A 49,778-nucleotide genomic window follows, 5' to 3' on the forward strand; every position below is an offset into this window, starting at 1 on the left:
AAGGCATGGATGATGTGTTACGTAAACCACTTTCTATGGAATCGTTGAATCAGTGTCTAGTCACCTACTTTGGTGAGACCATTGAACCTACATCGCACCAAGCTAAAACAGACAATGCCCTCAAACACACACTCGCAGAACACTTTGATTATGACATGCTCAAAGAATTAGCTGAAATGCTTGGTATTCCTTTCCTGCGTAATAACTTAACATTATTTAAGGCCCATATGCCCATGTATCTCGCAGAATTACAACATCAGTACGCCCTCTACCAACATGATACGAGCATGAAAAATACGGTCATCTCTGCTGCGCATAAAATCAAAGGTGCTGCGGCCTCTGTTGGGTTAAAACGCATTCAACAAATTGCCCAACAAGCTCAAAATGACAGTCACCCTCACTGGGAAAGTCAAATTGGAATATGGATTCAACAAATTCATACCCATTGGCAGCGCGATGTCGAACAGCTTGATGATTATTTAGTGCAAAATAACGCGTTTTAATGATGTAGTGATATAATAGCCATCAATTACAACAACCCTAAAAAGGAGATAACCATGCAAATTTATATTTCGTCTCAACCTGCAGACGACGTGTGGGGACAAAATGCCCTTATTAGTTTTACCAACAATGTCGCTACGGTGCATGTAAAATGTCAAAATGATCGCCTTTCCTTGCAAAAAGCTGCGCGTAAACTAAGGGGACAAGGGATTAAGAGCGCCCAACTGACTGGCAATAACTGGACCTTAGAACAATGCTGGGCATTTTATCAAGGATTTTATACCCCTAAACAAGATTTTGAGATTGAATTTCCTGAATTAGAAGAAAACGATGAATTACTCGCGCGTATTCAATGTGGTGATTTCGTGCGTGAAATTATCAATCTACCATCAAGCACTATTACACCGGAAGCGCTAGCACACCGCGCCGCTGAATTTATTTTAGGTCAAACAGAAGATAAAAGTGCGGTCAGTTTTCACATTATTTCTCGCGAAAACTTACATGAACGAGGCTATCACGGAATTTGGGAAGTTGGTAAAGGCTCCGCTAATTCCCCTGCTTTATTACAACTGGATTTTAATCCCACAGGCAACCCGAATGCGCCCGTATTAGCGAGCCTAGTAGGTAAAGGCATTACTTTTGACAGCGGTGGTTATAGTATTAAACCAAGTAATACGATGGATTCTATGCGTGCTGATATGGGCGGAGCGGCATTAGTCACGGGGGCTTTAGGTTTAGCCATCGCGCGTGGCTTAAATCAACGCGTAAAATTATATTTATGTTGCGCAGAAAATATGGTCAGCAGTAAAGCATTTAAATTAGGTGATATTATTCAATATCGTAATGGCGTAAGCGCAGAAATCTTAAATACCGATGCAGAAGGACGCTTAGTATTGGCCGATGGGTTAATTGATGCCGATAAAGATAATGCACAGTTCATCATCGATTGTGCAACCCTGACAGGGGCTGCGAAAATAGCAGTAGGCAATGATTACCATTCAGTATTATCAATGGATGATCAGCTAGTCGCCGATTTATTCGCCTCCGCAAAAGAAGAACAAGAGCCATTTTGGCGTCTACCGTTCGAAGAACTACATCGCGGGCAAATTAGTTCTGGTTTTGCCGATATCTCAAACACCGGTTCAGTCCCTGTTGGTGCTGGCGCGAGTACCGCAACTGCATTTTTATCCTATTTTGTCAAAAATTACCAACAACATTGGCTACATATCGACTGTTCAGCAACATTCCGTAAATCCGCAAATGAGCTATGGGCCGTTGGTGCTACAGGGCTTGGCGTACAAACATTAGCAAACTTACTTTTAACCAAAGCAGGGGAATAATATGGCGATAGAATACACCTTATCAATCATTAAGCCTGATGCAACAAAGCGTAACCTTATCGGCAAAATATTAAACCGATTTGAAGAGGCTGGGTTGCGAATCGCGGCCATGAAAATGGTTCACCTCACCCAACAACAAGCAGAGGGCTTTTATGCTGAACACGAAGGTAAAGCATTTTTTGCGGATCTCGTTGCATTTATGATCTCTGCCCCCGTTGTCGTTTTAGTATTAGAAGGTGAAAGTGCGGTGCAAAATTATCGAGATTTAATCGGTGCGACCAATCCTGAAGAGGCACGTTCTGGCACAATTCGTCACGATTTTGCTTTAAATTATCGCTATAATTCCGTACATGGTTCAGATAGTCCTGAATCGGCTCAACGTGAAATTGCCTACTTTTTTGTCGAGCAAGAAATTTTTAAATAATCTATATCATTGGGCGGTAAAACACCGCCCAATCTCTCTTATCAATCCCCTACTTTTACTTACAGTCCTAACGCATATTTTAAGGCTTGTTTTTTCAACGGTGTGATTTTGTCTGCGCCAAATAATAGCAAATTACGCAGCATTTTTAAGGGGAAAATCTCTTCTTTAAAGCCTTTGTAAAAAATATCCATTCCCGACTGCATGAATAAATTATCCGCTCGGCGCTTATGCTGATAACGATTTAAAACCGCAAAACTCGTTAAATCCTCACCGCGCTTTTGTGCTTGCTCAAACACGTCTAATAGCGCCTTCACATCTTTAAATCCAAGATTAACGCCCTGTCCTGCCAATGGATTAATCGTATGCGCGGCATCCCCCACTAACACAATTCCCTCTTTAAAATATTGCTGAGCATGACGACGAGTGAGCTCAAAACTCGCACAAGCTTGTACCTGAATACGGCCCAAACGTTCAGGAAAAGACAACATGATTTCATGGGCTAATTTCTCTTTACTTAAGCCCTTTAATTGTTCGATACGTTGCGGACTGTCATACCATACAAGGCAAGCCTGTTGTTCAAGCAATGGCAAAAATGCACGTGGCCCACTCGGGAAAAACTGCTGCCATGTAATATCTTGTTGTGGTATCTCGGTATCCACCGTAACCAATAAACAAGCTTGGCGATATTGCCACCCCGTCAGTCCAATGCCTGCAATTTGGCGGAATTGGGAATTAGCGCCATCGGCTGCAATCACTAAAGGCGCCGCATAAACGTCACCATTGTCTAAAAAAATCTGCCAATTCTGACCGCTCTTTTCAACATGAGTTATCTGAGCAAAACAACTTTGGACATGTTGATTAAATCCCTGCCATAATCCCCGCTGTATGACATTATTTTCAACCATAAACCCCAACTCAGGCAAATTGAGTTCATGGCTATGAAAAGCCACTGAAAAACCATCAACCTCCCAAGTTTCTAACGAACGGTAAGGGCAAACACGCATATCTTCAATATATTGCCATGCATTAAGTTGTTGCAAAAGTTGCACTGAGGAAGCACTAATTGCCGATATACGTAAGTCATAAGGTGAATGTGGGTCAAAATCAGGCAGTGGCTTTTGTTCAATGACTAGCACATCCAACCCTTGTTGCCCAAGTCCTGCTGAACATGCTGCCCCCACCATACCGCCACCAATAACAATCACTTGTTTTTGTTGAATATCCATAAAAAGCCTTAGATTAGGGTCTGTTAACCTGTGTTGATTTTCTGCATTTTACCCCGAATAGGTAAATTAAAAAAGAATTCTAGTCATCTGCCCGACAAGACGGTAAAATAGCCAATCAATTTTTTATTAACTTTTTTATTCAGAACTATGTCGCAAAAATTACATATTAAAACTTGGGGCTGCCAGATGAATGAGTATGATTCATCCAAAATGGCCGACCTCTTGCTCAATACTCATGGTTTAGAACTCACTGAAGAAGCTGAAGAAGCTGATGTATTATTACTTAACACCTGTTCTATACGTGAAAAAGCACAAGAAAAAGTCTTCCATCAGCTTGGGCGTTGGAAAGATCTCAAAAAACAAAATCCCAAACTGGTTATTGGTGTAGGTGGTTGTGTCGCCTCCCAAGAAGGTGCTCATATTCGAGAGCGCGCCCCTTATGTTGATATTGTTTTTGGCCCACAAACTTTACATCGTCTGCCTGAAATGATTAATCAAATTCGCGGTGGAAAAAGCTCAGTCGTAGACGTTAGTTTCCCTGAAATTGAAAAATTCGACCGCTTACCAGAACCTCGCGCAGAAGGTCCTACCGCATTTGTCTCCATTATGGAAGGGTGTAATAAATATTGTTCTTTCTGTGTTGTACCTTATACACGTGGTGAAGAAGTTAGCCGTCCAGTAGATGATGTATTATTTGAAATCGCCCAACTTGCAGAGCAAGGAGTACGCGAAGTCAATTTATTAGGGCAAAATGTGAATGCCTATCGTGGTCCAACTCATGATGGCGAAATTTGTTCCTTTGCTGAATTATTACGCTTAGTCGCCAGTATCGATGGTATCGATCGCCTACGTTTTACCACTTCACACCCAATTGAATTTACAGATGATATTATTGATGTGTATCGTGATACGCCTGAATTAGTCAGCTTCTTACACTTACCTGTGCAAAGTGGCTCTGATCGTGTCTTAACCATGATGAAGCGTAATCATACAGCTTTAGAATACAAATCTATCATTCGTAAATTACGTGCAGTACGCCCAAATATTCAAATCAGTTCAGATTTTATTGTAGGTTTTCCAGGTGAAACCCAAGATGATTTTGAACAAACCATGAACTTAATTGCACAAGTCAATTTTGACATGAGTTTTAGTTTTATTTACTCCGCTCGTCCAGGTACGCCGGCAGCAGATATGCCTGATGATGTAACAGAAGAAGAGAAAAAACAACGTTTATACTTGTTACAACAACGCATTAATAACCAGGCAGCACAATTTAGTCGAGCTATGCTAGGCACTGAGCAACGTGTGTTAGTTGAAGGTCCATCGAAAAAAGATATTATGGAACTCACAGGACGTACCGAAAACAATCGTATTGTAAACTTCAAAGGGACACCTGATATGATTGGTAAATTCGTTGATATCAAAATCACCGATGTTTGGACAAACTCTCTGCGTGGCGATGTTGTCCGTACCGAAGATCAAATGGGCTTACGCGTGGTTCAATCACCACAAGTGGTTATTAACCGTACTCGTAAAGAAGATGAATTGGGCGTAGGAAAATATACCTTGTAGAAAGAAAGCAAAATCTTTATACGGAAATGTGTCACCTATCCCTTGTCAATCATGCAGCCGCTCACAAAAGAGCGGTTGTTTTTATATTAATTTTCTCTAAGCCATAAAAATTTAGTCTTTGCCTTTTTCGTACGATGATTGATAATAGGCTGTTACTAAAATTGAGGATTGCTATGAATATTCAACAAATTATCCGAGAACAGCATCTAGGTTTATTATTCCAACAAGGTTCTTTTGGGCTTGAAAAAGAAAGCCAACGTGTCTATGCTGACGGTTCTGTCGTCACGACACCGCACCCTTCCCTATTTGGAAGTCGAGCTTACCACCCTTATATCCAAACAGACTTTGCTGAAAGCCAACTGGAATTAATCACCCCACCCAATAAAAAGTTAGAAGATAGTTTGCGTTGGTTATCTGCTATTCATGAAGTGGTTTTACGCTCTTTACCTGAAGACGAATACGTTTTCCCTCTAAGTATGCCAGCGGGCTTGCCTGCGCCTGAACACATTAAAGTCGCACAATTAGAAGATCAACAAGATGTGGCATACCGTGAACATCTCGTCAATGTCTATGGTAAAAATAAACAAATGGTAAGCGGTATCCACTATAATTTCCAATTAGATCCCGATCTGATACACACACTGTTCAAATGGCAACCCCGCTTCCAAAGTGCGGTGGAATTCCAAAATAATTTATACCTCAAACTGGCAAAAAATTTTTTACGTTATCAATGGATTCTCACCTACCTACTGGGGGCGGCTCCTGTTGTACAAGATAATTATTTTAAAAATGGCTCGCCATTAAAAACCGGACAATATGTCCGCAGTCTTCGTTCAAGCCAATATGGTTACGTTAATGCACCAGAAATTAAAGTCTCTTTTGATAGCCTTGAAGCCTATGCAAATGACCTTGAACATTGGGTGAAATCCGGTAAGTTGATCGCAGAAAAAGAATTTTATTCCAATGTGCGCTTACGTGGTGGCAAAAAAGCGCGTGAATTACTACAAAATGGCATTCAATACTTAGAATTCCGTCTATTTGATCTTAACCCATTTGAGCCTTATGGTATTAATCTAAAAGATGCTCAATTTATTCATGACTTTATCTTGCTTATGATTTGGCTAGAAGAAACTGCTGATCAGCAAGCCGTAGAATTAGGTAAAGAAAAATTATTTACTGTCGCGTTAGAAAACCCTCTGGCTGAAACACAATTTCGCCCAGAAGGAGAATATATTTTACAGCAGCTTATCACTATGCTTGAAGATATTGGTGTTGAGTCAGCGCGTATCATTTATGCCAAAGAAAAATTAGCACAACTTGCCGATCCAAGTAAAACATTATGCGGACGTTTAGTTCATGCAATTGAAGATGACGGTTGCTATCAACAGTTTGGTGCAAAATTAGCGCAGCGCTATAAACAACAAGCATTTGAGCGTTTTTATGCACTATCTGCTTTTGATAATATGGAACTTTCTACCCAAGCACTCTTATTTGATTTAATCCAAAAAGGGATAAAAACCGAAATATTAGACGAAAATGATCAGTTCCTTAGCTTACAATTCGGTGATCATTTGGAATATGTTAAAAACGGCAATATGACCAGCCACGATAGCTATATTTCCCCATTAATTATGGAAAATAAAGTTGTCACCAAAAAAGTATTGGCCAAAGCAGGATTTAATGTCCCACAAAGTGTGGAATTTAGGAGCATAGAAAGTGCGGTCGCAAATTATCCACTTTTTGAAAATAAAGCGGTTGTGATTAAACCAAAATCCACTAATTATGGATTGGGCATTACTATTTTCCAGCAAGGCGTGCAAAACAAAGAAGACTTTGCCAAAGCCATTGAAATTGCGTTTCGTGAAGATAAAGAAATCATGGTAGAGGACTATTTGGTTGGTACAGAATATCGCTTCTTTGTCTTAGGTGATAATACATTAGCCGTATTATTACGTGTCCCAGCAAACGTGATTGGTGACGGAAAACATAGTGTAACGGAACTTGTCGCCATGAAAAACGATCACCCATTACGAGGCGATGGTAGTCGTACGCCATTGAAAAAAATTGCACTTGGCGACATTGAGCAATTGCAGCTCAAAGAGCAAGGCTTAACCGTTGACAGCATTCCTGCAGAAGGTCAACTTGTGCAACTACGCGCCAACTCCAATATTAGCACTGGCGGCGATAGTATTGATATGACTGACGAAATGCACCCAAGCTATAAGCAACTTGCCGTCGGCATCAGCAAAGCAATGGGCGCTGCTGTATGTGGTGTCGATTTGATTATTCCAGACTTGAAAAAACCGGCGGAACCCAACTTACAGTCTTGGGGGGTGATTGAAGCGAATTTTAATCCAATGATGATGATGCATATTTTCCCTTATCAAGGAAAATCTCGTCGCTTAACTCAGCATGTGATTAAAATGCTATTCCCTGAAATGCCGTAAAGACGACATCATAGGCAGTATTTTCAACCACTCTTTCCCAATCAGATTGGCGATGTTCCCTGCCAATCTGATTATTTAAAGGGAACTGCCTCTATTCCTCGCCTATTTAATATTCATGATATCGCTAGATCCGTAGGTAAAATTAATGCTAATATAACCTTGTGATTTTTAGTTCAAGAGGAACGCCATTTGTACAACGAAACCTTTACTTTGGATCCCCAAAACAATAACCGTTTACAAGCCCTATGTGGGGCATTTGATGACAATTTACACTTAATTGAAAAAGAACTGCATCTAACAATTACCCGTCGTAATTTCACATTTACCTTACAGTCTAAAGATGAACAACCTGAACCTCATCACGAAAGCTTAATCAAAAGTGCGGTCAAATTAATCAAAGATTTATATGTTGAGACTGGTGCCACACGCGGTAAAATAAAAGAAATCGATTTAGAAGATGTGCATATTGCATTACAAGAAAGTCGAATACTGTTGCCCTCTACAACAAGCACCGAAGCAACAACAGAACGCACAGACAGCAAAGTTTACAGTACCACCATAAAAACCAAACGTGGGCTAATTAAACCCCGTGGCGCAAACCAGATTCAATATCTGCATAATATTTTACGCCATGACATCAGTTTTGGTATTGGGCCTGCCGGAACAGGGAAAACCTTTTTAGCTGTTGCGGCTGCAGTGGAAGCGCTAGAACGCCAAGAAATTCGCCGAATTCTACTCACACGCCCTGCCGTAGAAGCCGGAGAGAAACTCGGGTTCTTACCTGGTGATTTAGGCCAAAAAATTGAACCTTATCTACGCCCGCTTTACGATGCGCTATTTGAAATGCTAGGCTTCGAACGCGTGCAAAAACTCATGGAACGTAATATCATCGAAATTGCGCCCCTTGCCTATATGCGTGGACGTACCTTAAACGACAGCTTTATTATTTTAGATGAAAGCCAAAACACAACGGTTGAGCAAATGAAAATGTTCCTAACTCGTATCGGCTTTAACTCCAAAGCGGTTATCACTGGTGATATTACTCAAATTGATCTGCCTCGTTCACAAAAATCGGGGTTACGCCATGCTATTGAAGTATTAGAAAGCGTTCCAGAATTAAGCTTTAATTATTTTGACAGTAAAGATATCGTTCGTCATCCCGTTGTTGCGAAAGTTGTACAAGCGTACGAAAAATGGGAAGCGGAAGATGAAATACGCCGTGAAGAACGTAAAGCACAGCGTAAATTAGAAACAGAACAAAATAAGTTATTATTTGAAGCGGAAAATTTATAAACATGTATCAAGTCAATATCGATCTACAAATCGCCTGTGAAGATGAAAACAATTTACCCGATTTCGCACAAATTGAAACTTGGGCGAGTCGTGCTGTACAACCTAAAACACAAAATGTTGATATGACCGTGCGCATTGTAGACGAGGCCGAAAGCCATGAGCTTAATCTCACTTATCGTGGTAAAGACAAGCCGACAAACGTCCTCTCTTTTCCATTTGAATGCCCTGATGAAGTGGAATTACCATTGTTAGGTGATCTCATCATTTGTCGCCAAGTTGTTGAACAAGAAGCCCAAGAACAAGCAAAGCCTTTAATGGCGCACTGGGCACACATGGTGGTACACGGCAGCTTACATTTACTCGGTTATGACCATATTAATGATACAGATGCGGAAGAAATGGAAAACTTAGAAACCGAAATTATGCAAAGTTTAGGTTTTGATGATCCTTATCTTTGTGAAAAATAATGTTAGCTGCACGCCAATTTTATGTGATTGAAGCTGAAAAATTAGTCAATATCTTACCGCACTTTATGACAAAAAGTGCGGTCTGGATCGGCGATATTTTTTCTACCTTGCTCCCGACTTACACATTCAAACACGCGCCTAACCTCTTAGGACAAGAATTTGAAATTATTTTCTTTGATGCACGCCAAACTTTACATCTCGATGCGTTTGCGATTGCCAGTGGCACGTTAAAAGCGGGCGGTGTGTTATTGTTTGTTGTTGAACACTGGGAAAACTGGGAATATCAACAAGACCACGACAGCTTACGTTGGAGCGGACAACCCCATTCCATTAGCACGCCTCGCTTCCGTCACTGGTTTAAACAACAAATACATCATCATTTTCCACAATGTGATCAAGGGCTGCCTCAATCCGTTAATCCAGTATCAAACCATCAACATATGGCAACCCCCTCACAGCAAGCCATTATTGATATCATCATGCAGCAACAATCCGAGCTCTATTTCCTAACCGCAAAACGCGGAAGAGGAAAATCCGCATTAGCCGGCATGTTATCGACACAGCTCTACCATCAAGGCGCCTCTATCTATCTCACTGCGCCGAATAAAAATGCAGTCAACATTCTGCAAATTTTTGCCCAACAACCACTTAGCTTTATTGCGCCAGATGTACTTGCTCTTGCGATCCAACAAGATACTACGCAGTTTGCTGAAAGTTGGTTATTCGTTGATGAAGCCGCAACGATTCCCTTAGATTTATTACAGCAATTTTGCACCAGCTTCCGCCATATTCTATTTACGACAACCATTCACAGTTATGAAGGCACTGGACGCGGGTTTAAACTGAAATTTATGCAAAAAATACCACGTACTTTTCAGTCATTAGAACTCGATATTCCCCTGCGCTGGGCTGAAAATGATCCGTTAGAACAATTTGTTGAACAAAGCTTATTATTAAATGCCGAAGATCAATTGATTCAACCTGACTATAATGCCAAACAAGCAATCACTTATCGTCCCATGCTGACACAACAATCCTCCGTGCAGCAGCTAGCTCATGTCTATGGTTTGCTTTGTTTGGCGCATTACCGCACGACACCAACGGATCTACGTCGTTTATTTGATGCGCCTAAACAGCACTACTGGCTAGCCGAAACGCCTCATCACATAATCGGTTGTCTTTGGGCTACCGAAGAAGGCGGTATACAAGACAAAGCGCTCATTGAACATATTGTACAAGGCAAACGTCGACCACGTGGTAATTTAGTGCCACAATTACTTGCCTTCCAAACCCTTATCCCTGATTATTGTCAATTGAAGTCTTTACGTATCTCACGCATAGCCATTCAACCCAAATGGCAACAGCAGGGAATCGGTTCTATGCTCATTGCACAAATGGCTCAAGCGATGCAATCTACATTTGATTTTCTTTCTGTCAGTTTTGGTTATACTGCTGAACTTTTTCAGTTTTGGCAACAATGTGGATTTGAACCGGCTTATCTCAGTGATCACAAAGAAGCGAGTAGTGGCAGCTATAATATGGTGATGCTGAAAGGCCTCTCTTCGAAAGGAAAAGCGATCTGCCGATCTGCACAACAATATTTCCAACGTAATATAGCCCTTAGCTTCCACCCATTAGCCCATCAATTCATACCACCCTGTATTGACTGGCAATTCACAGCGGAAGATATGCAAAGCTTAAAAAACTTTGCCGATTCTCACCGCACTTTATCATCTGCATTACCCGCCATTCGCCGACTGCTACAAGGCTACTCCCAAAGGGAAAAACAACACGATTTCCCTTTACTTTTTGCCTACTTAAGCCATAAAAAAACCAACCAAGATAAAAAATCTTGGTTGGCACAATGTCGACTAGAAATTAAACGTGCTATCACACAAAATTTAACGTAGATGCGCTTGTCTGCGAATTTTGCGTAATAATAAAAATAACCATGGCCACAATAAGCCACTAATCAATGCCCCAATTAATTCTTGCCAATTAAAAATCGCGCTATGTAAGAAAAGCTCGACGAGGAAAATACTGATACGGATAACCGCAACAAACATCATAACCAGCAAACTTTGTTGCCATAAAGAAAAATTTCTTAAAATGAGATGATTCGCCGCAATTAAGTAGGCAAAGACAGATAAAACCAAAGCGTGTGTGCCTAACGTGGAACCTAACACGAGATCCCACAAGACACCTAAAGCAAAAGCACTGCCAATACTAATTTTATTCGGGATCGCCATGATCCAATAGGTTAACACCATCACTAACCATGCCGGACGAAAACCTTGAAATTCTATTGGCCAAGGCATAATTTCCATCACTAAGGCCAAAATAAAAATACAGAGTAAAATCAGCCATTGAACAAATAAATTACTGCGCATCTTGTTCTCCTTGCTCTTGCCCCACAGCTGGCGCTACTCTATCTACTGGCGCTGGCAGTTCCTCAACAGGCAAAGGTGCATGTTCAAAAACCGGCGGCTCCCCCAACTCTAATGCAGGATCATTTTCATTAGCCCCATCTGCTGTAGGTTGAGCTTCTGTTGACTGAGGTGTAAGCAACACTTCTTCTTTTTGATTCGCTAAACGTTGTTTAACCACATTACGTACATCTTCTGGAGAAGTATTCGCTTTACGCATTTCATCGCTCGTCGGCCACAATAATAATACATAGCGTAAACGTTCTAAAGATGCCAACGGCTTAACACTCACACTCGCAAAATAATTTGACCCATCTCGAGAAATCTTATCAACAATCCCTACGGGATACCCTTCTGGAAAACGACCGCCTAAGCCAGATGTGACCAACAAATCCCCTTTTTCAATATCTACCGAACGCGGCACATTTTCCAACGTCAATTCATCATTACGCCCAGAACCACTCGCAATAACACGCACATCATTGCGTAGAACTTGCAAAGGGATTCCATGTGTCACATCAGTTAAAAGCAAGACTCGGCTCGTTTTCGCGCCTACCGCGATAATTTGTCCCACAACGCCTTTTTCATCAATCACGGGTTGACCCACATATGCGCCGTCATTTTTCCCCTGATTAATCACAACTTGCTTACGATAAGCATCATTTTCAGCCGTCAACACCTCTGCGATTTTTTTATACTCATCTTGGCGCAATGGCGAGTTCAACAATAATCGTAAACGTTGGTTTTCAACCTTAAGATGGTCTAATAACAATAAATCTGCATTTTTTTCTAGTAATTGTTCTTTAATAATGCGATTTTCAATTTGCAGTTTTGACGTATCCACCAGATTATCAGACACACCATCAAGCACTGTACGTGGCGAGTTTGCAAGATAATATAAACCACCAATAGCCGTTTCCATTACGCTACGAGCCTTAATCATACTATTGGTTTGCCCATCTGACAGAATAAGTGCCACTGAGGCGATAATCGCCAACACTAAACGAATACCAAGAGAAGGCGCTTTTGCAAAAATAGGTTTCATTCCATATCCAACTAACAAAAGTGCGGTAAAATTGACCGCACTTTTTCTTTTATCACAAGTTGTTTAGCTTAGAGATCATCACTAAAAATGTCACCGCCGTGCATATCAATCATTTCTAACGCTTCACCACCACCACGAGCAACACAGGTTAATGGCTCATCTGCAATAATCACTGGCACGCCTGACTCTTTAGATAGCAATACATCAATATTACGTAATAACGCACCACCGCCGGTTAATACCATACCACGTTCAAAAATATCTGCAGCTAATTCAGGAGGACACTGCTCTAAGGCTGTACGTACAGCAGTCACAATGCCATTTAAAGGTTGCTGGATAGCTTCTAATACATCACGTGAAGTTAATTTAAATGTACGAGGTGCGCCTTCAGATAAATTGTGGCCATGCACTTCCATTTCAAAAATTTCATCGCCTTCCTGAATATAAGCAGAGCCTAATTCTTTCTTAATCCGCTCCGCTGTTGCCTCACCAATTGAAGAACCAAAAGTACGGCGTACATAAGCAATAATCGCCTCATCAAAACGATCGCCACCGATACGGACAGAGGAAGAGTATACGACTCCGTTTAAAGAAATCACCGCGACTTCAGTTGTACCACCACCAATATCAATCACCATAGATCCCGTCGCGGTTGAAACCGGTAATTTCGCTCCAATGGCAGCCGCCATTGGCTCTTCGATTAAATAAACCTCACGCGCGCCGGCACCAATAGCTGATTCCTTAATCGCACGGCGTTCTACTTGTGTCGCCCCTGCAGGTACACAGACCAAAACACGAGGACTTGGGCGCATAAAATTTCCACTATGCACTTGTTTAATAAAATATTGCAACATTTTTTCTGTTACAAAAAAATCCGCGATCACCCCATCTTTCATCGGACGAATCGCAGCAATGCTTTTCGGGGTACGCCCTAACATCATTTTGGCTTCTTTACCAACAGCAGCAATACTTTTTAAAGAACCCACTCGATCTTGACGGATTGCTACCACTGAAGGCTCATCTAACACAATTCCTTGTCCCTTAACATAGATCAATGTATTAGCTGTACCTAAATCAATAGAAAGGTCATTTGAAAACAGACCACGAATTTTTTTAAACATAATGATTCCGTTGAAACTTGAGAAAATAACACGTGATTTTACACGCAGAAAATTGGTGTTAAATTTACCAAAAAATACGGGGTTATAACAGAAAAATTTGTTATTCGTTGTGTAAATATAGTAAAAAACCTACCGCACTTTTTCTGACAAGGTTTTCGCCAATTAAAAGTGCGGTCTATTTTTTAAACTATTTTTTATTAAGAATGCCTTTTAAGAAACGCGCAGTATGTGAATGGGGATCTTGTGCCACATCTTCTGGCGTTCCTGTCGCAATGATTTGACCTCCGCCACTTCCCCCTTCCGGTCCAAGATCGACAATCCAATCAGCGGTTTTGATCACATCTAAATTATGTTCAATCACCACTATCGTATTGCCTTGATCCCGTAAACGATGTAGTACTTGTAACAATTGTTTAATATCGGCAAAATGTAAGCCCGTCGTTGGTTCATCGAGAATATATAAGGTTTTTCCCGTATCTCGCTTAGACAACTCCGTCGCTAATTTAACGCGTTGTGCTTCGCCTCCCGATAAGGTTGTTGAAGACTGCCCCAAACGAATATACGACAAACCGACATCAATCAATGTTTGCAATTTACGAGCAATCATAGGAATGGCATCGAAAAACTCTCTTGCCTCTTCCACTGTCATATCCAAGACCTGATGAATGCTTTTCCCCTTATAACGGACCTCTAAGGTTTCACGATTATAGCGTTTGCCCTTACACTGATCACACGGCACATAAACATCAGGTAAAAAGTGCATTTCGACTTTGATTACACCATCGCCTTGACAAGCTTCACAACGTCCACCGCGCACATTAAAACTAAAACGTCCAGGGTTATAACCACGCGCTCTCGCCTCAGGCACACCGGAAAATAACTCACGAATTGGAGTAAAAACCCCCGTATACGTCGCAGGGTTAGAACGAGGCGTGCGCCCAATTGGGCTTTGATCAATATCAATAACCTTATCAAAGAATTCCAACCCTTCAATAGATTGATAAGGCGCATGTTGGCTATTTTCCGCCCGATTTAGGGCATTTTGTGCTAAAGGAAACAAGGTATCATTGATCAAAGTGGATTTCCCTGATCCTGACACCCCTGTAATACAGGTAAATAAACCAACAGGAATTTCTAAATTGACATTTTTCAGATTATTACCACTCGCCCCGGATAATTTCAGCATTTTTTTCCGATCAAGTGCGGTACGTTTTGACGGAATTTCTATTTTTTCTTTACCCGACAAATATTTACCAGTAATAGACTGTGGATTAGCCATGATTTCTTTTGCTGTTCCCTCCGCAATAACTTGGCCACCATGCACACCCGCGCCCGGTCCAATATCAATAATATGATCTGCCGCCATAATCGCATCTTCATCATGTTCCACCACGATTACCGTATTGCCTAGATTGCGTAAATGAATTAATGTATTTAATAAACGTTCATTATCTCGTTGATGAAGCCCAATTGAAGGTTCATCTAATACATACATTACCCCAACCAAACCCGCACCTATTTGGCTTGCTAAACGGATACGTTGTGCCTCTCCTCCTGATAAGGTTTCGGCTGAACGAGACAGAGAAAGATAATTCAATCCCACATTCACCAAAAATTGCAAACGCTCTGTGATTTCTTTCAGAATTTTTTCAGCAATTTGTGCTTTTTGCCCTGTTAATGAAAGCTGTTCAAAGAAATTTAATGCGCCACCAATACTCATTTCCGACACATCAGGCAAAGTCGTTTTACCGATAAATACATGGCGCGCCTCAGGACGTAAACGGGATCCCCCACAATCCATACAAGATCGGTGGCTAATATGCTTCGCCAACTCCTCCCGAACAGACATGGATTCCGTTTCTTTATAACGGCGCGCCATATTATTTAAAATGCCCTCAAAGATATGACGACGAACCACAGTATCACCACGATCATTCACATATTGAAACTCAATTTCCTCTTTGCCTGAGCCATTTAAAATAATATGCTGAATTTTTTTCGGGAGATCTTCAAATGGCTTTTCGATGTCAAATCCATAATGTTTTGCGAGAGAGGTTAACATCTGATAATAGTAGAAATTACGACGATCCCAGCCTTTTATCGCTCCACTTGCTAATGACACACTCGGATTTTGTACCACACGCTTTTCGTCAAAAAATTGCTGAATTCCTAAGCCATCACAAGTCGGGCAAGCGCCAGCTGGATTATTAAAGGAAAATAAACGCGGCTCTAATTCCGGCACAGAATAACCACAATGTGGGCAAGCAAAGTTCGCTGAAAAAATCAACTCTTCCTGTTGCGGATTTTCCATATCCGCCACAACTGCTGTTCCACCAGACAACTCCAATGCCGTTTCAAAAGATTCTGCCAATCTTGTGGCCAAATCAGACCGCACTTTAAACCGATCGACCACCACCTCAATAGTATGTTTCTTCTGTAATTCTAATTTTGGCGGATCGGATAAATCACAAATTTCACCATCAATACGCGCGCGAATATAACCTTGCGCAGCAATATGTTCCAGTATTTTAACATGCTCCCCTTTACGCGCTCTCACAACTGGCGCAAGCAACATCATTTTGCTGCCTTCCGGTAAGGTCATCACCTTATCTACCATTTGACTGATGGTTTGTGCAGTTAAGGCTACATCATGCGTAGGGCAACGCGGCTCCCCAACGCGGGCAAACAATAAGCGTAAATAATCATGTACTTCAGTAATTGTCCCCACCGTAGAACGTGGGTTATGAGAAGTGGACTTCTGCTCAATAGAAATAGCGGGCGAAAGGCCTTCAATATGATCCACATCAGGCTTTTCCATAAGAGATAAAAACTGACGTGCATAAGCCGAAAGGGATTCCACATAACGGCGTTGCCCTTCCGCATAAAGCGTATCAAATGCTAATGAAGACTTCCCTGACCCTGATAATCCGGTAATGACAATCAATTTATCACGGGGTATTGTCAAATTCACATTTTTTAAATTATGGGTTCTCGCACCACGAATTTCTATTTTATCCATTCTAAAACCGTCAAAAAATCTCAAATTTGGAATCATTATCGCACTTTTATTAAAACTGTTCAAATATCCAGTGGAATTTAATAGACCTTTTTAAATTTTTCAGGCAAAATAAACAAAAATTTTTACCTAATCAAACAAGAGGAAATTATGGCCGGTGTAAATAAAGTGATTATCGTGGGTAATTTAGGTAACGATCCTGAAATGAGAACAATGCCAAATGGCGAGGCTGTTGCGAATATCAGTGTTGCTACAAGTGAAAGCTGGATGGATAAAAATACGGGAGAGCGCCGTGAAGTCACTGAATGGCATCGCATTGTCTTTTATCGCCGTCAAGCTGAAGTTTGTGGCGAATATCTACGTAAAGGCTCAAAAGTCTATGTAGAAGGACGTTTAAGAACACGTAAATGGCAAGATCAAAACGGTCAAGATCGTTATACCACTGAAATCCAAGGTGATGTATTACAAATGCTAGACAGCCGTGCTGATCGTGGACAAGGTGGTTATAGCGCCCCACAATCAACCCCAGCTCAACCAAGCTATCAATCCCGTCCAGCACAACAAAAAGCCACCCCACAGCCTGAACCTGCTATGGATGCTTTTGATGATGATATTCCGTTCTAAGTTACGTATAATTTAAAAACATAAATTTTAAAGCTAGACATTCAAGAGAATCCCTGAAAGACAAGGATTCTCTTTTTTTGCACTTATTTTATGCACACTTTATTTAATCATATTAATATATTATTTTTGTAAAATTTAATTACTTATATAAGTTAGAAACAGTCATTTTTTCAAGTCAAGAATACTTTCCTCTATTACTTAATTAGAACTCATTAGGCTAATAACAACATAGACTTATTTTCACCTTTAAACAGAAAAAGTAAGTGTACATTTATCCGAAATACTACACCGTTATGCCGTCAAGCAAAAAACTACCACGATAAGCGTAAGCACACCCAAGTGGTTAGGGGAAATTTTATGAGTTTTCAATAACTCAAACCATTAGAAGGGCTAACAGTTTGAGTTGTAGATAGAGATATTATAAGAAATTTGAGTTATGGGGATAATTGAGAATTTTGATAGTTTATATATGTTTTGAAACTAAGCTAAAGAGGTTTTGTCTCAACATATTTTCAGCTTCTGAAATATTCATTCTCCACATATCTGCCAATATTGCAATAGCAATATTGGCATCCCAAGGAAATAAAGCTTGTGCTTTAATATTCCCAAAAGGTCCATCGGTTTCAATCAATATTTTTTCTATTGGCATGACTTGAACCAACTCATAACCCTTTTTGCTGCTTAACATTGCAGGCCCCACAGAAAAATAGCACCCCATTTCAATCGCTCGTTTTAACTGTTGTTTTGTGCCTGAAAACCAATGAAGGATTGGCAAATTATCATTTACTTGACTTAATTCATCTAGCACAGCATTTGAACTCATTCTAGAATGTATACTTAATATTTTTCCACCAGATTTTGCTGAACTTCTTAAAATATGGCGAAAGACTTTTAATTGAATATCCCAATACCTTTTAAACTCTTTTCCACCGTCTAAACCTATTTCACCGACATAACGTGTTTGACCTAATAAATCATCAAATAGCTCTAATTCCAGCCAACGCTCATGAGCCAATTGAGGATGTAAACCCAAAGCAGTTCGTATACGAGGACAATTTTTTGCTAATAAATTAGTGCCATGCCACGCTTTTGGGGTAGTTGTTACTGATAAAACATAAATATCTTCATTTTGACACTGCTTAACAACAGCGTAAGGATTTGGATATAAATCCAAATGGCAATGCATATCCATCATAATATTTCTTTTGCTATTAAAAGTTGTTCCACTTCATTCAATCCATTCATAAAAACATCAGCAAACTGATTTAATTGTTGAATGGGTAATGAACCACTTTGTAAAACCCATTGATGCATATTACTATGATTTTTTCGACGAATAGCACTAATTAAAGCAAATAAATCATCTTTTCTGTCCTGATTTGTCAAAACTTTTCGAATATCATTGAATTCATATTCAGCATCATTCGTTATACCTGCATAATATAATGATGCTCTACGAATCAAGCAGGGAACACAAACTCCACATTGTTGATTTTTGCGTTTCCAATGACTACATGAAACAGTATCAGGGATAATTTGCTGCAATAATGGTAAATTTTTACATTCTGCTATCATTTGTCCTTTGGTTTTAAATTGATACGGATTTTTTAAAGAAAAAGGAATATTGACTGCTGTAAGTAACTTTTGTAATTCTTGAATAAAGTAAGGGTGTGTAGTTCGTGTGCTCAACGTTCCTAATCGGCGTGGTGTTAAAGGTGCATTGATTGAAATTACCCCATTTTCAGGTACGAAAATATCAATCTCTTTTTGTACCACCTCCTGTAAAGCACAAGCTGATACAATTGCAAATGCTAAAAAATTTAAGCTTCTGGTTCGCATTGTGATTTCAGCAGTCCTGCCATTATTTAAATGTGGCTGTGCAATCGCATTAAATTGAGAAAATTGATTGGCATAACGACTTTGATTAAATTTTTCAACAATCATTTGCTGATGTGATTTATCACCTTTATAAGAATGACTAACCAAAACAGGTGAATACCCCTGCTCCAATAAATCAATTGCTCCAATCGCCGAATCTAAACCACCTGAAAATAAACAAACACTGTCTTTATTTCTTAAATCTACCAATTTGGTTCGGCCGTTTAATTTATAAGGTTTTGGTGGTAATTGTCCATCTTCTTGAAAATTAAATTGCCAAATATCGCCACTCAAAAAGTGTAAAATTTGCTCTAAATGTGCTTTATTTGCATGCCAAATATCAGGCTGGCATAAGGGTAAAGTAATAGAAAAAGAGCGACACCAACCATTTGCTGTATCTTTTCGCAAAACAAAAGTATCTGCTGCTGTAACTGCCATAGCAATGGTTAGAAAATCCATTACTTGATTATTGAGTTCAACACCTAATCTTCTTACCCGATCTAAAACCATATTACCAATATGAGCAATTTGTAGATTTTTATCGCCCATACCATAAAGACGAATAGGTAAAACACCATTAGATAAATGTTTTAATTGCTCAATATCGTGATGAAAAACTAATTGTGTCATCAATCATTCTCCCATTCTTCCCAAATATCTAAAATGGCTTGGTTTTGAATTTCTTGCATTTGCTCTGTTGTTAAATGAAAAATATCATCCGTAAATTTAGTAGCAAGCGTAATATCCACCACTTCACGAATTAATTGCCTTAAATCATTTTCTGCTTCAGCAATTTGCACTGGATTATTGCCTTTATTCCATGCATTTCCTGCATCATGGCTGATTTGTATAAAGATACTTTCAGTCAAATAACAAATCATCATTTTACCAATGACTTCAACGGTAACGCTATTTTCATCAAAAGTGGTCATTCCTTCCAAAGCTTCTGATAACGCGATATTCATTGCATAACGAATCTTGTCTGAATCACCGTGATGACCAGCCAAAAGCTCGGTAATTTGATTGATAACCTCATCGCAAGGCTGACCATTTAAACTGTGTAAATTAACTGAATATTGTTGTTGCTGACCATCTGAGAAAATGCCAAATAAGCCCGAGCCTGCTTGGGTAATTTTCCCCAGTTTTTGTACAGATATATGCTTGCCACCACTGGCTTTTCTAGCATAATGACCGAGTGCTTTACGCACACTCTCACGCCCACCACCTAGTACAGCCCTACCAATTGCTTGACGCACTCCCTTTAGCCTCTGCGGAACTGGGATTTGTGGTGGTGTTTGGTTGTCATCAACCCAAGAAGGCAATAGAGGCGAACGACCATTTGGTCCTACGCTAGATTGTGAAGTACCCATTGATTACTCCTTATACCAAGGTGCGTTTTCTAATCTTTTCTTAAGCCAAAGATAATTAACACCTTTATTTTTTAATTCAATAATAAAACGATTTAAAATTTTTGCACCATCTTCTGAACTTTCTGCCAACAAACAAGCCCCCATAAAACCTTCTGGACTTTTATCCCAATTATCCACTTTTCTTAATTGTTCAATTAAGGCTTCCATCACAGAAATTTGCTCAGCCATTGTTAATTCCTGAATAGTATTTTTTGTATTTTGTGTACCTGTTCTTGCTGCGATTTTAAGTAAAACGCTTAAAGCTTCTTGGGCGTTTTGAGAAAGTTGAGCAGTATAAGTATTTAAAGGTATGGTCTCTCTGAATAAATAAATCGCAGCTCGCAAATCAACATCGGATAATTTGGGCTCTAATTTTACCCATTCTTTGATAAATGTTTGAATAGATTTATTTTCGGATAGAGTGGATAAGTTCTCCTCATTATCATTTTCTAGCTCTTTTAATAGTTCAGACTTTCCATATCCTTCATTAATAAGGTGATAAAATTTTGTTACTACATCAGCATCCACGCATCGCTCAAAAATCACTAATTTAGTAATAATTGCTTCATCTAATGGCATTTGACGCTTGTCTGCAATTTTGGTACGCATTTTAATGGTGTTTAAAATACGTTTCACAATTCTAGGGTTACCATAAATATTGGGTGAATTTGCCAATAAAGGGGCTATTCTGTTAGCTCGTTCAAAATCTAACAATAGAGCGTGATTATCTTTCTCTCCAATAGTTTCTGCTGCTTGTTCAGGGGTTAAGGATTGATTTTGCCAAGATAGTTGTAAATGGGTTTCTAAAAATTGACGTAAATTTGCTAATTTTTCGGTAGATAATTGTTGATGAATGGAATACAGCATGTACAAATACGCACGGATTTCAAGAACACCTGCTTTCGGTACACGAATAGGAATTTGAATGAGTTTGTCCAAATAATCTATTTGATGACGATAAGACAAATCTTTGTAATGCTCTGCAACCGAATGACGAATCATTTCCTCGTCAGCCGCAATAATAAAAGCGGTGCGATTTAAGAATAAGAATAAACGAATAGCCTCCAATGTTTGAATGGCATTAGCAGGCAAACATCGGTCAAGATTATCAATTACAATAACTAGCTTTTTATCTAACTCCTGTAATATTTCGCCATATTCTTTTCTAAACGCATCAATTTGTTGTGGTGGGGTTTGTTTCTCTTTTGCTTTGATAAGATTTCTTCCTGAATCAATAACTTCTTTTCCAGTGTCTACAACTTGCTTACTTTCAGTTTCATCTTGAATGCCATCCAAAGAATTTTGAGCAGTACCAAATATTTTGGAAACCAAACCAAAAGTAGGAACACCTGCTGCTAAAGCAGCTCCTTCAGCAAGCAAACCTGCTAAACGCAGACCATCAATTCTGGCTAATAAATTTTTGGATTTTTGCAAGATAGTTTCTTCACTCTTGGCAGCCTGAATTAAATGATTTGCAATTGTTTCCAAAAGTGCTGCTCTGGCATCATCAAACCCCTGATAAAGCCAAGCATCAAATTTAATTATAATCCACTCATCAGGTTCGATTTGTTGCTCAATCAAATTTAACAAGGAGGACTTACCTGCCCCCCAATTACCAAAAATACCTATTGAAACTGGTAGCATAGTTTCAGTTTCCAATATTTCAGTAACAATTTGGGATACTTCACCAAAATTGAGATAGTCTTCTTTAGATTCGATGTCTGACCACATAAATGACTCTCATTTATCAAATATAGTCTTTATATTTTAACACGCTTTCAACAGACATTTTTAATGTTTTATAATTATAAAATATGTGGGAAGTTAGAATAAAAATCCGCCCGTAATTAAACCACCCTCAATCCTTAGACATCAATCTAAGTAAAATTAGGCTAGTTTTTTACCCTTGGGGGACGGTTTATTTACGAGCGGATTTTTATTTACATTGGATAAATATTACCAATACACTCTCAGTCCGATGACTGCAATTTTATCTTTGCTGGTTTCCGTTCTAATGTGATTGGTCTCTGTTTTAGCATGGACATATTGTCCTTCCACAAAGGTTTTTACACGAAATGGTTGGCCTTCACTTGGTTTAAGGAGGACATATTCTGTTCCAATCATGTATTTATTACGTTTAATTTTGCTATCATTACTGAGGTTATTTTCGCGTTTTGTAACGTGATAACCATATTGGGTATAAATATTCCAACTTGGTGTTAAACGATGAAAAATCACAGTTCGTAATTCTCGGTCTGTTGTGCGACGTAAATTCACTGCATTCGTTTGTTGATTTGAGATAATGCGTTGATCGAGATCTAAACCCAATGTGGTGTTGGCATAGGTATAGGCTGAGCCGATGGAATAGACTGTGCGACTATAGGTCGATCCATTGGCATTAGCATAACGTTCGCGATCTGCACCAAAGGCGATGGTTGCTCGTTGTCCTTCGGCTGGTGTCCATTTATAAATAGCGGCACCGCCATAGCTGTCAATGCGACGATTTGTTCGTTTTGTCATATTGCTATTACGATCAGAGTCAAATCCATAGAATGCGGCTAACGTTAATCCCGGCACACCTTTATAAACGTATTGTAGAGCGTTACGCTGGGTGGTGTTGTAGTAGCCATCTGAAATACTCAGTGTGTTCGGTAAATCGGTTTGTTTGACATAATCAGTATAGGCAAGTTGGTGGCCATAAGTCAGTTCACCGTATTTTTTATGCCCAATACCGGCATAAGCATAATGCGTATAAATATGATCGAAATTGTGCTGAGAACTGGAGCGACCATAGCTGTCAGCACCACGAAAACGGAATTGCATACGTCCTACCGCATAGAAATCATCGCTTAGTGCTTGAGTAATTTTAAAACCTACACGAGAGCCATTATTCTGAATGGCTTTATTCACGTGTTCTTTTTCAGTACTTGTTGGCGTTTCAGTTTTATTTGATTCGCTACGCCATTGTAAACGTAAGGAACCGTCTACATCAATTTTGGTTTTTTCGTTATCAAATAGGGTATAAGCTTGTGCTGAGCTAGTAGTCAAAGCGACTAAAGCGGCAGCCAGGGTCAGTTTTTTCATAATGGTACATCTCTTAAGTTAAGTAAAGTTGAAGTGAATCTGTTTGATTCTGAAATTTAGCAAGCCAGTATGGTTTTTTCCAATGACTGTTTTGCATGTGATAGTTTATTTTGTTATAAGGCTGTGAACTATTTTTTGAATTTATGCCACATTTTATCTTCTTGTCCACGCCATAAACGTTGGATATTGTCATGATGTCGGTAAATAAGTAGACAGCATACTAATGCAACAGGAAAGGTAAATTCCGGTTTTACCCACCAAACAATAAAAGGGATAATGAGCGCAGTGACAACTGCACTAAGAGAAGAATAGCCACTGATGAGGAAGACAAGTAGCCAGCAGCCTAGCATTGAGCCGGCAACCGACCACGAAATTGGTGCAATAGAACCAAAAGCCGTTGCAACGCCTTTTCCGCCTTTGAATTTAAAAAATATCGGGAAAATATGGCCTAGACAAGCACCTAGTGCGACCATTCCGAGTTCAAATTGCGTTAAGCCAAGATAATATCCGCCCCAAACAGGTAACATGCCTTTGAGTATATCGCAAATCAATACACTGATGGCGACACTTTTTCCGCCAATACGCAATACATTGGTTGCGCCGGGATTGTGAGATCCTTCGGTGCGAGGATCCGGTAATCCGGTCATTTTACAAATTAAAATTGCACTCGAAATCGAGCCGAGTAAATAGGCAAAAAATAAATAAAAAATGGCGAAAATACTCATGAGGCCGACCTTATTTTCACAAGCGAAAAATTTTGTTCGTCTATTGTACATAAAGTTGGTAGCATACGCCTAACAGAATTTTTAAATAATAAGGGGAAATCAATGATCGATCGTATTTTTATTGAGGAACTGACTGTGTTTGCTCAGATTGGGGTGTATGAGTGGGAGCAACAAATTAAGCAGCGTTTGATTTTTGACGTGGAAATGGCATGGGATAGCCGTCAAGCTGGAGAAACTGACAATTTAGCTTTTGCGCTTAATTATGCAGAGGTGAGCCAATTTATCATTGATTATGTGGAGAGTAAGCCCTTTTTATTGATTGAAACGGTGGCTAACGATGTTGCAAAACAGCTGCAAGATCGCTTTGGTATTTCGTGGTTACGTATTAAATTAAGCAAGCCGAAAGCGGTAGCGCAAGCACGAAATGTGGGGATTATTATTGAACGTGGCCAGCTAACATAAGGTTAACAGCTCGGCTAAATGCGTTATTTCGACCGTTGGTAATATACGCGCTTGAGGGAAACTATTAAGCCCTTTGTTGCTTAAATTGAGCCAAACAGCTTGATAGCCTGCGGATATGGCTCCTTGAACGTCGGTTTCTAAATTGTCTCCGATATGCAATATTTCATGAGGAGAAAGCTTAAGCTTTTGAGCCGCTTGTAGGAACAAATCCTGATGCGGTTTTGCACGTCCGTGTTTACCGCCACAGAGTATTAAATCAAATTGTGTAAAGCCAATTTTTTGTGGATCAACGTTGCCATTTGTGATGGCGATGAGTGAATAACGTTGTTTAAGTTGATCTAATATGCTGAAGCTTTGTGCTGGCACATCAATATGATGTCGCCACTGCAAGAAGACCGCCATACTTTGTTGAGAAATTTGATCAATTTCAACCGCACTTTTTCCTTGTTGTCGCAAGATAGCCTCTATTGTAGCAAAGCGCCATGCGGTAACATCTTCAGCGATTAAGCCGATTTGGTATGCGGTTTGTTTTTTCCAATTATGCCAATTTGCTACACTGAGGTTTAATTGACTAAGTTGATTAAATGCCATTAAAAATTGCTGTTCAGCCAAGAGAATCACGCTGTGATTTTCATACAAGGTATCGTCAAGATCGAAGCTAATCGCCTTAAATGGTTGCAAATTGCGATAATAAATCATGTTTTTTCTCTCTGTGAACGGTTGCGAAATTTTATAGCACCCTGTACTATGCGGGCTAATGATTCTGCTATTTTATCAAATACTATGAAAGATGATGCAATTTTTTCTGTTTCCCAATTGAACGCCCATGCTCGCCAACTTCTTGAGGCTGGATTGGGGCAAGTTTGGTTAACAGGAGAAATTTCCAATTTTAGTCAACCCGTTTCGGGACATTGGTATCTTACGCTAAAAGATGAAAATGCCCAAGTGCGCTGTGCTATGTTCCGCATGAAAAACCTGCGTGTTACTTTTCGTCCGCAAAATGGGTTGCAGGTATTGGTGCGTGCAACAGTGAGCTTATATGAGCCACGTGGTGATTATCAATTGATTATTGAATCCATGCATCCAGCAGGAGAGGGATTGCTACAACAGCAATTTGAAGCCTTGAAAATGAAATTGGCAGCGGAAGGATTATTTGCGCAACATCTTAAAAAAAATCTACCGCACTTTCCACGAGCAGTGGGGATTATTACCTCTAAAACCGGCGCTGCATTGCAAGATATTTTGCATATTTTACAACGACGGGATCCTTGTTTGCACGTCGTGATTTATCCAACAGCGGTACAAGGCAAAGACGCTGCCACTGAAATAGGACAAATGATTGAACTCGCCAATATGCGACAGGAAGTAGATGTATTGATTGTTGGGCGCGGTGGCGGTTCATTGGAAGATTTATGGTGTTTTAATGAGGAAGTTGTGGCGCGTGCTATTTTTCATTCAGCTATTCCGGTTATTAGCGCGGTTGGGCATGAAATCGATGTGACTATTGCGGATTTTGTCGCTGATGTGCGGGCACCAACACCATCAGCGGCAGCGGAATTAGTCAGCCGAGATCAAAACGAATTGCGCAAACAATTAGATTATCAGCAGCAACGTTTAATGATCGTATTTGATCGATTATTTCACGAGAAACAACAGCAATTGCAGCGTTTACAATTGCGCTTGCAACATCAACATCCGCAAACTCGATTACATCATCAATATCAGCAAATTGGACAATTAAGTTATCGTTTGCGCTTTGCAATGCAACGAATAATCGAAAAAAAATCGGAAAAACAGACCGCGCTTTACCAACGCTTACAACAAAATCCGTTACCTTATCGTGTGCAACGGCAACGCCAAGAGATTGAGCAGTTAAAAGTGCGGTTAAATTTTGCCATAAAAAAACAGCAAAGTCAGAGACTACATATGCTAGGGCATTTGGCTGCAAAACTAGATAGTCTAAGTCCGCTTAAAGTCTTAGCAAGGGGATATGCTATCGCTGAAAATGCGCAAGGAAAAGCGATAACCCATGCTAAGCAAGTAGAAATTGGTGAGCAAGTAAAAGTACGATTGGCCACAAGTGAGCTATTGGCAAAGGTAGAAGAGATATCGGAAACGAACGGATCGTAGGGCAAATAATGCCCCGCCCTTTTGTTATGTTTTATTCCAACGTAATGAGACTTCTCCCCCACTAAAACAGGCGAGGCCATTTTCGGTTGCAATACGGATATAGCCTTTTTCGTCAATACCTTGTTCAATACCGATAATTGTGTGTTGTTCACTGAGAATTGTCACTTCTTCACCAAAAAAAGCATCCGCATGGATCCATTCTTGTTGGATAGCAGGGCTAATGCCTTCTTGTTCAAATATAGCTAAATAGTGATAAATGTTTTGGATGAGCTGTACCGTTAATTTATTGCGATCATAATTTGGGATTGCCTCATTGAGATTTGCCCATGCTTGATCGATAGGGGTATTGTCAGTGGGTAATGCTAAGTTTAGTCCTACACCGATGACTAAATTGATAGCGTTGTTTTTATGATTAGCGATTTCGACTAAAATACCGGCTAATTTTCGTTTGTTGAGTAAGATATCATTCGGCCATTTCACTTCAACCCAAGCCCCTGCTTTACGTAAAGTCTCTACAATAGCCAAGCCAACAATGGTACTTAAGCCTTCAAGGGATTTTTTAGGATCCCATTGCCAATATAGACTCATGATAATTTGTGAGCCAAAGGGGGATTGCCAAGGGCGACCACGCCGACCACGCCCAGCAGTTTGCTGTTCTGCTAAACAAATATCCCCTTTTTTTAGCGTGGCAATATTGTCTAAAAGATATTGATTGGTTGAATCAATTTTTTCAAAAATAAACAGATTGTACGGTGAAAGTGCGGTTGATAAATATTGAGAATTTAAGGCTTGCATACTGTCTCCGAGTTGTAGGATTTATCCTCTTATAATAGTCTAAAATTTTCATAAAAGACATTCCAAAATAAAAGTGAATCCTGTATAATCCGTCCGCAATATTTTTTAACTTTAAACTATTAAATTAAGAGAGATTGCAATGGCATTACGAATCAAACAAGAAGCCCTTACCTTTGATGATGTGCTTCTCGTCCCAGCCCATTCTACAGTATTACCACATACTGCTGATTTATCCACTCAATTAACCAAAACTATTCGTTTAAATATTCCAATGCTTTCTGCGGCAATGGATACGGTAACTGAAACCAAGTTAGCGATTTCACTTGCTCAAGAAGGTGGGATCGGGTTTATCCATAAAAATATGTCTATTGAACGTCAAGCAGAGCGTGTGCGTAAGGTGAAAAAATTTGAAAGCGGTATTGTGTCAGAGCCTGTGACGGTATCGCCTAATTTAACCTTAGCGGAATTAGCTGAATTGGTGAAGAAAAATGGTTTTGCCGGTTATCCAGTTGTGGCAGATAACGGCGAGTTAGTCGGTATTATTACCGGGCGCGATACTCGCTTTGTGTCTGATTTAACTACTACAGTTGAAAATGTGATGACACCGAAATCTCGTTTAGTCACTGTGAAAGAAAATGCCACCCGTGAGGAAATCTTCAATTTAATGCACGAACATCGCATTGAGAAAGTGCTTGTGGTGGACGATGCATTTAAACTAAAAGGCATGATCACCTTAAAAGACTACCAAAAAGCAGAACAAAAACCGAATGCCTGCAAAGATGAATTCGGGCGTTTACGTGTAGGGGCGGCTGTAGGTGCGGGCGCAGGGAATGAAGAGCGTATTGATGCCTTAGTCAAAGCGGGAGTTGATGTCTTGTTAATCGACTCTTCACACGGGCATTCAGAAGGCGTGCTACAACGTGTACGCGAAACCCGTGCGAAATATCCTAATTTACCTATCGTAGCAGGCAATGTAGCTACCGCAGAAGGGGCAATTGCCCTTGCTGATGCCGGTGCGAGTGCAGTAAAAGTAGGGATTGGTCCTGGTTCAATTTGTACCACACGTATTGTAACGGGCGTGGGTGTACCACAAATTACCGCCATTGCTGAAGCAGCAGCTGCATTAGCAGAGCGTGGTATTCCAGTTATCGCAGATGGTGGTATCCGCTACTCTGGTGATATTTCAAAAGCCATCGCAGCCGGCGCAAGTTGTGTAATGGTGGGTTCAATGTTTGCGGGCACTGAAGAAGCACCGGGTGAAATTGAACTGTACCAGGGGCGTGCGTTTAAATCTTATCGTGGAATGGGATCGCTTGGGGCAATGAGCAAAGGATCATCAGACCGTTATTTCCAATCCGACAATGCAGCAGATAAGTTAGTACCAGAAGGTATCGAAGGACGTATTCCATACAAAGGCTACTTAAAAGAAATTATCCATCAACAAATGGGCGGTTTACGCTCTTGTATGGGCTTAACTGGATCTGCAACCATCGAAGATCTCCGCACAAAAGCGCAATTTGTGCGCATTTCGGGAGCTGGTATTAAAGAAAGCCACGTTCACGATGTAACCATCACCAAAGAAGCGCCAAACTACCGAATGGGCTAATCAAAAGTGCGGTCAGAAATTGCAAAAATTTGCAAAATCTGACCGTTTAGTTATTTATGTTCGGAGTATAAAGTAGCAATGAGTGATATTAAACTTTTTGAACAAAAACAGGTTCGTTCAGTGTGGGACGATGAACAAGAAAAATGGTATTTTTCTATCGTTGATATTATTGAGATATTAACTGAAAGCCCTAACCCTAGAAAATATTGGAGCGTGTTAAAAACTCGCTTGAAAAAAGAAGGAAGTGAGTTGACTACAAATTGTAGTCAACTGAAATTAAAAGCGGCAGATGGTAAATTTTACAAAAGTGATGTAGCAGACACAGAGCAACTTCTACGTCTTATTCAATCTATCCCATCACCTAAAGCCGAGCCTTTTAAACTTTGGTTAGCACAAGTTGGGCGTGAGCGATTAGATGAAATGCAAGATCCTGAACAAACTATCCACCGAGCAATGCAAGATTACTTGCAGTTAGGTTATTCAGAAGACTGGATCAATCAACGATTAAAAAGTATTGAAATCCGCAAAGAGCTTACTGATGAATGGAAACGTTTGGGAGTTGAAGAAGGGCAACAATTTGCTATTTTAACGGATATTATCACTAAGGCTTGGAGTGGCAAAACGACCAAAGAATATAAACAACTTAAAGGGCTTAAAAAAGAAAACTTACGTGATAATATGACCAATACCGAGTTAATCTTAACCATGCTTGCAGAAGCCTCAACAAAAGATATTTCCCAAGCGGTTAATCCCGCAACGTTTGAAGAAAATAAAGCGGTTGCCAAACAAGGGGGAAATGTTGCCAATGTCGCACGAGAAGAGCTGGAAAGTCGGACAGGGAAAAAAGTGGTTAGTGATCTTTCTGCTAAGAAAATATTGGCGGAGTCAAAGAAGTTGAAATAATGTAGAAAAATGCGGTATGGATTTTGCAAGATTCTTACGGAATTTAACCGATTGTTGCTGGGGAAATAGAGAAAATATAGAGGCATATATGGGTGATTTAAATTTTAGTCCTGTTAATGTTAAGTGCGACTTGACACCATTAATACAAAGTATTCCTAATGGAGTTAGTAAAATATTTGATTTGGCTTTCGGAAAAATGGTTGCGAAAAGAGAAGCAGCTAAAAAGTTAATAGAAGCTCAAACTGAAAGACAATCTCGATTAATTGTTGATGGTAAAGCTTCTCTAGATAAAAATGGTAACTTTCTCAATTTTGAAGAAGCTAAATCTGATAATATTCAACAATGTTTGGAATATGCCATAACCGAAGCATTGAATAAAGATATTGAACCATCAGATGAAAGTGTATCACAAACTTTTTTCAATAAATGGCGTGACTATGCTCAATCTATTGATGAGGATTCATTAAAACAATTTTGGGGAAGAATTTTAGTCGAAGAAGTTTATAAGCCAAATACGATTGACCTTAGAGTATTGAATACATTATCCATGCTTTCATCAGAAGAGGCTAGAATTTTTAATGATTCAATACAATATATCATTTTTGATGAGTTTTTAGTGGTAGATTTTATTCCTTCTCAAAATAGACATCGAATCATTGAAGCTTTATATAGCATAGGTGCAATATATAATATGCCTAAATCTGGTTTAAGGCTAGGCTCTAAATTATCGAGATTTAAAAATGAGCTTCATAACTATCACTTCTTCTATCATCAGAAAAACAATTTTTGTATTACATTTGATGTCGAAGATTCTGTAGACGATGATGGTCAAGGAATATCATTGGAATTACTAGAGCTAACTACCATTGGTAAGAAATTATATGAGCTAGCTATATGTATTGACAAACAACTATCTATTAGTTTAGCGAAAGATATAACTAAAGATATGCTAAATAAAATAGATAGCAATAAAGCATCGAAAATTATTTCAATTAATGTATATCGCTTAAAAAATCAAACTGTAACAGATAATTTATTTTCTAAAACACTTTAATAAAGAGAAAAAGATGAACAACATTCACAATCATAAAATTTTAATTTTGGACTTCGGTTCACAATATATGTAATTAATCGCACATCGTGTGTGGAATTTTGCAAAATTTTTGCAAATTTTGACCGCTTGTAATTAGGAGGAACTATGATTCAAGCGATAATTTTTGATATGGACGGCGTGATCGTCGATACTGAATACCTTGAGTTTTCGTTGCAAAAACAATTTATTGAAGAGATCAAAGAACATGATCGCCCTATTACTTTAGCGCAGCAGTCCGAAGTGGTGGGCAAATGTTTAAAAGAAATCCCAATTATTGTGAAAAAGTTAGCAGGTTCAACGCTACCCATTGAAGAAATTCGTGAACGCTATTATCAGTTCTTCCAAACATTGTTTAGCAATGTGAATTATCTGGATATTTTCCGTTCCGATATAAAGCAGATTCTCCAATTTGCTAAACAAAACCAAATAAAATTGGCAGTGGCATCCTCTTCTGCCCTTGGCCACATTCATAATATTTTAACTGCCTGTGGCATTAAAGATGAATTTGATTTGATTGTCAGCGGTGAGCAATTTGAACGTAGCAAGCCCGACCCAACAATTTATCGCTACACTTGTGAGCAACTTGGCGTAAGCCCTGAAAATGCTATTGCAATTGAAGATTCGTTCTATGGTATGCAATCGGCTAAAACAGCAGGTTTAACCATAATTGGCTATCAAGAAGAACGTATGTTAATCGATCAATCTTTAGCCGACCATATCGGCAAAGATATGAATGAAATTTTAGACATTATCCGCACTTTGCACAGTGGAAATCATTGAACGTAAACAAGAGAAACAAAATGAACAACATTCACAATCATAAAATTTTAATTTTAGACTTTGGTTCACAATATACTCAACTGATCGCACGTCGTGTGCGTGAAATTGGGGTGTACTGCGAACTATGGGCATGGGACGTAACGGAAGAACAAATCCGTGAATTTAATCCAAGTGGGATTATCCTATCGGGTGGTCCAGAAAGCACCACTGAAGAAGGTAGCCCTCGTGCGCCTGAATATGTCTTTAACGCAGGCATACCTGTACTCGGGGTTTGCTATGGCATGCAAACAATGGCGATGCAATTAGGTGGACTAACAGAAACCTCTGATCACCGTGAATTTGGCTATGCGCAGGTTGAATTAAAAGTACAGGATAAATTATTAGGAAACCTAAGCGAAAATGGTGTAACTGATGTATGGATGAGCCATGGCGATAAAGTTACTCGCCTTCCGCAAGGCTTCCAAATTACAGGGGTTACCCCAACTTGCCCAATTGCCGCAATGTCAGACGAAAGCCGCCATTTCTACGGTGTACAGTTCCACCCAGAAGTAACACATACTAAAAAAGGTTTAGAACTCTTAACTAATTTCGTGGTGAATATTTGTGCTTGTGAAACCTTATGGACACCAGAAAATATTATCGAAGACGCAGTTGCGCGTATTAAAGCACAAGTAGGCGATGATGAAGTGATCTTAGGCTTATCTGGTGGTGTGGACTCATCTGTTGTAGCTCTACTCTTACACCGTGCCATCGGTAAAAACTTACATTGCGTATTTGTTGATAACGGTTTACTTCGCTTAAACGAAGGCGATCAAGTAATGGAGATGTTTGGCAATAAATTTGGCTTAAACATCACCCGTGTGAATGCGGAAGATCGTTTCTTATCTGAACTTGCAGGCGTTGATGAACCTGAAGCAAAACGTAAAATTATTGGTAAAGTGTTTGTTGATGTATTCGATGAGGAATCTCATAAACATCCAAACGTTAAATGGTTAGCACAAGGTACAATCTATCCTGATGTTATTGAGTCTGCAGCGAGCAAAACAGGTAAAGCCCATGTGATTAAATCTCATCATAACGTTGGTGGCTTACCAGATTATATGAAATTAGGACTTGTTGAACCATTGCGCGAGCTCTTCAAAGACGAAGTACGCAAAATTGGACTTGCACTAGGTTTACCGGCAGAAATGCTTAACCGCCACCCATTCCCAGGACCGGGTCTAGGCGTGCGTGTTCTAGGTGAAGTGAAAAAAGAATACTGTGATCTTCTTCGCCGTGCGGATGCCATCTTTATCGAAGAATTACATAACGCAGATTGGTATTACAAAGTCAGCCAAGCCTTTACGGTGTTCCTACCGGTAAAATCGGTGGGTGTAATGGGCGATGGACGTAAATATGATTGGGTCGTTTCACTCCGTGCAGTAGAAACCATCGACTTTATGACCGCACACTGGGCACATTTACCGTATGAGCTACTTGGTAAAATCTCAAATCGTATTATCAATGAAGTAAACGGCATTTCCCGCGTGGTGTATGACGTTTCGGGCAAGCCTCCAGCTACGATCGAATGGGAATAAAAATCGCTATTTCATAATATTTCAAAATAACTTAAAGCCCCGTTATTGGGGCTTTAAGTTATGTTAGAGACGGCGTTCTTTTATTCAATAATAATTATTTTATAAGACAAAAGACTCATAATAATCAAGAATTTCGCTTAAATTTCACTATCAATTTTTTCATTAATCGTATTCATATATGCCTGTAAGTCAATGGCAGGCACAGTTCCTATTGCTTGTTGCAAATAACGAGTTAATTGCATAAAGAAAGTGATTAATGAATTTTCAGGTTGACTAAATACCAATGATTGAAAAGTTCGATTCTGATAATAATCACAAATACGTTTTCTAAAATCTGTTCTCTCATTAGTGTCTTCTTCTCCTTGATATTGCACAAAGAAACTACCATAATCCACAATACAGCCTAAATCAATCCCTTCTAAATCAGTTAAAGAGCTGATGTGCTTCTTAATGGTATCATTACTATTATGTGTGAAAGAATTGGTGGTGGTTAAAATTCCACCAATGATTTTTGTGAGCGGGCGGGCAGGTAGCTTTTGCCCAGAATTAATCATGGATGTTGATGTGCGGTCTAATTTTCTGACGCTGGCAATTTTTTGACCTGCATACTGAATATAATTAACATCACCAACATTTCCCCGAATATCAGGTTTAACTTCAAAAACAGCATAAACCCCTTCAGCTGGAATGTATTTAAAGCCATTTTGATTAAAAATAAATGGTGTAAACCAATTATCATAAATGACAATATCAATTTGGTCACTAGTATTTCCGTGATAATCAATTACGATTGCTTTATCTACACTATAACGATTTGGCAAATAATTTTTTAACCATTCAATCCAGGCATTTTCTAACGCATCGCCTTTTGACCCAGGATGATAAATAAATTCACGATTGGTACTTAATTGGCTTTGCATTTGCTTTTGCATACCACAAAACAAAGCTGATAATTCAACATTATTCATAAACGACTAACCTATCTTCATCAAAAACAAAGAAATTAAAATCTAATAATTTATTACTAGAAATACTCAAAATAAGTAGCACGGGATTATGAAGCTGGACTGTATTGCAAGAAACAATATTATTCATCGCTTGTAAATCCGTTAAACTATACCACGCTGATGCATTGGGATGGCTATGCCATTCACCTATATAATACAATCCAGTTTCTTGAAATATTTTTTCAAAATTATGAATTTTTATATTTAATTCACGCCTAAATGCCACAGGCGAGCTGACGTATTTATCAACCAATAAAAAACCTTTGATATGCAACCTAGTAAAATCATTAGAATAATAACCTAAAAGAAACCCACCATATTCATTTGGATAATGATGAATTGCTATTTTTGCCATTTGCTCAACGATTTGACGGTCAAAATCTAATTGAAGGTTTTTGTATTTTTTAACAATCATTAAAACCTCCCAACCTTTAAATTGAGATAATCATCATATTGAATAGTAAAATGTTGATAATTATTCTCTTGAATCATTAGATTAATTGTTTTTAATGATAGCTGAACCATAATGGCAATATCATTATAAGAGGCTTTAAACGTTGGACTCCAACAACCAATAGGATTATATGAATCCAAAGTGTCATTCTCTAAAATATTATCAAACTGATGTCTAATAAATCGATAATGGTTGGGCGAAATACCACATATCAACGCTTTTGCATGATTCGTTATGGATAAATTAAATATAGTGTTGGTTAAATTTAATTTATCTGTAATATACATTAAATCATCATCAGTAGAGCAATCAAAAATATAGTCAAATTCTGAAAATTGTTCCGATAAAAAATTAAGATTTTCTGATGGGATATCAGATTTAATACATTCTGTTGCAAAATGACGAATAAATCTCACCTCAACAAAAGGAGAGATGCTACATAAAATACTTGCCAATTCATCTGTTTTGTTGGTATAAGGCGGTATAAAATTGTATTCTGAACGACAAATGTTTTCGGGTTCTTTAATATCATAATCAGCAATCGTAATATTTGTACAACCACCTCTAACAAGAGTCTTTGCGACTTGACTTCCAATTGCTCCCAATCCAATAATAAGCACTTTTTTATGGGTTAGATTTGGATGAAACGCACCTCGCCCAAAGAAGTAATTATAAGATGAATTTTTTGAAATAACCCAGTTTATTTTCTTATCGCAAAGTTCATACACGCCATTTTTATTTTTTAAAAATGGGGCTTTTAAATCAATTATGGCAACTTGCCAATGAATATTTTGATTTTTTGTATAGTATCCAATAAAAATAGGTATGTATTCTTGTGTAATGGTAAAAGTAATTTTCCAAATATCACTTAATATCTGTTGGTTAAATATGGATTTAAATTCTTGCCAATTTAAAAATGAAAATCTATCATAAACTGCTGGTTTTTCACCAATAAAGATATAAATTCCCGATAAATCATTTTCCTTTCCCAAGTAAAGAGATGACCATTTACAATTTTTTTGGGTAATATTATGTGTAAAAGATTGCACTAAGTAATTGTGCATATCCTTATCTTGATATTTTGATGTTGTTAAGTAGGTATTGGTAACAATGCCAATCTCATTTTGAGAAAATGACTTATCAATATCAGTAAATTGAAATGAGAAATGCGTCCCATTATAAGTATGATTTTCAGTAATTAGATGCTCATAATGTTCATCTTTTTCTTGATTAATAACATATTTAATAATCCATTGTTTAATGGCTTGAAAATCCTGATGTAGTTTTTGGTGAAAAATGATGCAATGCTGATTATGAAAACAAATAGCATTATTTAACATCACATGGCTAAATTTTTTATATTCATCATCTTTTAAACAAAAACAAATAGATTCACCATCACTAATTTTTAATGGGTAGGCTGGATAGATAGCGACATTAAAATCAATTGGTTTGTCTAATTCTTCAAAATCAAAAGTAATGTCAAAACTTACCCGCTCTTTTGAAAATGAAAGAGCAGATAAATTTCTAATGTATGAAATGGACTGAATAGTTTGCTCTAATTCAATTTGAGAAAACTTCATATTAACCAAATCTTTGTGAAACAGGAGGTGTAGAAACTAAAGCCGAACTTTTAAGACCATATGTCTTATTCTCATCTTTATGACTTTCAGAAAATTTTTCATTCAATGGAAGATAAAACTCTATTTGCTTCTCATTCGATTCTATTTGTGCCAACATGGATTGTAATCTACAAACTAGTATACTTTTTTCTCCACTATCTAAGGATAATGCCAAATCATTATTACTATTTCCAGGGTCTTTGAGTGTAAAACTCTCGCGTTGAATATTATCAATAATATAATTTAAAACGGTTTTAAATTGTTCCCATAAATTTCCCTGCGGAGATGATTTTTCATAAGCCTTAATCACCAATAATTCAATAAAAAAAGACTTATATTTGTATTGATGATAAGCTTTCCAAATTTTTAGCAAACGAACGAATTTTCTTTCATTTTCTTTAGCTTTAATATGTTCAATTTGAGCATGAATATTGGTTTTAAGATAACCATCATTTTGTGTTTTATGTAGATTTAAATCCTTATGTTCTAGAAAAGAATCTTGACTAGTCTCCCTTGCAGGAACAATATCAATATTAATTTCATCTGCTTCATCAAAAGTTAAACCAATAGAAACCCCTTGTTTTTTCACAGTAGTTTCATCTTTATATTTTTCTGTTAGTTTTTCCAAAACATCTTCAAACATTTCTTCTAATGTTGAAAAAGCATTGCGTTTAAATGGTACAACCAAATCCAAATCAAATTTGGTATTGATAGCTGTGTGTTTCTTATACGAACCAGAATTAAATGGTTCATAAATTTTACTGCCATATTGTTCATTTAAAAATTGCTTAATCTCATCTCGTTTGGTACGATAGGCTTCGATTAGCTTTTCAATATGTTTCATTCTGTAACTTTCCAGCACAGAATTTAAGTAATCACTTTTATAGTCAGCCATAATTGATCCCCATAAAAATTTTCAGTACGTAACAGATTATTTTGAGAGATGATGAACTCAAAATAGCCTTGTTTTTTCACTAGATTAGATTGGGTCGCACCTATGAAATTTCAATCCTTAACTGGTAGTAAAGATGATTTTGATTAAAATATAATCTTAAATTATCCCCCATAAAAACTCTCAATTTCCCAAATAACTCAAATCCCTTATAATATTCTTTATTTACAATCTTACCCAAAACCATTAAGGCCCCCCCTAATGGTTTGATTTATTTAAACGAAAATACTCAAAAACCTATCACCGACTTAAACAGGCTGAATAATCATCTGCCATTTGTTGTAAAAATTGGGTATACCCATGTTTATTCAAGGCAATTTTTTCACCAATCGGATCAAGTTGTCCCACATTCACTCCCGTAGCCTTACTCAAAGACTCAATAACTTTTGGCGTAAATTGTGGCTCTGCAAAGAGGCAATTGACTTTATTTGCCTGAATTTCAGCTTTAATCGTAGCCAATGTTTTCGCACCCGGAGCGACTAAAGGATTAATCGTAAAAGCGCCCGTTTGAGCTAAACCATAAGTGTCATTAAAGTACTGATAGGCATCATGGAAAACATAAAAGCCTTTTCCTTGCACTGAAGCAAGTTGTTGTTTAATGTTTTTGCTCTTGTCCGCTAGATCTTGCTTAAAATCCGCTAAATTTTGACGAATCCGATCTTTTTTATCAGGATATTGTACGCTTAATTTTTCCGCTAAATCCGCCGCAACTAATTGGCTAATTTCCGGAGAAAACCAAATATGCCAGTTTTTACCATGCTCATGGTGGTGATCGTCAGAATGAGCGTGGTCATGGTCATGGTCATGGTCATGGTCATGGTCATGGTCATGGTCATGGTCATGGTCATGGTCATGGTCATGGTCATGGTCATGGTCATGGTCATGGTCATGGTCATGGTCATGGTCATGGTCAGATAATAATGCTTTTACGCCCTGAATATCGGCAATAGTTAATACTTTTTGTGGTGAAAGACTTTCTAGACTTTTTGCTAAAAAACGATCAATATCTTCGCCGATCCACAACACCAAATCAGCTTGTTTAATCCGCTGCACATCAGACGGCTTAAGGCTATAATCATGGGGTGAAGCCCCTGCAGGCACCAGCACATCGGTTTCCGTCACACCATCAGCAATTGCCGCGCTAATAAACCCTAACGGCTTAACTGACACCAATATATTGGCATTCGCGGCACAAGCAAAACTCGCAAATAAAGAAGCAACAATTGTTTTTTTCATTATCGTATTTATTGAACTCATATTATTTTCCTTAAAATCAAATAACCCTATGAGCTAGGTTATACCTTTTTCAATAAAAATGCCATCTTTTTTTTTATTGAAAAATAAGTTATCAAATAATCGCTTCTAATGGCTTGATAAATTCACATTAAAGTTATCGCACTAGCGAGTAGAATGTTTTAATAATAATTTCTCAATCACACGAGCAACGGCGAAAAAACCAAAGGTTGCGGTAATCATTGTCGCTGCACCAAACCCATTGGCGCAATTCATGGTAGCAGACACATCACACTGCCCTTCTACTTTAGGAAAGATCAGCGGCTGCGTAGAAAAAACACACTCGACACCAAACTTACGTTGTGGATTTTGCGTAAAACCATATTCTTTACGCAATACTGACCGCACTTTTGCCGCAAGCGGATCTTGAATAGTCTTACTTAAATCAGCGATACGAATCTGAGTAGGATCCGTCTGTCCTCCTGCGCCACCAATACTAATCACTTTAATTTTATAACGTTTACAATAAGCAATCAGCGCCGCTTTTGTTTTAACATTATCAATGGCATCAATGACATAATCATAATCAGAGGTCAAATATTCCGATAAATTTTCTTTAGAAATAAAGTCATCAATAACATCAACATCACACTCAGGGTTAATCAGTGCCACACGTTCCTGCATCACTTCCGTTTTCAGCCGACCAATATTGCCACTAAGCGCATGTAACTGACGATTAATATTCGTCACACAAATATCATCAAGATCGATTAAGGTCAGCTTACCCACACCGGAACGAGCCAACGCCTCAACCGCCCAAGAACCCACACCGCCAATCCCAATAACACAAATATGAGATTGGCGTAAAATTTCAAGCTCTTTCTCGCCATAAAGACGCGCAATCCCCCCAAAGCGTTGCGCGTAATTATCAATACGTTCCATTTTTACTGTAGTACCCAAACTCGACCATAGTGTTTTAACAAGCCCGCAGTATGGCCCGCTTTATCACCAATTCCTTGATATAAGTCTAAATGTTGCCCCTTAATTGCACCGCCTACATCCAAAGCTACCGCTAGATGCAAAACGTGCTCCCCTGTCCATTTTCCTTTCGCATCTAATTGTGGAATTTCAACTAATAGCACACTGCCTAAAGGAATAACATTACGATCAACTGCCACAGAAGCTAAGCCAACCAAAGGTACACCGGCCGCCCCTTTCACATCAAAAGTCGCATCGCGTTTAAAGAAAACATAAGATTGATTACGTTCGAGCAACTCTCGGAAACGGCTTGGATTACGCTCTCCCCACTCCTTAATTGCTTGCATGGACATCTTTTCTTTCGGAATTTCACCATCTTCAACTAACAAACGCCCAACACTCGTATAACTAAAGCCATTTTGTCCACCATAAGCAAAATGAGCTAAACGCCCACCGCCCATATCTGCAAACCCACTTCCTTGCACACCCATAGCAAAAACATCATACATGGTGGAATAAGCCAGCTCCAGCCCCTGCCCCTCTAATGCGCCAGCATAAATTTGTGCTCGAGTAAAACGTTTATTTTTAGGTAAGGCGTAGATAGGGTGCTGGAATACCCCTTGTCTCGTCGCCCGCGCATGAAAAATAGGAATATAATATCCCGTCATCAAGACATTCTGATAACCATCATGTCCCGCCATTTCACGAATATTGATCCCAAAGCTACTTAAATCTTTAACATTTGCGCCAGAAGCCACCCAGCCAGTTAATTTTGCATATGTATGCGCATGTCGATTATTAAGGCTAGAAGAATAACCACGCACTTTAGAAAGTTGAGTTAAAAAATCTCCCTGATTAACCACCGCACTTTGGTTATCAATACGACTAATGGTTGTTAATGGTTGTGTATTATAAGTACGCCCACGATATTTAGCGCCTAATTCTTCATATTCATGTCGAAGGGACGACCCACCTTGTGTACTCGGTGGAGTCGATGAACAACTTGCTAATAATGCCAAAGCCAAAAGTCCACCTAATTTAGGGGCAAATACCGATCTCAAAAATTTCATAAATATCCTAATCTACTCGCTTTAATTTACGCTACAATAAAACCGCTTAAGGTAACAAAAAATATAAAGAATAAATAGTGTCTTTTGAAAATTTTACTTTTCTCACCACCTACATTTTGTTTTAAAAAACAACACATTGCTTATTTTTTTAGCGAACAACATAATCGTCTCAGATTATATCTTGCAATAATTTTTAAAAGGCGTATAGTTCACACCCACAGACGCGGGGTGGAGCAGCTTGGTAGCTCGTCGGGCTCATAACCCGAAGGCCGTCGGTTCAAATCCGGCCCCCGCAACCAGATTTTCTTTCCTGATTTTAGCGTACATATTCGCGGAATAAATTCCTCAAACTCACAAACAAAAACGCCTAACAATAATCTCTATACAAATTATCGCTCTTTTGCTTGTAATCCAAAATGCAAATAAGTACGTGATGTCGCGATACGTCCACGTGGCGTACGCTGTAAAAAACCTTGTTGAATTAAATAAGGCTCTAACACATCTTCAATAGTATCTCGCTCTTCCCCAATCGCCGCCGCTAAATTATCCAGCCCCACCGGTCCACCGTCAAAACGCTCAATCACCGCTTGTAATAATTTACGATCCATAAAATCAAACCCCGCCTGATCCACATCTAACATAGATAACGCCGCCTGAGAAACAGATTGTGAAATAACACTACCATTTTTCACATCAGCATAATCTCGAACACGACGTAACAAGCGGTTGGCAATACGAGGCGTGCCACGAGAACGACAAGCGATCTCATGAGCCGCTTCCGCAGACATCTCCAAATTCAAACACGTTGCACTACGGCTAACAATTGACGTTAAATCTGCAACCGAATAGAACTCCAAACGCTGCACAATACCAAAGCGATCTCGTAAAGGTGAGGTCAGTGATCCTGCGCGTGTTGTCGCGCCAATTAAAGTAAAAGGTGGCAAATCTAACTTAATAGAACGCGCAGCAGGCCCCTCACCGATCATAATATCGAGCTGATAATCTTCCATTGCAGGATAAAGTACCTCCTCAATAGCCGGCGACAAACGGTGAATTTCATCAATAAATAGCACATCATAAGGTTCAAGATTGGTCAACATCGCCGCCAAATCCCCTGCTTTTTCCAACACAGGCCCCGATGTAGTGCGAATATTCACCCCCATTTCATTTGCAACAATATTCGCCAACGTCGTCTTGCCCAGTCCAGGTGGCCCAAAAATCAGCAAATGATCTAAGGCATCTTTACGTAGCTTTGCCGCCTCAATAAAAATTTTCATTTGCTCACATACTTGAGGCTGTCCCACATAATCGGCTAATAATTTTGGACGAATTGCGCGATCAATATATTCATCATCTAACTTTGCTGTTGCGCTGATTATTCTATCTGCTTCAATCATTCACATATCCTATTACAAGGTGGCTTTTAGGGCTTCCCGAATGAGCTGTTCACTATTCATATCTGCTTTTTGTACTTTCTTCACCATTTTTTCAGCTTCAGTTCCCTTATAACCTAAAGCCACTAATGCTGCAATGGCCTCTTGAGCAGGATCATCGAGCTGCCCTCCTGCATAGTCTACAGAAGGAATATGTGAACTTTCCACAAAGAAATCTGATTGCACTGCGCCTTTAAACTTACCTTTTAGCTCAACTAACAAGCGTTCCGCCGTTTTCTTGCCCACACCAGGAATTTTCACCAACTTTGACAACTCCTCGCGCTCAATCGCATAAACAAACTCATTCACAGACATCGCAGACAAAATCGCCAAAGCGAGCTTCGGCCCAACGCCATTCGTTTTAATTAATTCACGAAATAAAGTGCGGTCAGTTTTTTGCGAGAATCCAAAAAGCAAGTGTGCGTCCTCACGCACAACCAAATGGGTGAATAAAGTGGTTTCCTTACCCACTTCCGGCAAATTATAAAAACTTGTCATAGGCAAGAGTAATTCATACCCCACACCGCCCACATCCACTAAAATTTCAGGCGGTTGTTTCTCTAATAACACACCCTGTAAACGACCAATCATCACGTTCTACCTTTATCAAAACAATTAGGGCTATGATAAATAAAAACTGTATAAATAGCCAGTTTATTTTTGCTGTTTTATGGGGTTTGTTTATGCTTTTAAACGAAATCGCCCGCGACGATAACGGGTTTTCAAAAGTGCGGTCATTTGATCTGAATTTTTTTCTTGTTTAACAGAAAGGGAAATATGTAATGCATGATGCATACTATGTGCATGAGTAATAGCAATGGCCAACGCATCCGCCGCATCTGCCTGCGGGCGATCAGAAAGCTGTAATATTTGAGTGACCATATGCTGCACTTGGGTTTTATCCGCTGAACCAATACCGACCACCGTTTGCTTTACCACACGTGCCGCATATTCAAAAACCGGCAAATCATGATTCACCGCAGCCACAATAGCAGTGCCACGTGCTTGTCCAAGTTTTAATGCTGAATCTGCATTTTTAGCCATAAATACTTGCTCAATGGCAAACATATCAGGCTGAAACTGCGTAATAATTTCCGTCACACCAGCATAAATCCGCTTTAAACGAGTAGGCAAATCTTCTACTTGGGTACGAATCGCGCCGCTACCAAGATAAATTAACTGCCGCCCCTCCTGACGAATCACGCCATAGCCTGTCACGCGTGAACCTGGATCGATACCTAAAATAATCGCCATAACCTAAAATAAAAGGGGCGAACATTGTTCGCCCGACTTCAACCATATAAGATTTGCAAATAAGTTTTAAAATACATTACTTTTAGGCGCTCTCAAGATAGGCATAACGCCCATCCTGAGAGTTAGATTTGCACAAAGTAAGTGTTATTATTTATTTAATAACTCAGTCAATTGAGTATTTACTGTACAACCTTTTGCTTGAACTTCATCAGTTTTCGCATGTTTGAATAAAATACCCGGATTTAATGTCGCGTAATTTTCCACATTTAATGCGGCATCGGCATTAAAGGTATAACCACCTGCTAATGCTGTGAATGCTGCAAAATCTTTATTTTTTGGATTACGAATCAAAGTATCTGGAATGGCTTGATCATTCAACAAAATTTTTGCTGTTTTCGCCTGACCATCTACGAATGAATAAGTGACTTTTAAATCATTTCCATTTTCACAGGAATAAGCAACCACTTTATTTACACCAACCTGATCTGCTTTAGCAAGCACTTCTTCTGGTTTTGGCTGACTTGAACAAGCAGCTAACACCACAGTGGCTAAAAATGCTGGAACGAATTTAATTAACTTCATAGTTACTCCTTAAAATATTAAGTAATATATGACCTTACAGCAATGCAGCTACTTCATCACTAATTTCGCCATTGTGATAAACATTTTGAACATCATCACAATCTTCTAGCATTTCAATTAAACGAAGTAGCTTCGGTGCAGTGTCTGCGTCAAGATCTACAGTGGTAGATGGAATCATTGTAACATCTGCTTGCTCAATTTTAAAGCCCGCATTTTCAATTCCATCACGTACCGCCCCTAATTCTTCCCAAGCGGTATAAATTTCAAAGCTTCCATCATCTTGAGGCTGAATATCTTCTGCGCCCGCCTCAATAGCGGCTTCCGTCAATGCATCCTCATCGGCTTGAGCAATTAAAATCAGCCCTTTTTTACTAAATAAATACCCCACAGAACCTTCTGTACCTAAATTTCCGCCACATTTAGTAAAGCTAGGGCGAACCTGAGAAATTGTACGGTTAGCATTATCCGACAGACACTCTACCATCACCGCTGTACCGCCTGGTCCATAGCCCTCGTATACTTTGGTTTCCATATTAGTATCATCGCCGCCCCCGACACCGCGCTCAATCGCACGATTAATGGTATCGCGGGTCATATTCGCAGCTAAAGCCTTATCCACCGCAGCACGTAAACGAGGATTGGCTGACGTATCTCCCCCTCCAATTTTTGCCGCTGTAACCAATTCGCGAATTAATTTCGTAAAAATCTTACCGCGCTGCGCATCTTGTGCAGCTTTACGGTGTTTAATATTTGCCCATTTACTATGGCCTGCCATGATTAAATTTCCTCTTTATAATAAAAATCGTCTAATCGCCTCAGCGTTATTGGGCGATTTAGTTAATATCGCTGCCTCTTGAGGAGGCAGCCACTGATAAGATAAATGTTCAGTCAAATTCACCGCACTTTCTTGTGCCAAAGGCAATAAAAACCAATGTTCTAAACAATGCGTGATATGAGGTGCGTATTTATACCGAAATTGCGGAAAAATTTCAAATGCTACAGAATGTTGACAATCGTAAAGCGCGGTCGCTTTTAAACCTGTTTCTTCCCATACTTCACGAACCGCCGCCGCATAGGGTTTTTCTCCAACTTCTAGACTGCCTGATACGGATTGCCAAAAATCAGGATCGTCCTGTCGCTGCAATAATAAAATATTGCCGGTGGATTGGGCATAGATTACAACGAGAACGGATTCAGGATTTTTGTATTTCATCTTAAATATATACAGGGCGTATTGCATACGCCCCTATCCTCATAATCAGTTGATTTCAAATGATATTTAATGTTTCTTTGTTGGGGGCGTATGCAATACGCCCCTACACCGTATAACCAATTGATTTTAAAGGATATTTAATATTTCTTTGTTGGGGGCGTATGCAATACGCCCCTACACCATATAACCAATTGATTTTAAACGATATTTAATATTCCTTGTAGGGGCGTATTGCATAGGCCCCTATCCTCATAATCAGTTGATTTCAAATGATATTTAATGTTTCTTTGTAGGGGCGTATACAATACGCCCCAATACCACATAACCAATTGATTTTAAAGGATATTTGATGTTTCTTTGTTGGGGGCGTATGCAATACGCCCCTACACCGTATAACCAATTGATTTTAAACGATATTTAATAATTTCTTTGTAGGAGAGTATTACATAGGCCCCTACATAGGCATAAAAAATTCGTCTTTTTCCCAAGTATATGGGTTATTTTCAATATAACTTGCTATAGCATCATAAGATTTTTCATTTCTGATAATATGCTCATAATAATTCCGCTGCCAAACAACCAAACCTAAATTTTCTTGTAACTGGCTTGTGACAGATGCTTTATATCCCCTGATTATTGCCCCTAATGTATTTGATGGGGATTGTAGGGGCGTATTGCATACGCCCCTTGAAGTATCATCGGTAATAATCACGATTCCATGCATATGATTTGGCATAAAAATAAATTCACCTAATTCCACGTTAATGCGCTTATTCGCTGTATTTACCCATTCTTGCTGAGCCAATAAACCATATTCATTTAAAATCGTTTGGTTATCTCTCACCATTCCAAATAAAGGTCGTCGTTCAGCACAACAAATGGTGATGAAATAACAACCTTCCGAAGCGTAATTATAATCCTTTAATCGAATACTACGCCTTTTATGTATATTTGGATTAAATTTCATATCTTGCTTATTCGGGGCGTATGCAATACGCCCCTACAATAAATCTTATAACTAATTGATTTTAAACGATATTTAATGTTTCTTTGTTGGGGGCGTATGCAATACGCCCCTACAACAAACCTCATAACCAATTGATTTTAAACGACATTTAATATTTCTTTGTTGCGGGCGTATGCAATACGCCCCTAACCCAAATGAACAAATTATTCCGTTTCTTTCTTAGACACTTCAATCCCTAATTCTGCTAACGCTTGTGGGTTGGCAAAACTTGGCGCTTCTGTCATCAAACAAGCGGCTGCGGTTGTTTTCGGGAAAGCAATAACATCACGAATATTATCCGTTCCTGTTAGCAACATAGTTAAACGATCCAAACCAAATGCAAGGCCGGCATGTGGCGGGGTACCAAATTTCAATGCATCAAGTAAGAAACCAAATTTTTCATATTGCTCTTCTTCATTAATGCCCAAAATACGGAAAACCGTTTGCTGCATATTAGGATCAAAAATTCGCACCGAACCACCGCCAACTTCATAACCATTTATCACCATATCATAGGCATTCGCCACCGCATTTGTCGGATCGGCTGCAAGTTGCTCAGGGCTAAAATCTTTTGGAGAGGTAAACGGATGATGCATAGCAGCAAGGTTGCCTTCGTCATCACGTTCAAACATAGGGAAATCCACAACCCATAACGGCTGCCATTCATCTAAACGAGTGAGTCCCAAATCACGGCCTAATTTCAGACGCAAAGCCCCCAAAGAATCAGCCACAACATTCCATTTACCAGAGCCAAAGAACAAAATATCGCCATCTTGTGCAGAAGTGCGGTCTAAAATGGCCTTAAATTGTTCTGCAGTAAAGAATTTTGCAATAGGGCTTTGAATTCCATCAAGACCCGCACTAAGATCATTGACTTTCGCCCATGCCAAACCTTTTGCCCCATAAATCCCAACAAATTTAGTATAATCATCAATCTGCTTACGCGTAATACCCGCCCCATTTGGCACACGAATTACCGCAACACGACCATTTTTATCATTGGCAGGCTCTTTGAATACCGCAAAATCCACCTCACGTACCAAATCGCAAATACTGACAATTTCCAATGGATTACGCAAATCTGGTTTATCTGAACCAAAACGGGTCATCGCCTCCTGCCACGTCATCACAGGGAACGTCCCCAAATCCACGCCAATAATATTCAACCAAAGGCTATGAATCATTTTTTCCATGATAGCGCGCACTTCTTCTGCGGTTAAAAAAGACGTTTCCACATCTATTTGGGTGAATTCAGGCTGACGATCAGCACGCAAATCTTCATCACGGAAACATTTCACAATCTGATAATAACGATCGAAACCGGACATCATCAACAATTGCTTAAATAGCTGTGGTGATTGTGGTAAAGCATAAAATTTGCCATTATGCACACGACTTGGTACTAAATAATCGCGAGCGCCCTCAGGGGTTGCTTTCGTAAGCATCGGGGTTTCAATATCTAAAAAACCGTGATCGTCCATAAAACGGCGCACAAAACTGGTAATTTTCGCACGTGTTTTTAAACGCTCAGCCATTTCAGGGCGACGTAAATCTAAATAGCGATATTTTAAACGCTGCTCTTCTGTATTATTTTGATTAAAATCGAGAGGTAACACATCTGCCGTGTTATAAATCTTCAAGCTTTTCGCCAACACCTCCACCTCACCGGTGGCCATATTTTTATTCACCTGATTATCCGGGCGAGCAAGCACTTCCCCTTGAATTTGAATACAGAATTCATTACGTAACGCCGCAGCTGCTGTTAAAGCCTCTTGATATTTTGGGTCAAAACAGACTTGCACAATACCTTTCACATCACGCATATCAATAAAAATCAATCCACCCAAATCACGACGGCGGTTAACCCAACCACTCAATATTACTTCTTTGCCCACATGGCTACGATTTAAAGCGCCACAATATTCTGTACGCATCATGTTAGTCTTCCTTTATTTTGAAACAGTTAGAACAGATTATAGCGAAAATTCCATAGAGATTGAATTTATTTGTGCAGGAATAAAACTTTCTCTAAAATAACCGCACTTTTTATTTACCCCGCAGGTCTACAGATATGACAACAAAAGACACACTATTTGCAGCGCCCATTGAAAAACTGGGTGATTTCACCTTTGATGAAAGTGTAGCAGAAGTATTTCCGGATATGATCCAACGTTCCATTCCTGGCTACTCAAATATTATCACCGCAATTGGTATGTTAGCCGAACGTTTTGTCACGCCTAATAGTCGCGTTTACGATCTTGGGTGTTCACGTGGTGCAGCGACTTTATCAGCCCGTCGCCATATTCAGCAACCCAATGTACATATCATTGGAGTAGACAACTCTTTGCCAATGGTTGAACGATGCCGCCAACATATCGCGGCTTATCACAGTGAAATTCCCGTAGACATTTTATGTGAAGACATTCGCCAGATCCCTATCCACAACGCCTCAATGGTGATACTCAACTTCACCCTACAATTTCTTCCGCCAGAAGATCGCACAGCATTATTAAACAACATCTATCAAGGCTTAAACCCAAATGGTGTACTCGTGCTATCGGAAAAATACCGTTTTGATGAAAAACCTATCAACGATTTATTAATCGATCTTCATCACCAATTCAAACGTGCCAACGGTTATAGTGAGTTAGAAGTCAGCCAAAAGCGCACAGCCCTTGAAAATGTTATGCGCACAGACAGCATTGAAGGACAAAAAGAGCGGTTAAAAAATCTAGGATTTTCCCATGTCTCCATGTGGTTCCAGTGTTTTAATTTCGGATCAATGATTGCGATCAAATAACCGTCCCAGCGGGAAAATCCTACCGTCCGGGCACGGCGAAGCGTATCCGGTTACGTATAGAAATAGGGGCGTATGCAATACGCCCCTATCTGCAGTGGGAAAATCCTACCGTCCGGGCACGGCGAAGCGTATCCGGTTACGTATAGAAATAGGGGCGTATGCAATACGCCCCTATCTGCAGCGGGAAAATCCTATCGTCCGGGCACGGCGAAGCCGTACCCGGTTACGCA

At 39.2% G+C, this 49,778-nt stretch carries 45 protein-coding genes and 1 tRNA gene (1 of these 46 only partly in view); 18 read left to right on the forward strand and 28 right to left on the reverse strand.

What is annotated here, in order from left to right; all coding sequences use genetic code 11:
- The 3 genes in view from arcB to ndk are tightly spaced (at most 54 nt apart) and all read left to right on the forward strand, a layout consistent with a single transcriptional unit that may run on beyond the window.
- On the forward strand, positions 1 to 503 hold the 3' portion of the coding sequence (gene arcB / locus CVP05_RS04365) for an aerobic respiration two-component sensor histidine kinase ArcB (protein ID WP_100288364.1). 1,729 nt of this gene lie to the left of the window's left edge; 503 of the gene's 2,232 nt are visible here — the last part of the coding sequence; the start codon falls outside the window, past its left edge; it ends in the stop codon at positions 501 to 503.
- 54 nt (positions 504 to 557) lie between these two features.
- Positions 558 to 1,841 carry an aminopeptidase PepB gene (pepB, locus tag CVP05_RS04370; protein WP_100288365.1) on the forward strand — a complete coding sequence of 428 codons (1,284 nt, stop codon included), beginning with the start codon at positions 558 to 560 and terminating at the stop codon, positions 1,839 to 1,841.
- 1 nt (position 1,842) lies between these two features.
- Complete coding sequence (gene ndk, locus CVP05_RS04375; RefSeq protein ID WP_100288366.1) at positions 1,843 to 2,265, forward strand: nucleoside-diphosphate kinase; 423 nt, start codon at positions 1,843 to 1,845, stop codon at positions 2,263 to 2,265.
- A gap of 59 nt (positions 2,266 to 2,324) precedes the next feature.
- Here the strand turns inward: ndk and CVP05_RS04380 are convergent, their stop codons facing one another.
- The gene (locus CVP05_RS04380) at positions 2,325 to 3,491 is read right to left on the reverse strand and encodes an FAD-dependent monooxygenase (RefSeq protein WP_100288367.1); all 1,167 of its coding nucleotides are present in this window, start codon (positions 3,489 to 3,491) and stop codon (positions 2,325 to 2,327) included.
- Between the two features lie 147 nt (positions 3,492 to 3,638).
- Between CVP05_RS04380 and miaB the strand changes: the two genes are divergently transcribed.
- From miaB to CVP05_RS04405, 5 genes are all read left to right on the forward strand, one after another.
- A complete protein-coding gene (gene miaB / locus CVP05_RS04385) occupies positions 3,639 to 5,063 on the forward strand; it encodes a tRNA (N6-isopentenyl adenosine(37)-C2)-methylthiotransferase MiaB (protein WP_100288368.1) in 1,425 nt (474 codons plus the stop codon).
- Between the two features lie 173 nt (positions 5,064 to 5,236).
- Positions 5,237 to 7,510: a bifunctional glutamate--cysteine ligase GshA/glutathione synthetase GshB gene (gene gshAB, locus CVP05_RS04390; protein WP_100288369.1), complete on the forward strand. Its 2,274-nt coding sequence runs from the start codon at positions 5,237 to 5,239 to the stop codon at positions 7,508 to 7,510.
- Between the two features lie 189 nt (positions 7,511 to 7,699).
- Positions 7,700 to 8,803 carry a PhoH family protein gene (locus CVP05_RS04395; RefSeq protein WP_100288370.1) on the forward strand — a complete coding sequence of 368 codons (1,104 nt, stop codon included), beginning with the start codon at positions 7,700 to 7,702 and terminating at the stop codon, positions 8,801 to 8,803.
- 2 nt (positions 8,804 to 8,805) lie between these two features.
- Positions 8,806 to 9,270 (forward strand): rRNA maturation RNase YbeY, encoded by a 465-nt coding sequence (gene ybeY, locus CVP05_RS04400; protein WP_100288371.1) that lies wholly within the window; start codon positions 8,806 to 8,808, stop codon positions 9,268 to 9,270.
- Complete coding sequence (locus tag CVP05_RS04405; protein ID WP_100288372.1) at positions 9,270 to 11,180, forward strand: tRNA(Met) cytidine acetyltransferase TmcA; 1,911 nt, start codon at positions 9,270 to 9,272, stop codon at positions 11,178 to 11,180. The genes ybeY and CVP05_RS04405 overlap by 1 nt, the downstream gene beginning before the upstream one ends.
- Here CVP05_RS04405 and mreD read toward each other — a convergent pair.
- The 4 genes from mreD to uvrA all read right to left on the reverse strand — a co-directional run bounded on the left by mreD (position 11,172) and on the right by uvrA (position 16,881).
- Positions 11,172 to 11,660 (reverse strand): rod shape-determining protein MreD, encoded by a 489-nt coding sequence (mreD, locus tag CVP05_RS04410; protein WP_100288373.1) that lies wholly within the window; start codon positions 11,658 to 11,660, stop codon positions 11,172 to 11,174. The two genes, CVP05_RS04405 and mreD, sit on opposite strands and share 9 nt — an antisense overlap.
- A complete protein-coding gene (gene mreC, locus CVP05_RS04415) occupies positions 11,650 to 12,741 on the reverse strand; it encodes a rod shape-determining protein MreC (RefSeq protein ID WP_100288374.1) in 1,092 nt (363 codons plus the stop codon). Before mreC ends, mreD begins: the two co-directional genes overlap by 11 nt.
- Before the next feature lie 68 nt (positions 12,742 to 12,809).
- Positions 12,810 to 13,865, reverse strand: a complete 1,056-nt coding sequence (locus CVP05_RS04420; protein WP_100288375.1) for a rod shape-determining protein — start codon at positions 13,863 to 13,865, stop codon at positions 12,810 to 12,812.
- Positions 13,866 to 14,049: 184 nt separating this feature from the next.
- Positions 14,050 to 16,881, reverse strand: coding sequence for an excinuclease ABC subunit UvrA (gene uvrA / locus CVP05_RS04425; RefSeq protein ID WP_100288376.1), 2,832 nt, complete (start codon positions 16,879 to 16,881; stop codon positions 14,050 to 14,052).
- A 147-nt stretch (positions 16,882 to 17,028) separates the two neighbouring features.
- Here uvrA and CVP05_RS04430 point away from each other — a divergent pair, with 147 nt between their 5' ends.
- Positions 17,029 to 17,502 carry a single-stranded DNA-binding protein gene (locus tag CVP05_RS04430; protein ID WP_100288377.1) on the forward strand — a complete coding sequence of 158 codons (474 nt, stop codon included), beginning with the start codon at positions 17,029 to 17,031 and terminating at the stop codon, positions 17,500 to 17,502.
- Between the two features lie 463 nt (positions 17,503 to 17,965).
- Here the strand turns inward: CVP05_RS04430 and qatD are convergent, their stop codons facing one another.
- From qatD to plsY, 6 genes are all read right to left on the reverse strand, one after another.
- Entirely contained in the window at positions 17,966 to 18,697 is a 732-nt protein-coding gene (gene qatD / locus CVP05_RS04435) for a Qat anti-phage system TatD family nuclease QatD (RefSeq protein WP_100288378.1), read from the reverse strand.
- Complete coding sequence (gene qatC, locus CVP05_RS04440) at positions 18,694 to 20,010, reverse strand: Qat anti-phage system QueC-like protein QatC (RefSeq protein ID WP_100288379.1); 1,317 nt, start codon at positions 20,008 to 20,010, stop codon at positions 18,694 to 18,696. Before qatC ends, qatD begins: the two co-directional genes overlap by 4 nt.
- Entirely contained in the window at positions 20,010 to 20,750 is a 741-nt protein-coding gene (locus tag CVP05_RS04445; RefSeq protein ID WP_100288380.1) for a hypothetical protein, read from the reverse strand. Before CVP05_RS04445 ends, qatC begins: the two co-directional genes overlap by 1 nt.
- Positions 20,751 to 20,753: 3 nt before the next feature.
- Entirely contained in the window at positions 20,754 to 22,520 is a 1,767-nt protein-coding gene (locus CVP05_RS04450; RefSeq protein WP_100288381.1) for a KAP family P-loop NTPase fold protein, read from the reverse strand.
- A gap of 225 nt (positions 22,521 to 22,745) precedes the next feature.
- Positions 22,746 to 23,873, reverse strand: a complete 1,128-nt coding sequence (locus CVP05_RS04455; protein ID WP_100288382.1) for a porin — start codon at positions 23,871 to 23,873, stop codon at positions 22,746 to 22,748.
- A gap of 128 nt (positions 23,874 to 24,001) precedes the next feature.
- The gene (plsY, locus tag CVP05_RS04460; RefSeq protein ID WP_100288383.1) at positions 24,002 to 24,598 is read right to left on the reverse strand and encodes a glycerol-3-phosphate 1-O-acyltransferase PlsY; all 597 of its coding nucleotides are present in this window, start codon (positions 24,596 to 24,598) and stop codon (positions 24,002 to 24,004) included.
- Positions 24,599 to 24,700: 102 nt separating this feature from the next.
- Here plsY and folB point away from each other — a divergent pair, with 102 nt between their 5' ends.
- On the forward strand, positions 24,701 to 25,060 hold the full coding sequence (gene folB, locus CVP05_RS04465; RefSeq protein ID WP_100288384.1) for a dihydroneopterin aldolase: 360 nt from the start codon (positions 24,701 to 24,703) through the stop codon (positions 25,058 to 25,060).
- Here folB and CVP05_RS04470 read toward each other — a convergent pair.
- Positions 25,052 to 25,759, reverse strand: a complete 708-nt coding sequence (locus CVP05_RS04470) for an HAD-IA family hydrolase (protein WP_100288385.1) — start codon at positions 25,757 to 25,759, stop codon at positions 25,052 to 25,054. The genes folB and CVP05_RS04470 overlap by 9 nt on opposite strands.
- Before the next feature lie 84 nt (positions 25,760 to 25,843).
- On the opposite strand from CVP05_RS04470, the gene xseA reads away from it, so the two are divergent.
- Positions 25,844 to 27,190 carry an exodeoxyribonuclease VII large subunit gene (gene xseA, locus CVP05_RS04475; RefSeq protein WP_100288408.1) on the forward strand — a complete coding sequence of 449 codons (1,347 nt, stop codon included), beginning with the start codon at positions 25,844 to 25,846 and terminating at the stop codon, positions 27,188 to 27,190.
- 24 nt (positions 27,191 to 27,214) lie between these two features.
- On the opposite strand, the gene birA is transcribed toward xseA, so the two are convergent.
- Complete coding sequence (gene birA, locus CVP05_RS04480; protein ID WP_279324777.1) at positions 27,215 to 28,006, reverse strand: bifunctional biotin--[acetyl-CoA-carboxylase] ligase/biotin operon repressor BirA; 792 nt, start codon at positions 28,004 to 28,006, stop codon at positions 27,215 to 27,217.
- Positions 28,007 to 28,124: 118 nt separating this feature from the next.
- On the opposite strand from birA, the gene guaB reads away from it, so the two are divergent.
- From guaB to guaA, 5 genes are all read left to right on the forward strand, one after another.
- Positions 28,125 to 29,591 carry an IMP dehydrogenase gene (gene guaB, locus CVP05_RS04485; RefSeq protein ID WP_100288387.1) on the forward strand — a complete coding sequence of 489 codons (1,467 nt, stop codon included), beginning with the start codon at positions 28,125 to 28,127 and terminating at the stop codon, positions 29,589 to 29,591.
- Between the two features lie 78 nt (positions 29,592 to 29,669).
- The gene (locus CVP05_RS04490) at positions 29,670 to 30,494 is read left to right on the forward strand and encodes a BRO-N domain-containing protein (protein ID WP_100288388.1); all 825 of its coding nucleotides are present in this window, start codon (positions 29,670 to 29,672) and stop codon (positions 30,492 to 30,494) included.
- Positions 30,495 to 30,510: 16 nt separating this feature from the next.
- Positions 30,511 to 31,548: a DUF2806 domain-containing protein gene (locus CVP05_RS04495; RefSeq protein WP_100288389.1), complete on the forward strand. Its 1,038-nt coding sequence runs from the start codon at positions 30,511 to 30,513 to the stop codon at positions 31,546 to 31,548.
- 144 nt (positions 31,549 to 31,692) lie between these two features.
- Positions 31,693 to 32,367, forward strand: a complete 675-nt coding sequence (locus tag CVP05_RS04500) for an HAD family hydrolase (RefSeq protein WP_100288390.1) — start codon at positions 31,693 to 31,695, stop codon at positions 32,365 to 32,367.
- A gap of 20 nt (positions 32,368 to 32,387) precedes the next feature.
- Positions 32,388 to 33,944 carry a glutamine-hydrolyzing GMP synthase gene (gene guaA / locus CVP05_RS04505; RefSeq protein ID WP_100288391.1) on the forward strand — a complete coding sequence of 519 codons (1,557 nt, stop codon included), beginning with the start codon at positions 32,388 to 32,390 and terminating at the stop codon, positions 33,942 to 33,944.
- Positions 33,945 to 34,081: 137 nt separating this feature from the next.
- On the opposite strand, the gene CVP05_RS04510 is transcribed toward guaA, so the two are convergent.
- The 7 genes from CVP05_RS04510 to mltA form a co-directional block, all read right to left on the reverse strand.
- On the reverse strand, positions 34,082 to 34,912 hold the full coding sequence (locus CVP05_RS04510) for a DUF6602 domain-containing protein (protein ID WP_100288392.1): 831 nt from the start codon (positions 34,910 to 34,912) through the stop codon (positions 34,082 to 34,084).
- The gene (locus CVP05_RS04515) at positions 34,905 to 35,366 is read right to left on the reverse strand and encodes a M67 family metallopeptidase (protein ID WP_100288393.1); all 462 of its coding nucleotides are present in this window, start codon (positions 35,364 to 35,366) and stop codon (positions 34,905 to 34,907) included. The genes CVP05_RS04510 and CVP05_RS04515 overlap by 8 nt, the downstream gene beginning before the upstream one ends.
- Positions 35,366 to 36,988 (reverse strand): ThiF family adenylyltransferase, encoded by a 1,623-nt coding sequence (locus CVP05_RS04520; protein WP_100288394.1) that lies wholly within the window; start codon positions 36,986 to 36,988, stop codon positions 35,366 to 35,368. Before CVP05_RS04520 ends, CVP05_RS04515 begins: the two co-directional genes overlap by 1 nt.
- Before the next feature lies 1 nt (position 36,989).
- Positions 36,990 to 37,922, reverse strand: coding sequence for a nucleotidyltransferase domain-containing protein (locus CVP05_RS04525; protein WP_100288395.1), 933 nt, complete (start codon positions 37,920 to 37,922; stop codon positions 36,990 to 36,992).
- 297 nt (positions 37,923 to 38,219) lie between these two features.
- Positions 38,220 to 39,236 (reverse strand): zinc ABC transporter substrate-binding protein ZnuA, encoded by a 1,017-nt coding sequence (gene znuA / locus CVP05_RS04530; protein WP_100288396.1) that lies wholly within the window; start codon positions 39,234 to 39,236, stop codon positions 38,220 to 38,222.
- A gap of 141 nt (positions 39,237 to 39,377) precedes the next feature.
- Positions 39,378 to 40,154, reverse strand: coding sequence for a tRNA cyclic N6-threonylcarbamoyladenosine(37) synthase TcdA (gene tcdA / locus CVP05_RS04535; protein WP_100288397.1), 777 nt, complete (start codon positions 40,152 to 40,154; stop codon positions 39,378 to 39,380).
- Between the two features lie 2 nt (positions 40,155 to 40,156).
- Positions 40,157 to 41,260 carry a murein transglycosylase A gene (gene mltA / locus CVP05_RS04540; protein WP_100288398.1) on the reverse strand — a complete coding sequence of 368 codons (1,104 nt, stop codon included), beginning with the start codon at positions 41,258 to 41,260 and terminating at the stop codon, positions 40,157 to 40,159.
- 222 nt (positions 41,261 to 41,482) lie between these two features.
- On the opposite strand from mltA, the gene CVP05_RS04545 reads away from it, so the two are divergent.
- Positions 41,483 to 41,559, forward strand: a tRNA-Met gene (locus tag CVP05_RS04545).
- Positions 41,560 to 41,649: 90 nt separating this feature from the next.
- Here CVP05_RS04545 and ruvB read toward each other — a convergent pair.
- The 8 genes from ruvB to aspS form a co-directional block, all read right to left on the reverse strand.
- Positions 41,650 to 42,657: a Holliday junction branch migration DNA helicase RuvB gene (gene ruvB, locus CVP05_RS04550; protein WP_100288399.1), complete on the reverse strand. Its 1,008-nt coding sequence runs from the start codon at positions 42,655 to 42,657 to the stop codon at positions 41,650 to 41,652.
- Between the two features lie 12 nt (positions 42,658 to 42,669).
- Positions 42,670 to 43,284, reverse strand: coding sequence for a Holliday junction branch migration protein RuvA (ruvA, locus tag CVP05_RS04555; RefSeq protein ID WP_100288400.1), 615 nt, complete (start codon positions 43,282 to 43,284; stop codon positions 42,670 to 42,672).
- Positions 43,285 to 43,374: 90 nt separating this feature from the next.
- Complete coding sequence (ruvC, locus tag CVP05_RS04560; protein WP_100288401.1) at positions 43,375 to 43,947, reverse strand: crossover junction endodeoxyribonuclease RuvC; 573 nt, start codon at positions 43,945 to 43,947, stop codon at positions 43,375 to 43,377.
- Positions 43,948 to 44,094: 147 nt separating this feature from the next.
- The gene (locus CVP05_RS04565) at positions 44,095 to 44,529 is read right to left on the reverse strand and encodes a hypothetical protein (protein ID WP_100288402.1); all 435 of its coding nucleotides are present in this window, start codon (positions 44,527 to 44,529) and stop codon (positions 44,095 to 44,097) included.
- Positions 44,530 to 44,563: 34 nt separating this feature from the next.
- Positions 44,564 to 45,304, reverse strand: a complete 741-nt coding sequence (locus CVP05_RS04570; protein ID WP_100288403.1) for a YebC/PmpR family DNA-binding transcriptional regulator — start codon at positions 45,302 to 45,304, stop codon at positions 44,564 to 44,566.
- A gap of 15 nt (positions 45,305 to 45,319) precedes the next feature.
- Positions 45,320 to 45,742 (reverse strand): dihydroneopterin triphosphate diphosphatase, encoded by a 423-nt coding sequence (gene nudB, locus CVP05_RS04575; RefSeq protein WP_207761348.1) that lies wholly within the window; start codon positions 45,740 to 45,742, stop codon positions 45,320 to 45,322.
- A 454-nt stretch (positions 45,743 to 46,196) separates the two neighbouring features.
- Complete coding sequence (locus CVP05_RS04580; RefSeq protein ID WP_100288404.1) at positions 46,197 to 46,709, reverse strand: transposase; 513 nt, start codon at positions 46,707 to 46,709, stop codon at positions 46,197 to 46,199.
- A gap of 203 nt (positions 46,710 to 46,912) precedes the next feature.
- Positions 46,913 to 48,685, reverse strand: a complete 1,773-nt coding sequence (aspS, locus tag CVP05_RS04585; RefSeq protein ID WP_100288405.1) for an aspartate--tRNA ligase — start codon at positions 48,683 to 48,685, stop codon at positions 46,913 to 46,915.
- A gap of 134 nt (positions 48,686 to 48,819) precedes the next feature.
- Between aspS and cmoA the strand changes: the two genes are divergently transcribed.
- Complete coding sequence (cmoA, locus tag CVP05_RS04590; protein ID WP_100288406.1) at positions 48,820 to 49,548, forward strand: carboxy-S-adenosyl-L-methionine synthase CmoA; 729 nt, start codon at positions 48,820 to 48,822, stop codon at positions 49,546 to 49,548.
- Positions 49,549 to 49,778: the final 230 nt, after the last annotated feature.

This window comes from Conservatibacter flavescens (assembly GCF_002795425.1).
GTDB classification, from domain to species: domain Bacteria; phylum Pseudomonadota; class Gammaproteobacteria; order Enterobacterales; family Pasteurellaceae; genus Conservatibacter; species Conservatibacter flavescens.

Excerpts from the sequence above, each read along its gene's own strand:
- aspS (WP_100288405.1), bottom strand. The coding sequence starts at position 48,685 with ATGATGCGTACAGAATATTGTGGCGCTTTAAATCGTAGCCATGTGGGC.
- CVP05_RS04380 (WP_100288367.1), bottom strand. The coding sequence starts at position 3,491 with ATGGATATTCAACAAAAACAAGTGATTGTTATTGGTGGCGGTATGGTG.
- CVP05_RS04495 (WP_100288389.1), top strand. The coding sequence starts at position 30,511 with ATGGATTTTGCAAGATTCTTACGGAATTTAACCGATTGTTGCTGGGGA.
- CVP05_RS04580 (WP_100288404.1), bottom strand. The coding sequence starts at position 46,709 with ATGAAATTTAATCCAAATATACATAAAAGGCGTAGTATTCGATTAAAG.
- pepB (WP_100288365.1), top strand. The coding sequence starts at position 558 with ATGCAAATTTATATTTCGTCTCAACCTGCAGACGACGTGTGGGGACAA.
- znuA (WP_100288396.1), bottom strand. The coding sequence starts at position 39,236 with ATGAGTTCAATAAATACGATAATGAAAAAAACAATTGTTGCTTCTTTA.
- guaB (WP_100288387.1), top strand. The coding sequence starts at position 28,125 with ATGGCATTACGAATCAAACAAGAAGCCCTTACCTTTGATGATGTGCTT.
- mltA (WP_100288398.1), bottom strand. The coding sequence starts at position 41,260 with ATGAAATTTTTGAGATCGGTATTTGCCCCTAAATTAGGTGGACTTTTG.
- CVP05_RS04515 (WP_100288393.1), bottom strand. The coding sequence starts at position 35,366 with ATGATTGTTAAAAAATACAAAAACCTTCAATTAGATTTTGACCGTCAA.
- cmoA (WP_100288406.1), top strand. The coding sequence starts at position 48,820 with ATGACAACAAAAGACACACTATTTGCAGCGCCCATTGAAAAACTGGGT.
- ndk (WP_100288366.1), top strand. The coding sequence starts at position 1,843 with ATGGCGATAGAATACACCTTATCAATCATTAAGCCTGATGCAACAAAG.
- CVP05_RS04565 (WP_100288402.1), bottom strand. The coding sequence starts at position 44,529 with ATGAAGTTAATTAAATTCGTTCCAGCATTTTTAGCCACTGTGGTGTTA.
- CVP05_RS04570 (WP_100288403.1), bottom strand. The coding sequence starts at position 45,304 with ATGGCAGGCCATAGTAAATGGGCAAATATTAAACACCGTAAAGCTGCA.
- CVP05_RS04520 (WP_100288394.1), bottom strand. The coding sequence starts at position 36,988 with ATGAAGTTTTCTCAAATTGAATTAGAGCAAACTATTCAGTCCATTTCA.
- CVP05_RS04510 (WP_100288392.1), bottom strand. The coding sequence starts at position 34,912 with ATGAATAATGTTGAATTATCAGCTTTGTTTTGTGGTATGCAAAAGCAA.
- CVP05_RS04525 (WP_100288395.1), bottom strand. The coding sequence starts at position 37,922 with ATGGCTGACTATAAAAGTGATTACTTAAATTCTGTGCTGGAAAGTTAC.
- CVP05_RS04450 (WP_100288381.1), bottom strand. The coding sequence starts at position 22,520 with ATGTGGTCAGACATCGAATCTAAAGAAGACTATCTCAATTTTGGTGAA.
- CVP05_RS04405 (WP_100288372.1), top strand. The coding sequence starts at position 9,270 with ATGTTAGCTGCACGCCAATTTTATGTGATTGAAGCTGAAAAATTAGTC.
- qatC (WP_100288379.1), bottom strand. The coding sequence starts at position 20,010 with ATGACACAATTAGTTTTTCATCACGATATTGAGCAATTAAAACATTTA.
- CVP05_RS04455 (WP_100288382.1), bottom strand. The coding sequence starts at position 23,873 with ATGAAAAAACTGACCCTGGCTGCCGCTTTAGTCGCTTTGACTACTAGC.
- ruvC (WP_100288401.1), bottom strand. The coding sequence starts at position 43,947 with ATGGCGATTATTTTAGGTATCGATCCAGGTTCACGCGTGACAGGCTAT.
- mreC (WP_100288374.1), bottom strand. The coding sequence starts at position 12,741 with ATGAAACCTATTTTTGCAAAAGCGCCTTCTCTTGGTATTCGTTTAGTG.
- mreD (WP_100288373.1), bottom strand. The coding sequence starts at position 11,660 with ATGCGCAGTAATTTATTTGTTCAATGGCTGATTTTACTCTGTATTTTT.
- ybeY (WP_100288371.1), top strand. The coding sequence starts at position 8,806 with ATGTATCAAGTCAATATCGATCTACAAATCGCCTGTGAAGATGAAAAC.
- uvrA (WP_100288376.1), bottom strand. The coding sequence starts at position 16,881 with ATGGATAAAATAGAAATTCGTGGTGCGAGAACCCATAATTTAAAAAAT.
- qatD (WP_100288378.1), bottom strand. The coding sequence starts at position 18,697 with ATGATGGATATGCATTGCCATTTGGATTTATATCCAAATCCTTACGCT.
- folB (WP_100288384.1), top strand. The coding sequence starts at position 24,701 with ATGATCGATCGTATTTTTATTGAGGAACTGACTGTGTTTGCTCAGATT.
- CVP05_RS04445 (WP_100288380.1), bottom strand. The coding sequence starts at position 20,750 with ATGGGTACTTCACAATCTAGCGTAGGACCAAATGGTCGTTCGCCTCTA.
- ruvB (WP_100288399.1), bottom strand. The coding sequence starts at position 42,657 with ATGATTGAAGCAGATAGAATAATCAGCGCAACAGCAAAGTTAGATGAT.
- ruvA (WP_100288400.1), bottom strand. The coding sequence starts at position 43,284 with ATGATTGGTCGTTTACAGGGTGTGTTATTAGAGAAACAACCGCCTGAA.
- nudB (WP_207761348.1), bottom strand. The coding sequence starts at position 45,742 with ATGAAATACAAAAATCCTGAATCCGTTCTCGTTGTAATCTATGCCCAA.
- miaB (WP_100288368.1), top strand. The coding sequence starts at position 3,639 with ATGTCGCAAAAATTACATATTAAAACTTGGGGCTGCCAGATGAATGAG.
- gshAB (WP_100288369.1), top strand. The coding sequence starts at position 5,237 with ATGAATATTCAACAAATTATCCGAGAACAGCATCTAGGTTTATTATTC.
- xseA (WP_100288408.1), top strand. The coding sequence starts at position 25,844 with ATGAAAGATGATGCAATTTTTTCTGTTTCCCAATTGAACGCCCATGCT.
- guaA (WP_100288391.1), top strand. The coding sequence starts at position 32,388 with ATGAACAACATTCACAATCATAAAATTTTAATTTTAGACTTTGGTTCA.
- CVP05_RS04490 (WP_100288388.1), top strand. The coding sequence starts at position 29,670 with ATGAGTGATATTAAACTTTTTGAACAAAAACAGGTTCGTTCAGTGTGG.
- CVP05_RS04500 (WP_100288390.1), top strand. The coding sequence starts at position 31,693 with ATGATTCAAGCGATAATTTTTGATATGGACGGCGTGATCGTCGATACT.
- tcdA (WP_100288397.1), bottom strand. The coding sequence starts at position 40,154 with ATGGAACGTATTGATAATTACGCGCAACGCTTTGGGGGGATTGCGCGT.
- CVP05_RS04430 (WP_100288377.1), top strand. The coding sequence starts at position 17,029 with ATGGCCGGTGTAAATAAAGTGATTATCGTGGGTAATTTAGGTAACGAT.
- CVP05_RS04470 (WP_100288385.1), bottom strand. The coding sequence starts at position 25,759 with ATGATTTATTATCGCAATTTGCAACCATTTAAGGCGATTAGCTTCGAT.
- plsY (WP_100288383.1), bottom strand. The coding sequence starts at position 24,598 with ATGAGTATTTTCGCCATTTTTTATTTATTTTTTGCCTATTTACTCGGC.